Source organism: Cedecea neteri (genome assembly GCF_000758305.1).
In the GTDB taxonomy this organism is placed as follows: Bacteria; Pseudomonadota; Gammaproteobacteria; order Enterobacterales; family Enterobacteriaceae; genus Cedecea; species Cedecea neteri_C.
Genome location: NZ_CP009458.1, coordinates 804622 through 862292 on the forward strand (window position 1 = coordinate 804622; position 57671 = coordinate 862292).

General features: G+C 55.4%; 49 protein-coding genes (2 of these 49 only partly in view). 14 read left to right on the forward strand and 35 right to left on the reverse strand.

Annotation, left to right across the window (positions count from 1 at the left end):
- Window positions 1-1148: the 3' end of an HTH-type transcriptional regulator MalT gene (malT, locus tag LH23_RS03835; protein WP_039288501.1), read on the forward strand. 1558 nt of this gene lie to the left of the window's left edge; 1148 of the gene's 2706 nt are visible here — the last part of the coding sequence; its start codon lies off the left edge, out of view; its stop codon occupies window positions 1146-1148.
- Between the two features lie 192 nt (window positions 1149-1340).
- Here the strand turns inward: malT and glpD are convergent, their stop codons facing one another.
- Window positions 1341-2849, reverse strand: a complete 1509-nt coding sequence (glpD, locus tag LH23_RS03840) for a glycerol-3-phosphate dehydrogenase (RefSeq protein ID WP_039288504.1) — start codon at window positions 2847-2849, stop codon at window positions 1341-1343.
- A gap of 195 nt (window positions 2850-3044) precedes the next feature.
- Between glpD and glpE the strand changes: the two genes are divergently transcribed.
- The 3 genes from glpE (at window position 3045) to LH23_RS03855 (ending at window position 5171) form a co-directional block, all read left to right on the forward strand.
- Complete coding sequence (glpE, locus tag LH23_RS03845; protein ID WP_008457894.1) at window positions 3045-3371, forward strand: thiosulfate sulfurtransferase GlpE; 327 nt, start codon at window positions 3045-3047, stop codon at window positions 3369-3371.
- Between the two features lie 202 nt (window positions 3372-3573).
- Window positions 3574-4395: a rhomboid family intramembrane serine protease GlpG gene (gene glpG / locus LH23_RS03850; RefSeq protein WP_039288507.1), complete on the forward strand. Its 822-nt coding sequence runs from the start codon at window positions 3574-3576 to the stop codon at window positions 4393-4395.
- Between the two features lie 17 nt (window positions 4396-4412).
- Window positions 4413-5171 (forward strand): DeoR/GlpR family transcriptional regulator, encoded by a 759-nt coding sequence (locus tag LH23_RS03855; protein WP_008457897.1) that lies wholly within the window; start codon window positions 4413-4415, stop codon window positions 5169-5171.
- 195 nt (window positions 5172-5366) lie between these two features.
- Here the strand turns inward: LH23_RS03855 and glgP are convergent, their stop codons facing one another.
- The 6 genes from glgP to asd all read right to left on the reverse strand — a co-directional run bounded on the left by glgP (window position 5367) and on the right by asd (window position 16220).
- Window positions 5367-7814, reverse strand: coding sequence for a glycogen phosphorylase (gene glgP, locus LH23_RS03860; RefSeq protein WP_039288510.1), 2448 nt, complete (start codon window positions 7812-7814; stop codon window positions 5367-5369).
- Between the two features lie 26 nt (window positions 7815-7840).
- Complete coding sequence (gene glgA, locus LH23_RS03865; protein ID WP_039288513.1) at window positions 7841-9274, reverse strand: glycogen synthase GlgA; 1434 nt, start codon at window positions 9272-9274, stop codon at window positions 7841-7843.
- A gap of 111 nt (window positions 9275-9385) precedes the next feature.
- Window positions 9386-10669 (reverse strand): glucose-1-phosphate adenylyltransferase, encoded by a 1284-nt coding sequence (gene glgC, locus LH23_RS03870; protein ID WP_039288516.1) that lies wholly within the window; start codon window positions 10667-10669, stop codon window positions 9386-9388.
- 14 nt (window positions 10670-10683) lie between these two features.
- Window positions 10684-12666 (reverse strand): glycogen debranching protein GlgX, encoded by a 1983-nt coding sequence (gene glgX / locus LH23_RS03875; protein WP_039288518.1) that lies wholly within the window; start codon window positions 12664-12666, stop codon window positions 10684-10686.
- Window positions 12663-14852 carry a 1,4-alpha-glucan branching enzyme gene (gene glgB / locus LH23_RS03880; RefSeq protein ID WP_039288521.1) on the reverse strand — a complete coding sequence of 730 codons (2190 nt, stop codon included), beginning with the start codon at window positions 14850-14852 and terminating at the stop codon, window positions 12663-12665. The genes glgX and glgB overlap by 4 nt, the downstream gene beginning before the upstream one ends.
- A 261-nt stretch (window positions 14853-15113) precedes the next feature.
- Window positions 15114-16220, reverse strand: a complete 1107-nt coding sequence (gene asd / locus LH23_RS03885) for an aspartate-semialdehyde dehydrogenase (protein WP_039288524.1) — start codon at window positions 16218-16220, stop codon at window positions 15114-15116.
- A gap of 174 nt (window positions 16221-16394) precedes the next feature.
- Between asd and LH23_RS03890 the strand changes: the two genes are divergently transcribed.
- Complete coding sequence (locus LH23_RS03890; protein ID WP_039296359.1) at window positions 16395-16988, forward strand: YhgN family NAAT transporter; 594 nt, start codon at window positions 16395-16397, stop codon at window positions 16986-16988.
- A gap of 79 nt (window positions 16989-17067) precedes the next feature.
- Here LH23_RS03890 and LH23_RS03895 read toward each other — a convergent pair whose 3' ends face one another.
- The 6 genes from LH23_RS03895 to LH23_RS03920 all read right to left on the reverse strand — a co-directional run bounded on the left by LH23_RS03895 (window position 17068) and on the right by LH23_RS03920 (window position 22585).
- Window positions 17068-17502, reverse strand: a complete 435-nt coding sequence (locus LH23_RS03895; protein WP_039288527.1) for a hypothetical protein — start codon at window positions 17500-17502, stop codon at window positions 17068-17070.
- 115 nt (window positions 17503-17617) lie between these two features.
- The gene (gntU, locus tag LH23_RS03900) at window positions 17618-18958 is read right to left on the reverse strand and encodes a gluconate transporter (protein WP_008457911.1); all 1341 of its coding nucleotides are present in this window, start codon (window positions 18956-18958) and stop codon (window positions 17618-17620) included.
- Window positions 18955-19488: a gluconokinase gene (gene gntK, locus LH23_RS03905; protein WP_008457913.1), complete on the reverse strand. Its 534-nt coding sequence runs from the start codon at window positions 19486-19488 to the stop codon at window positions 18955-18957. The genes gntU and gntK overlap by 4 nt, the downstream gene beginning before the upstream one ends.
- A 150-nt stretch (window positions 19489-19638) precedes the next feature.
- Window positions 19639-20634 (reverse strand): gluconate operon transcriptional repressor GntR, encoded by a 996-nt coding sequence (gntR, locus tag LH23_RS03910; protein ID WP_039288530.1) that lies wholly within the window; start codon window positions 20632-20634, stop codon window positions 19639-19641.
- Window positions 20635-20728: 94 nt separating this feature from the next.
- The gene (locus LH23_RS03915) at window positions 20729-21424 is read right to left on the reverse strand and encodes a pirin family protein (protein WP_039288533.1); all 696 of its coding nucleotides are present in this window, start codon (window positions 21422-21424) and stop codon (window positions 20729-20731) included.
- A 123-nt stretch (window positions 21425-21547) separates the two neighbouring features.
- Window positions 21548-22585 carry an oxidoreductase gene (locus LH23_RS03920; protein WP_039288537.1) on the reverse strand — a complete coding sequence of 346 codons (1038 nt, stop codon included), beginning with the start codon at window positions 22583-22585 and terminating at the stop codon, window positions 21548-21550.
- Window positions 22586-23189: 604 nt separating this feature from the next.
- On the opposite strand from LH23_RS03920, the gene LH23_RS03925 reads away from it, so the two are divergent.
- Together LH23_RS03925 and LH23_RS03930 are read left to right on the forward strand one after the other, a co-directional pair.
- Window positions 23190-23687 carry a GNAT family N-acetyltransferase gene (locus LH23_RS03925; RefSeq protein ID WP_039288540.1) on the forward strand — a complete coding sequence of 166 codons (498 nt, stop codon included), beginning with the start codon at window positions 23190-23192 and terminating at the stop codon, window positions 23685-23687.
- 705 nt (window positions 23688-24392) lie between these two features.
- Entirely contained in the window at window positions 24393-26576 is a 2184-nt protein-coding gene (locus LH23_RS03930; protein WP_039288544.1) for a TonB-dependent siderophore receptor, read from the forward strand.
- Between the two features lie 213 nt (window positions 26577-26789).
- On the opposite strand, the gene ggt is transcribed toward LH23_RS03930, so the two are convergent.
- Window positions 26790-28532 carry a gamma-glutamyltransferase gene (ggt, locus tag LH23_RS03935; RefSeq protein ID WP_039288546.1) on the reverse strand — a complete coding sequence of 581 codons (1743 nt, stop codon included), beginning with the start codon at window positions 28530-28532 and terminating at the stop codon, window positions 26790-26792.
- Between the two features lie 121 nt (window positions 28533-28653).
- Here ggt and LH23_RS03940 point away from each other — a divergent pair, with 121 nt between their 5' ends.
- Entirely contained in the window at window positions 28654-29013 is a 360-nt protein-coding gene (locus tag LH23_RS03940; RefSeq protein ID WP_039288549.1) for a DUF2756 family protein, read from the forward strand.
- A gap of 4 nt (window positions 29014-29017) precedes the next feature.
- On the opposite strand, the gene ugpQ is transcribed toward LH23_RS03940, so the two are convergent.
- The 10 genes from ugpQ to livK all read right to left on the reverse strand — a co-directional run bounded on the left by ugpQ (window position 29018) and on the right by livK (window position 39224).
- Window positions 29018-29758 (reverse strand): glycerophosphodiester phosphodiesterase, encoded by a 741-nt coding sequence (gene ugpQ / locus LH23_RS03945; protein WP_039288552.1) that lies wholly within the window; start codon window positions 29756-29758, stop codon window positions 29018-29020.
- A complete protein-coding gene (locus LH23_RS03950) occupies window positions 29755-30825 on the reverse strand; it encodes a sn-glycerol-3-phosphate import ATP-binding protein UgpC (RefSeq protein WP_039288554.1) in 1071 nt (356 codons plus the stop codon). Before LH23_RS03950 ends, ugpQ begins: the two co-directional genes overlap by 4 nt.
- A 3-nt stretch (window positions 30826-30828) precedes the next feature.
- Entirely contained in the window at window positions 30829-31674 is an 846-nt protein-coding gene (ugpE, locus tag LH23_RS03955) for a sn-glycerol-3-phosphate ABC transporter permease UgpE (RefSeq protein WP_008457932.1), read from the reverse strand.
- Window positions 31671-32558: a sn-glycerol-3-phosphate ABC transporter permease UgpA gene (ugpA, locus tag LH23_RS03960; protein WP_008457934.1), complete on the reverse strand. Its 888-nt coding sequence runs from the start codon at window positions 32556-32558 to the stop codon at window positions 31671-31673. The genes ugpE and ugpA overlap by 4 nt, the downstream gene beginning before the upstream one ends.
- Before the next feature lie 117 nt (window positions 32559-32675).
- Window positions 32676-33992 (reverse strand): sn-glycerol-3-phosphate ABC transporter substrate-binding protein UgpB, encoded by a 1317-nt coding sequence (ugpB, locus tag LH23_RS03965; protein ID WP_039288559.1) that lies wholly within the window; start codon window positions 33990-33992, stop codon window positions 32676-32678.
- Window positions 33993-34372: 380 nt separating this feature from the next.
- Entirely contained in the window at window positions 34373-35086 is a 714-nt protein-coding gene (gene livF / locus LH23_RS03975; protein ID WP_085938903.1) for a high-affinity branched-chain amino acid ABC transporter ATP-binding protein LivF, read from the reverse strand.
- 1 nt (window position 35087) lies between these two features.
- Window positions 35088-35855, reverse strand: coding sequence for a high-affinity branched-chain amino acid ABC transporter ATP-binding protein LivG (gene livG / locus LH23_RS03980; RefSeq protein WP_039288567.1), 768 nt, complete (start codon window positions 35853-35855; stop codon window positions 35088-35090).
- Window positions 35852-37129 carry a high-affinity branched-chain amino acid ABC transporter permease LivM gene (locus tag LH23_RS03985; protein WP_039288570.1) on the reverse strand — a complete coding sequence of 426 codons (1278 nt, stop codon included), beginning with the start codon at window positions 37127-37129 and terminating at the stop codon, window positions 35852-35854. Before LH23_RS03985 ends, livG begins: the two co-directional genes overlap by 4 nt.
- Entirely contained in the window at window positions 37126-38052 is a 927-nt protein-coding gene (gene livH / locus LH23_RS03990; RefSeq protein ID WP_008457946.1) for a high-affinity branched-chain amino acid ABC transporter permease LivH, read from the reverse strand. Before livH ends, LH23_RS03985 begins: the two co-directional genes overlap by 4 nt.
- A 62-nt stretch (window positions 38053-38114) precedes the next feature.
- Entirely contained in the window at window positions 38115-39224 is a 1110-nt protein-coding gene (gene livK, locus LH23_RS03995) for a high-affinity branched-chain amino acid ABC transporter substrate-binding protein LivK (RefSeq protein ID WP_039288573.1), read from the reverse strand.
- Window positions 39225-39622: 398 nt separating this feature from the next.
- On the opposite strand from livK, the gene panM reads away from it, so the two are divergent.
- Window positions 39623-40003 carry an aspartate 1-decarboxylase autocleavage activator PanM gene (gene panM / locus LH23_RS04000; RefSeq protein ID WP_039288576.1) on the forward strand — a complete coding sequence of 127 codons (381 nt, stop codon included), beginning with the start codon at window positions 39623-39625 and terminating at the stop codon, window positions 40001-40003.
- 144 nt (window positions 40004-40147) lie between these two features.
- Here panM and LH23_RS04005 read toward each other — a convergent pair whose 3' ends face one another.
- The 3 genes from LH23_RS04005 to LH23_RS04015 form a co-directional block, all read right to left on the reverse strand.
- Window positions 40148-41251 carry a branched-chain amino acid ABC transporter substrate-binding protein gene (locus tag LH23_RS04005; RefSeq protein ID WP_166878525.1) on the reverse strand — a complete coding sequence of 368 codons (1104 nt, stop codon included), beginning with the start codon at window positions 41249-41251 and terminating at the stop codon, window positions 40148-40150.
- Between the two features lie 257 nt (window positions 41252-41508).
- The gene (locus LH23_RS04010; RefSeq protein ID WP_039288582.1) at window positions 41509-42753 is read right to left on the reverse strand and encodes an aromatic amino acid transport family protein; all 1245 of its coding nucleotides are present in this window, start codon (window positions 42751-42753) and stop codon (window positions 41509-41511) included.
- Between the two features lie 139 nt (window positions 42754-42892).
- Window positions 42893-44158, reverse strand: a complete 1266-nt coding sequence (locus tag LH23_RS04015; protein ID WP_039288585.1) for a 4-aminobutyrate--2-oxoglutarate transaminase — start codon at window positions 44156-44158, stop codon at window positions 42893-42895.
- 118 nt (window positions 44159-44276) lie between these two features.
- Here LH23_RS04015 and LH23_RS04020 point away from each other — a divergent pair, with 118 nt between their 5' ends.
- Complete coding sequence (locus tag LH23_RS04020) at window positions 44277-45767, forward strand: PLP-dependent aminotransferase family protein (protein WP_039288589.1); 1491 nt, start codon at window positions 44277-44279, stop codon at window positions 45765-45767.
- A gap of 36 nt (window positions 45768-45803) precedes the next feature.
- Here the strand turns inward: LH23_RS04020 and rpoH are convergent, their stop codons facing one another.
- From rpoH to ftsY, 4 genes are all read right to left on the reverse strand, one after another.
- The gene (gene rpoH, locus LH23_RS04025; protein ID WP_039288594.1) at window positions 45804-46658 is read right to left on the reverse strand and encodes an RNA polymerase sigma factor RpoH; all 855 of its coding nucleotides are present in this window, start codon (window positions 46656-46658) and stop codon (window positions 45804-45806) included.
- Window positions 46659-46913: 255 nt separating this feature from the next.
- Window positions 46914-47969, reverse strand: a complete 1056-nt coding sequence (gene ftsX / locus LH23_RS04030; protein ID WP_008458575.1) for a permease-like cell division protein FtsX — start codon at window positions 47967-47969, stop codon at window positions 46914-46916.
- Window positions 47962-48630, reverse strand: coding sequence for a cell division ATP-binding protein FtsE (gene ftsE, locus LH23_RS04035; protein WP_039288597.1), 669 nt, complete (start codon window positions 48628-48630; stop codon window positions 47962-47964). The genes ftsX and ftsE overlap by 8 nt, the downstream gene beginning before the upstream one ends.
- Before the next feature lie 2 nt (window positions 48631-48632).
- The gene (gene ftsY / locus LH23_RS04040; RefSeq protein WP_039288602.1) at window positions 48633-50303 is read right to left on the reverse strand and encodes a signal recognition particle-docking protein FtsY; all 1671 of its coding nucleotides are present in this window, start codon (window positions 50301-50303) and stop codon (window positions 48633-48635) included.
- 181 nt (window positions 50304-50484) lie between these two features.
- Between ftsY and rsmD the strand changes: the two genes are divergently transcribed.
- Together rsmD and LH23_RS04050 are read left to right on the forward strand one after the other, a co-directional pair.
- Complete coding sequence (rsmD, locus tag LH23_RS04045; protein WP_039288607.1) at window positions 50485-51072, forward strand: 16S rRNA (guanine(966)-N(2))-methyltransferase; 588 nt, start codon at window positions 50485-50487, stop codon at window positions 51070-51072.
- A 5-nt stretch (window positions 51073-51077) separates the two neighbouring features.
- A complete protein-coding gene (locus LH23_RS04050; protein WP_156108082.1) occupies window positions 51078-51347 on the forward strand; it encodes a DUF1145 family protein in 270 nt (89 codons plus the stop codon).
- Here LH23_RS04050 and LH23_RS04055 read toward each other — a convergent pair.
- On the reverse strand, window positions 51335-51706 hold the full coding sequence (locus LH23_RS04055; RefSeq protein ID WP_039288616.1) for a DUF2500 domain-containing protein: 372 nt from the start codon (window positions 51704-51706) through the stop codon (window positions 51335-51337). The genes LH23_RS04050 and LH23_RS04055 overlap by 13 nt on opposite strands.
- Window positions 51707-51827: 121 nt before the next feature.
- Here LH23_RS04055 and LH23_RS04060 point away from each other — a divergent pair, with 121 nt between their 5' ends.
- On the forward strand, window positions 51828-52454 hold the full coding sequence (locus tag LH23_RS04060; RefSeq protein WP_039288621.1) for a lysoplasmalogenase: 627 nt from the start codon (window positions 51828-51830) through the stop codon (window positions 52452-52454).
- A gap of 2 nt (window positions 52455-52456) precedes the next feature.
- Here the strand turns inward: LH23_RS04060 and LH23_RS04065 are convergent, their stop codons facing one another.
- The 3 genes from LH23_RS04065 to LH23_RS04075 all read right to left on the reverse strand — a co-directional run bounded on the left by LH23_RS04065 (window position 52457) and on the right by LH23_RS04075 (window position 56163).
- Window positions 52457-53827: a PTS transporter subunit EIIC gene (locus LH23_RS04065; RefSeq protein WP_231560169.1), complete on the reverse strand. Its 1371-nt coding sequence runs from the start codon at window positions 53825-53827 to the stop codon at window positions 52457-52459.
- Window positions 53828-53883: 56 nt separating this feature from the next.
- Window positions 53884-54954 (reverse strand): SIS domain-containing protein, encoded by a 1071-nt coding sequence (locus LH23_RS04070; protein WP_039288625.1) that lies wholly within the window; start codon window positions 54952-54954, stop codon window positions 53884-53886.
- A 162-nt stretch (window positions 54955-55116) separates the two neighbouring features.
- Window positions 55117-56163: a LacI family DNA-binding transcriptional regulator gene (locus LH23_RS04075; protein WP_039288628.1), complete on the reverse strand. Its 1047-nt coding sequence runs from the start codon at window positions 56161-56163 to the stop codon at window positions 55117-55119.
- A gap of 185 nt (window positions 56164-56348) precedes the next feature.
- Here LH23_RS04075 and zntA point away from each other — a divergent pair, with 185 nt between their 5' ends.
- On the forward strand, window positions 56349-57671 hold the 5' portion of the coding sequence (zntA, locus tag LH23_RS04080; protein ID WP_039288632.1) for a Zn(II)/Cd(II)/Pb(II) translocating P-type ATPase ZntA. The gene runs 891 nt beyond the window's last position; the window shows 1323 of its 2214 coding nt (coding positions 1-1323); its start codon is at window positions 56349-56351; the stop codon falls past the right edge of the window.

A 57671-nucleotide genomic window follows, 5' to 3' on the forward strand; every position in this document is an offset into this window, starting at 1 on the left:
GCCATGATGTCTGGCACTACGCGCTGTGGAGCCTTATTCAGCAAAGCGAAATTCTGCTGGCTCAAGGTTTTTTACAGGCCGCATGGGAAACGCAGGAAAAAGCCTTTGTGCTGATCCGCGAGCAGCACCTCGAACAATTGCCGCTGCATGAGTTTTTGCAACGTATCCGCGCCCAGTTGCTTTGGGCCTGGGCCCGGCTGGACGAAGCCGAAGCGGCAGCCCGCAGCGGGATGGAGGTACTTTCCAGCTTCCAGCCGCAGCAACAGCTGCAGTGCCTGGCGCTGCTGGTGCAGTGTTCTCTGGCGCGCGGTGACCTGGATAATGCTCGTAATCACCTTAATCGCCTTGAAAATTTGCTTGGGAACGGTCCCTGGCACAGCGACTGGGTCTCCAACGCTGATAAGGTGCGGGTGATCTACTGGCAAATGATTGGCGATAAAAAGTCGGCGGCCAACTGGCTGCGCCAGACGCCGAAGCCAGAATTTGCCAATAACCACTTCCTGCAAAGCCAGTGGCGTAACATCGCCCGCGTACAAATCCTGCTGGGTGAATACGATCCGGCGGAAATGGTGCTGGAAGAGCTAAACGAAAATGCCCGCAGCCTGCGCCTGATGAGCGACCTCAACCGCAACCTGCTGCTGCTCAACCAGCTTTACTGGCAGTCAGGGCGTAAAAGTGACGCTCAGCGTGTCCTGCTGGAAGCCCTGTCGCTGGCAAACCGCACCGGGTTTATCAGCCACTTCGTAATCGAAGGGGAAGCGATGGCGCAGCAGCTGCGCCAGCTTATCCAGCTCAACACGCTGCCGGAGTTGGATCAGCACCGCGCTCAGCGTATCCTGCGCGAGATAAACCAGCATCACCGCCACAAGTTTGCGCACTTTGACGAGAGCTTTGTGAACCGCCTGCTGAATCACCCGGAAGTGCCGGAGCTTATCCGCACCAGCCCGCTGACGCAGCGAGAGTGGCAGGTGTTGGGGCTGATTTATTCCGGCTATAGCAACGAGCAAATCGCCGGAGAACTGGACGTTGCGGCGACGACTATCAAAACGCATATCCGGAATCTGTACCAGAAGCTCGGCGTAGCTCACCGCCAGGACGCGGTGCAGCATGCACAGAAATTGCTGAAGATGATGGGGTATGGGGTTTAGCTGGGAATGTTGGCTATGCCGAGATCAGGTTCACTTTCAGTTCTGAGTAGTTTCTGGGGGTTTTTACCCTCACCCTCTCCCTGAAAGGGAGAGGGGATAAACAATGTTTCCCGCCACATATCTTCCCCCTCGCCCCTTGGGGAGAGGGGCGGTTGAGCCGTCGGAAATAGCGAAAGGGAAGAGATATCCCGGTTAAGACGCCAGCGACAATCCCGCTTTAGCCGCCTGCTTTACCAGCCACTGCGCCACCCGCGCCTGCTGCTCTTCATTCAGCCACATGCCCAGTTTGGTCCGGCGCCACAGCGCATCTTCCGCGCATCTGACCCACTCATGCTCCACCAGGTAACGAAGCTCGGCTTCATAGAACTCATGGCCAAAATCTTCGCCCAGATCGCTCACGGATTTAGCTTCACCCAATACCAGGTCGCTGTTGCTGCCGTAAGTGCGCGCCAGATGGCGAGCAAGGCTTTCGGTCAGGAAACCGTAGCGACGGCGCAGTTTGGCCGCATAATCATCGCGATCGCCACCGATGTCACCGCCAGGCAGACGGCACTCTTTGGTCCAGGCCGGACCGATATTCGGGTAGTAACGCTCCAGCTTATCCAGCGCATGTTCAGCCAGCTTACGGTAGGTCGTCAGCTTACCGCCGAAGACCGATAGCAGCGGTGCCTGGCCGTTTTCGTCATGAATATCCAGGGTGTAATCGCGGGTTACCGCCTGCGGAGAATCGGACTCATCGTCACACAGCGGGCGCACGCCAGAATAGGTCCAGACGATATCGTCTTTGGTGAGCGTCTTTTTGAAGTGCGCGTTATAAACATTCAGCAGATAGCTCACTTCTTTGTCGTCGATCTGCACCGCTTTAGGGTCGCCGTGGTACTCCACGTCGGTGGTGCCGATGATGGAGAACTCATCCATCCACGGGATCACAAACACGATACGCTTATCTTCGTTTTGCAGGATGTAGGCCTGTTTCTGGGTATGCACGCGAGGCACCACAATGTGGCTGCCTTTGATCAGGCGGATGCCGTAAGGCGACGGCAGGTGTAGCCCTTCGTCAAAGAAGGTTTTCACCCATGGACCAGTGGCGTTCACCAGGCCTTTTGCGCGCCAGGTGAAGGTTTCGCCGGTATCAATATCCTGCGCTTCGACGACCCACAGCCCGTTTTCACGGGTTGCTTTGGTAGCGCGAGTGCGGGTTTTCACCTCTCCACCCTTGCGGGTCACCATTTGGGCGTTAGCCAGCACCAGGCGAGCATCATCCACCCAGCAGTCGGAATATTCGAAACCGCGCACGATCTCAGGCTTCAGCACAGAGTCTGCGCCAAAACGCAAGCCAGCAGAGGCCGGTAAACTGGTGCGTTTGCCCAAATGATCGTACATAAACAGGCCAGTTCGAATCATCCATGCGGGACGGAGGTGTGGCCGGTGCGGTAAACGAAAGCGCATCGGGAAGGCAATGTGCGGTGCCATTTTCAACAGCACTTCACGTTCGGCCAGCGCTTCACTCACCAGACGAAACTCGTAATGTTCCAGGTAGCGCAGGCCGCCGTGAATCAGCTTAGAGCTGGCGGAAGAGGTCGCACAGGCCAAATCCTGTCCCTCCAGCATCAACACGGATAACCCGCGGCCAGCGGCATCCGCCGCAATACCGGCGCCGTTGATTCCACCGCCAATAACAATCAGATCTTTGGTTTCCATGTTGCCCTCACGCACTTTCGTTAAAGCTCAAAAATGTTCGATATCGCTCATGATAGCAAGTGTTCGCTCGCTTTGGTAACGAAATAAAAACATTTCTACGTGATATGGATAACATATTGGCGTTAATATCAGCGCCAGCGGGGCGCGATGCCTTAACATGCCCCTTGTTTCCTTTCTTTCTCGACGAGTAAAACCATGGATCAATTTGAATGTATTGGTGTGGAAGAAGCACACCAGAAACTCCAGCAGCAGCAGGCGGTATTGGTGGATATCCGCGATCCGCAGAGCTTTGCCATGGGACACACGCCGGGGGCCTACCACCTCACCAACGACACGCTGGTGAACTTTATGCAGCAAACCGACTTCGACACGCCGGTCATGGTGATGTGCTACCACGGCAATAGCAGCAAAGGCGCCGCCCAATATCTGCTGCAGCAAGGCTATGACCAGGTCTACAGCATCGACGGTGGCTTTGACGCCTGGCACCGCCATTTCCCGGCTGAAGTCGCGCACGGCGCGTAAAGTTCAGCCCTTGTCGCTCCCTGCAGGTATACTGCTTGCCTTAATAAAAGCTTTACCCTAAATAATTTGAGTCGTAGGAAGACGGCAAGTGAGCTCATCCTCAGGCGCTTACATAAAGTAAGTAACTGAGGTGAGGGAGTGCAGACGGTGTACCTACGGCTCGAAGTATGACGGGTAAATAGACGAAGTTGGTTAAACTTTCATGATCATGATTACCTCTTTCGCCAACCCGCGCGTGGCGCAGGCTTTTGTCGATTACATGGCAACGCAGGGCGTTATTCTTACTATTCAGCAGCATACGCAAAGCGATGTCTGGCTGGCCGATGAAAGCCAGGTACAGTACGTTCGCGCCGAGCTGGAAAAGTTCGTCGCTAACCCTGGCGATCCACGTTACCAGGCCGCCAGTTGGAGCACCGGCCACAGCGGCGTGGGTTTCAGCTATAAACGCTATCCGTTTTTCGCCACCATCAAAGAGCGCGCCGGCCCGCTGACGCTTATCGTCATTGGCATGTGCATCGCGCTGTTTGTCCTGCTCAATATCGTGGGTTTCGGCCCGGTGATCTCCGTGCTTGGCTGGCCGCTCGTACCCGAGCAGCGCTTTGAGTTTTGGCGTTATTTCACGCACGGATTACTGCATTTCTCCTTGCTGCACATCCTCTTTAACCTACTATGGTGGTGGTATTTAGGCGGCGCGCTGGAAAAACGCCTCGGCACCGGCAAACTGCTGACGCTGACACTTATCTCCACCCTGTTGAGCGGTTTTATGCAGGCGAAATTTACCGGCCCGCTATTTGGCGGCCTGTCAGGCACGGTGTTTGCGCTGATGGGTTATGTCTGGTTACGCGGAGAGCGTGATCCTGAAAGCGGCATTCAGATGCAGCGCGGGCTCCTGGCGTTTGCCGTGATTTGGTTGGTTATTGAGGTCTTTACTCAGTCCGCTGTCATTCCAGCGCACCTGACCGGCATGCTGGTTGGCCTGGCGATGGCGCTGGTAGATACCCTGAATGCGCGAAAACGAACATAACAATGCTGGAGTAGCTTGTGAAGCAGACACAACGTCATGACGCGATTATTGAGCTGGTTAAGCAGCAGGGATACGTCAGTACCGAAGAGTTGGTGGAACAGTTTGCCGTCAGCCCGCAAACCATCCGCCGGGATTTAAATGACCTGGCCGATCAGAACATGATCCTGCGCCACCACGGCGGTGCGGCCCTGCCCTCCAGCTCGGTTAACACGCCGTGGCACGACCGAAAAGCAACGCAAACCGCGGAAAAAGAGCGTATTGCGCAGAAGGTTGCCAGCCAAATCCCTAACGGCGCCACGCTGTTTATCGACATTGGCACGACGCCGGAGGCCGTGGCGCATGCGCTGCTTAATCACAGCAATCTGCGCATTGTGACCAACAACCTCAACGTGGCCAACACGCTGATGGCGAAAGAAGATTTCCGTATCATCCTGGCAGGCGGAGAGCTGCGCAGCCGCGATGGCGGCATTATCGGCGAGGCCACGCTGGACTTTATTTCCCAGTTCCGCCTCGATTTTGGCATCCTCGGCATCAGCGGCATCGACAGCGATGGTTCTTTGCTGGAGTTCGACTACCACGAAGTTCGCACCAAGCGCGCGATTATCGAAAACTCCCGCAGCGTGTTGTTGGTCGTGGACCACTCGAAGTTTGGCCGTAATGCGATGGTGAATCTGGGCAGCATTAGCCTGGTGGATACTGTTTACACCGACGTGGTGCCACCGGCGGGCGTGATGCAGGTGATTAAAGAGAATAACGTGCAGCTGGAGCTGTGCTGAGTTTACCCTCACCCCGGCCCTCTCCCTAAAAGGGAGAGGGGGAAAAGAATCTGGTCCTTTTCTCCCATGTAAGTCGGGGGATGAATAAGCATCGCTATTCTGATCCCCTCTGCCGAGTGGGGAGAGGGAGGAAAGCTATACTGCCGTACTGATCCCCTCTCCCCTGCGGGGAGAGGGTTAGGGTGAGGGGAAAAGCTACAATCTCACCGGCTTAATATGCCAAATCTCGTCGGCGTACTCCTGAATCGTCCTGTCGGACGAGAAATAGCCCATATTGGCGATATTGTGCATGGTGCGGATAGTCCACTCCTCCGGCTGCTGGTAAACCTCATCCACCTTGTCCTGGCAGTCCACATAGCTGCGGTAATCCGCCAGCACCTGGTAGTGATCGCCAAAGTTAATCAACGAGTCCACCAAGTCCCGATAACGCCCTGGCTCTCCGGGGCTGAATGCCCCCGTCGCGACTTGCGTCAGCACCTGGCGCAACTCTTCGTCCTTCTCGTAATACTCCCGAGGGTTGTAGCCTTTACTGCGAAGCGCCTCCACCTCTTCTGCGGTGTTGCCGAAGATAAAGATGTTGTCCTTGCCGACGTGGTCGAGCATCTCCACGTTGGCACCGTCCAGCGTACCAATGGTCAGTGCTCCGTTAAGTGCGAACTTCATATTACTGGTGCCGGAAGCTTCGGTTCCCGCCAGCGAAATTTGCTCGGAGAGATCTGCCGCTGGAATAATCAACTGGGCGAGACTGACACTGTAGTTGGGGATAAACACCACTTTCAGTTTATCTTTAACCTGCAGGTCGTTGTTGATTACCTCCGCTACATCATTGATAAGATGGATAATATGCTTCGCCATGTAATAGGCCGACGCCGCTTTACCCGCGAAAATATTCACGCGTGGCACCCATTCCGCCTCCGGATCGGCTTTGATGCGGTTATAGCGGGTGATCACATGCAACACGTTCATTAACTGACGCTTATATTCATGAATGCGCTTAATCTGCACGTCGAACAAAGCATCCGGGTTCACCACCACGTTGAGTTGCTGCCCGATGTACGTTGCCAGCCGTTTTTTATTCGCCAGCTTGGCCTTGCGCACCGCCTGATGCACCGTCGGGTAGTCAATGTGCTGTTTAAGGTCGTTCAGCTGGCTTAAGTCCGTGCGCCAGGTCTGCCCGATATTCTCATCCAGCACTTCAGACAGCGCCGGGTTGGCAAGCGCCAGCCAGCGGCGCGGCGTGACGCCGTTCGTTTTGTTGCTAAAACGCATCGGGAAGATACTGGCAAAGTCGGCAAACAGGGACTGCACCATCAGGTTGGAGTGCAGTTCAGACACGCCATTCACCTTATGGCTGACCACCACCGCAAGCCAGGCCATTCGCACACGCCTGCCGTTGGATTCGTCGATAATAGATGCCCTGCCCAGCAGCCCCGTGTCGTTCGGGTACTGCTCCTGCAGGGTTTTCAGGAAGTAGTCGTTAATCTCAAAGATTATCTGCAGATGGCGTGGCAGGATTTTGCCGAGCATGTCCACCGGCCAGGTTTCCAGCGCCTCGCTCATCAGCGTGTGGTTGGTGTACGAGAAGACCTGGCAGGTCACTTCGAACGCTTCCTCCCATTCAAACTTATGCTCGTCAATCAGCAGCCGCATCAGCTCTGGGATAGACAGCACCGGGTGGGTGTCATTCAGGTGAATCGCAATTTTATCCGCAAGATTGGCATAGGTTTTATGCAACTGATAATGGCGGCTCAGGATGTCCTGCATGGTTGATGAAACCAGGAAGTATTCCTGACGCAGACGCAGCTCGCGCCCCGAATAGGTCGAGTCATCGGGATAAAGCACGCGGGACACGTTCTCGGAGTGGTTTTTGTCTTCCACCGCCGCGAAGTAATCACCCTGGTTAAACTTACCGAGGTTGATCTCGCTGCTCGCCTGGGCGTTCCACAGCCGCAGCGTGTTGGTCGCGTCGGTGTCGTAGCCCGGAATAATCTGGTCATAGGCGACCGCCAGGATCTCTTCGGTTTCGACCCAGCGAGCCTTTTTCCCCTCCTGCTGAATACGCCCGCCGAAACGCACCTTGTAGCGCGTATTGTGGCGCTTAAACTCCCACGGGTTGCCGTACTCCAGCCAGTAATCCGGCGACTCTTTCTGGCGGCCATCAACAATGTTTTGCTTGAACATCCCGTAGTCGTAGCGGATGCCGTAGCCACGCCCCGGCAGCCCCAGGGTCGCCAGCGAGTCGAGGAAACAGGCGGCGAGACGCCCTAAGCCACCGTTGCCAAGGCCGGGGTCGTTCTCCTCGTCAATCAACTCTTCGAGGTCGAGGCCCATCTCTTCGAGGGCATTTTTCACATCTTCATAGATGCCGAGGGAAAGCAGCGCGTTAGACAGCGTGCGCCCGATCAGAAACTCCATCGACAGGTAGTAAACCTGGCGGACTTCCTGAGAAAGCTGGGCGCGGTTGGAACGCAGCCAGCGCTCCACCAGCCTGTCGCGCACGGCAAAGAGCGTCGCGTTAAGCCACTCGTGTTTATTGGCGATGGCAGGGTCTTTCCCCACCGTAAACATCAGCTTATAGGCAATCGAGTGTTTAAGCGCCTCGACGCTCAGCGTGGGTGATGCATAGGAGAAGGGTGCGTTCATATCAGTGATTCCTGGTGTATGGGTAATTACATCAAGCGTTGATAAAGGTCGCGGTATGCCTGCGCCGCTACCTGCCAGCTAAAATCCATATTCATTGCCTGCCGCTGCACATAACGCCACAGTGACGGGCGGGACCACAGCACGAAAGCACGCCGGATCGCGCGGAGCAGCGACCAGGCATTACTGTCTTCAAACACAAAACCGGTAGCCACACCGTCGGCCAGATTCTCGAGAGAAGTATCAGACACGGTGTCGGCCAGGCCACCGGTTCGCCGCACCAGCGGCAAAGTGCCATATTTCAGGCCGTAGAGCTGCGTTAAGCCGCAGGGCTCAAAGCGGCTTGGGACTAAAATCACGTCAGCACCGCCCATGATGCGATGGGAAAATGCCTCGTGATAGCCAATCTGGACGCCGACCTGACCGGGATGCTCGGCCGCTGCAGCCAGGAACCCTTCCTGCAGCACGGAATCCCCGGCCCCCAACAGCGCGAGCTGGCCGCCCTGCTCCAGCAGCCCCGGCAATGCCTCAAGCACCAAATCCAGCCCTTTTTGGTTGGTTAACCGGCTGACCACGGCGAACAGCGGGACTTTGTCGTTCACCTTCAGCCCCATCGCCACCTGCAGCTGGCGTTTGTTTTCGGCTTTATCCTCCAGCGAATCGCGGTTATATCGCGAGGCCAGCAGCAGATCGCTTTCCGGATTCCAAATCTTGTCGTCCACGCCGTTTAAAATGCCTGACAGGCGCCCTTCACGCTGGCGCTGGCGCAGCAGCCCTTCCATGCCATAAGCAAAATGCGGGTCAGTAATCTCCCTCGCATAGGTTGGACTGACGGCGGTAATGTGGTCTGCATAGTAAAGCCCGGCCTTCAGGTACGAAATCTGCCCGTGGAATTCCAGTCCGTTCATGTCGTAAACCCACCACGGCAAATCAATTTCACTTAAGTGATGAGCATAGAACATTCCCTGATAGGCGAGATTGTGAACGGTAAATACCGACTTCGCTGGCCGCCCGCGAACCTCAAGGTAGGCCGGAGTCAGCCCGGCGTGCCAGTCGTGGGCATGCACCACATCGGGATGCCAGAAAGGATCCAGGCCACAGGCCATTTCTGCCCCAACCCAGCCAAGCAGCGCAAAGCGCAGCACATTGTCCTGGTAAGCGAACTGGTTTGTGTCGTGGTATGGGCTGCCCGGGCGTTCATAAAGATGGGGGGCATCAATCAGGTAAACGCCAACGCCGTTGTAGTGGCCGTAGAGCAGGCGCATATCGCCCGCGAACGTCTGTCGGTGAGCAACCACCTGAATATCTTCGATTCCTCGCCGTACATCAGGAAAAGCGGGCAGCAGGACGCGCGTATCAACACCGCCGGCAATTTGTGCCGCGGGCAAAGCGCCCAGCACGTCCGCAAGACCGCCCGTTTTCAGCAAAGGAAACATCTCGGAACAGACATGTAAGACCTGCATTATCGCTCCCATATGGAAAGTCGCGGCGCTGTGTCTTAATCATCAGGCAACGCCGAACGATAAAATAACCGCGCACGGCATCACCGTGCGCAGGCCAATCTTCAACGCGTTTCAGCCCTGCAGCTTCGCCAGCATCTCACGCGTGACCAGTACGATGCCCTCTTCAGAGCGGTAAAAACGGCGCGCGTCCTCTTCGGCATTTTCGCCAACCACCATGCCTTCAGGGATCACGCAGGCGCGGTCGATAATGCAGCGGCGTAACCGGCAGGAGCGTCCGACAATAACGTCCGGCAGCAAGACGGATGAATCGATGTTGCAGAACGAGTTGATACGCACGCGAGGAAACAGCACCGACTGCACGACGACTGAACCCGAAATAATGCAGCCGCCGGACACCAGCGAGTTCAGCGTCATGCCGTGGCTGCCGGAGCGATCCTGAACGAATTTAGCGGGCGGCAGCGGCTCCATATGGGTGCGGATCGGCCAGGCCTGGTCATACATATCCAGTTCCGGCATCACCGAGGCCAGGTCAAGGTTCGCTTTCCAGTAGGCTTCCAGCGTGCCCACATCGCGCCAGTAAGGTTCGGCGTTAGGGTCGGACTGTACGCAGGAGAGCGGGAACGGGTGAGCGTAGGCTTCGCCCGCACGGGTGATTTTCGGGATAATATCTTTGCCAAAATCGTGGCTGGAGTTTTCATCCTGGTCATCTTCTTCCAGAAGCTTGAACAGGTAATCCGCATCAAAAATGTAAATGCCCATGCTGGCCAGAGACTTACTGCTGTCGTTGGGCATCGTCGGCGGGTTTTCCGGCTTCTCTACGAAATCGATGATTTTTTCGTCCGCATCCACCGCCATAACGCCAAACGCTGATGCTTCATGCACCGGCACTGGCATACAGGCCACGGTGCAGCGCGCGCCCTTTTCGACGTGATCGATCAGCATGCGCGAATAGTCCTGCTTGTAGATGTGATCCCCGGCCAGGATCACCACATATTCGGCGTCGTAACGGCGAATAATGTCGAGGTTCTGGGTCACGGCGTCCGCCGTGCCGCGGTACCAGTTCTCACCGTGTACGCGCTGCTGGGCGGGCAGCAAATCCACAAACTCGTTCATCTCTTCACTAAAGAAAGACCAGCCGCGCTGAATATGCTGCACCAGGGTGTGCGATTGATACTGAGTAATTACCCCAATGCGGCGAATGCCGGAGTTAATGCAGTTGGATAGCGCAAAATCAATAATGCGGAACTTGCCGCCAAAGTGAACAGCAGGCTTGGCGCGGGTCGACGTGAGATCCTTCAGTCGAGTCCCGCGGCCACCGGCCAGAATTAACGCAACAGATTTGATGGGCAGTTGGCGGGCCAACATCAGCGGATCGTTTTTCTCAAACCTAACCATGACGAACTCCTTTTTCATGACTTGTGGAACACGCAAACTCCGTGCGCGGGACCATGCCATACAACCATCACGACCGGGTTGTCCTCTCCGGCAAACGGAGGAACGGCGTGCCATTCCCCCTCAGGTAGAACGATGTCCGCAACTTCTTCGGTCGCGTTAATTGCGATAAGCCAGCGGTCGGACAGCTGGATTTGCAGGCGATGTACGCCGTTTTGCCACTCATCGACGTTCAGGGGCTGCGCGTCTTTATTCAGCCAGCGGACGTTGCCATCACCCTCTTCCCACCAGCGGTTGGCGGTCAGCGCCGGGATTGCCTGCCGCAGCTGGAGGAGCGCCGCCGTAAAGGCCGTCAGACCTTCGTTGCCCTCAGCCCAGTCAAGCCAGGTCAGCACGTTATCCTGGCAGTAGGCGTTGTTGTTGCCGTGCTGGCTGTGGCCGTGTTCATCCCCGGCGAGCAGCATCGGCGTGCCCTGCGAGAGCAGCAGCGTGGTGAGCAGCGCATGGACGCTGTCGCGCCGCCGTTCCTTGGTAATCAGGCTGGCTTCAAGCCCTTCAAACCCATAGTTATTGCTAAAATTGCTGTTGGTGCCGTCGCGGTTATCTTCGCCGTTGGCTTCGTTATGCTTCTGGTTAAAACTTACGCAATCCCGCAGCGTAAAACCATCATGAGCGGTGATTAAATTAATGCTGGTAGAAGGCAGCCTTTCGCCGTGGCGATAAACGTCGCTTGAGCCGGCAAAGCGGCAGGCAAAGCCGCCCAAAGAGAGATCCTGCTGGAGCCAGAAGCGGCGCATCCCGTCCCTGAAATGATCGTTCCATTCGGCAAACAGCGGGGGAAAATTGCCTACCTGATAACCGCCCTGACCAATGTCCCAGGGCTCCGCAATCAGCTTCACCTGCGACAGGTGAGGATCGTTTTTGATCGCCTCAAACAGCGGTGCATCCTGCCGAAATTCGGGCATGCGCCCCATCACCGAAGCCAGATCGAACCGGAAACCGTCCACGTGAAAACTGTCGACCCAGTAGCGCAGGCAGTCGATCATCTGGGCAACCACGCCCGGTGTGCTGAGGTTCAGGGTGTTCCCGCAGCCGGTCCAGTTCTGGTAATCGCCGTTGTCCATTAACCAATAATAGCTACGGTTGTCGATTCCGCTCAGCGACAGGGTTGGGCCGTCCTTGTCCAGCTCCGCGCTGTGGTTCAGCACAATGTCGAGGATCACTTCTATCCCGGCCTGATGCAGTGCTTTGATAGCGCCCCGCAGCTCATTGGCCGCGTTATGGGGGTTCTGGTCTATCGCGTAGTAGCTTTCAACGGCATAGAAAGCGCGAGGGTTGTAGCCCCAATAGTTACTCAGCCCAAGCTGGGAAATGCGGGGTTCGGTAACAAAATGCGCCACGGGCAGCAGCTCAAGCGCCGTGATGCCCAGGCGCTTGAAGTAGTCGATCATCACCGGATGCCCCAGCGCCGCATAAGTCCCACGCAGATCTTCCGGGATGCCGGGGTGGAGCAGAGTCAGCCCGCGAACGTGGGCTTCATAGATAACCGTGTTACCCCACGGCGTTCTGAGCGGCCGGTCGTCTTCCCAGTCAAATTTCTCTCTGACCACCACGCACTTCGCCATGTGTGGAGCGCTGTCTTCAAGGTTGGGTTCGTCGTAGCCGCAGTGAAAATGCGGGTGATCTTCTGCCCCGCCCACGACCACGCGAGCGCAGGGATCGAGCAGCAGCTTCGCTGGATTGAAACGGTGGCCCTGCTCAGGCGCCCAGGGGCCATGAACCCGGTAGCCGTACAGTTGCCCCGGCTTGCCATCCGGCAAATAGCCGTGCCAGATATCCCCGGAGCGCGCAGGCATGTCGTAGCGGCGCTCGTGCCCATGCTCGTCGAACAGGCACAGCTCGACCTTTTCCGCATGCACGGAATAGAGCGTGAAGTTAACGCCTTTGCCGTCGAAATACGCCCCAAAAGGAGCCGGGCTGCCTTGGGTAAGCTGCGTCATGCGTCCCCCTCGCGGATCAACCAGAGCGTGGACAGCGGCGGCAGCGTAATACACAGCGAATGGTCGCGCCCGTGGCTAGGCACCGCCTCACTACGCACCGTGCCGCTGTTGCCGGTGTTACTGCCGTGATAGTGCATGGAGTCGGTATTCAGCTCTTCACGCCAGCGCCCTGGCTGGTTGATGCCGAAGCGATAGTGGTAACGCGGCACCGGCGTAAAGTTGCTGGCGACAATCACTTCATTGCCCTCGGCATCACGCCGCACGAAAATAAAGACTGAATTGGCCTTATCTTCCACCACCAGCCATTCAAAGCCGTAGCCGTCAAAATCCAGCTGATACAACGCCGCGTGACGCCGATAGGTATGATTCAGGTCGCGCACGAGGCGCTGCACGCCGTGGTGCCAGTTATCGCCGCCTTGCAGCAGGTGCCAGTCGAGGCTGCTGTCGTGGTTCCATTCCCTCCCCTGGGCAAATTCGTTGCCCATAAACAGCAGCTTTTTGCCTGGAAATGCCCACATCCAGCCGTAGTAAGCCCTAAGGTTGGCGAACTTCTGCCAGGCATCACCCGGCATACGATCGAGAATGGATTTTTTGCCGTGCACGACTTCATCGTGAGACAGCGGCAGCACAAAGTTTTCGGTGCCGTTGTACAGCATGCCGAAGGTCATTTTGTCGTGATGGTACTGGCGGTAAACCGGGTCGAGTTTCATGTAATCGAGCGTGTCGTGCATCCAGCCCAGGTTCCACTTAAACCAGAACCCAAGCCCGCCCATACTCGGTGGACGAGAAACGCCGGCAAAATCGGTGGACTCTTCCGCCATGGTCACCGCCCCCGGTGTTTGCTCACCGATGATACGGTTGGTGCTACGCAGAAACTCGATCGCTTCCAGATTTTCACGCCCGCCGTACTCATTCGGCACCCATTGGCCACTTTCCCGGCTATAGTCGCGGTAAATCATCGACGCCACTGCATCCACGCGCAGGCCATCAATGCCAAACCGCTCAATCCAGTAGAGCGCGTTGCCCACCAGATAGTTGCTGACTTCCCGGCGACCGTAGTTGTAAATCAGCGTGTTCCAGTCCTGGTGGTAGCCTTCTTGCGGATTGCCGTGCTCATACAGCGCGGTGCCGTCAAACTTCGCCAGCCCGGCGTCATCCGTCGGAAAATGCCCCGGTACCCAGTCCAACAAAACGTTAAGCCCGGCTTCGTGGGCGGTTCTGATCAGATAAAGAAAATCATCGCGGGTGCCGAAACGGCGCGTCGGCGCGTAAAGCCCCTGCGGCTGATAGCCCCAGCTACCGTCAAAGGGATGCTCGTTAACCGGCAGCAGTTCAAGATGGGTAAAGCCCATCTCCTTGACGTAAGGAATGAGCTGATCCGCCAGTTCTCGGTAGCTGAGCCAGAAATTATTGTCGGTGTGACGACGCCATGAACCGAGGTGCACCTCATAAATGGCGATGGGCTGGTCAAATCCGTTCGCTTTTTGCCGCTCGGGACTGAGCGTCGTTTTCTCCGGCAGGCCACAAATCAGCGAGGCCGTTTCCGGGCGCATTTGCGCTTCAAAAGCGTAGGGGTCGGCTTTAATACGCAGCCGCCCTTCGGCGTCCAGAAGTTCAAATTTATAAAGCTGGCCGTTATGCGCCCCTGGGATAAACAGCTCCCAGATGCCGCTTTCTCTCCGCAGCCGCATCGGATGGCGGCGGCCATCCCAATAGTTAAACTGCCCCACCACGGAGACGCGACGGGCGTTGGGCGCCCACAGCGAAAAGCGAGTTCCGGTCACGCCGTCCATTGTGTCTGCGTGCGCACCCAGCGTTTCGTAAGGGCGTAAATGTGTACCTTCTGAGAGCAGCCAGCTATCCAGTTCCTGAATCAAAGGGCCAAAACGGTAGGGATCGTCGATCAGGTTTTCCTGGCCGTGCCAGACAACCGCCAACTGGTAGCGAAAAGCGTTTTTACGGCGAGGTATCAGCCCACAGAAGAAGCCGCGGAAATCGAGGCAGTCAAGCTGAGCGACTTTGCGCCCTGTTTTAGGCTCAATAACCCACACTTCGGTGGCGTCAGGCAGCAGCGCCCGGACTTCAAGTCCGGCGTCGGTTTGGTGCATCCCCAGCAGGGAAAACGGATCGGCAAAATGACCCGCAATTAGCGCATTAATCACGTCTTTTTCCGGCAGAACAGACATGGCATTTTCCTTTTTTATGTGTCACCGATGACCCGCCCTACGCCTGCGTGCGGATACGACACTTATCATTGACCCCGACGAACGGCGCGCAACTCCTGTAAGCCAGTTCGCCCAATACTCGCCAAAACGCTTGCGCGTGCTGACTTAAGCATAGCCAACGCTTTATTAACTCCTCGTGAAATTAATTAATGACTTTCGTTGTACCTTAAATTACAGGCAAAAAAAGAGGGGCCACAAAGCCCCTCTGGTAAATAAGTGTAATTATGAGAGTGATCGCAGCATTCTGCGCAGCGGTTCGGCGGCGCCCCATAGCAGCTGGTCGCCGACGGTGAAGGCGGAAAGGTACTCCGGCCCCATGTTCAGCTTGCGCAGACGGCCAACTGGCGTCGACAGCGTGCCGGTAACTGCGGCAGGCGTTAGTTCACGCATGGTGATATCACGGTCGTTTGGCACCACTTTCGCCCACGGGTTGTGCGCGGCCAGCAGCTCTTCCACGGTAGGAATAGACACATCTTTCTTCAGCTTGATGGTGAACGCCTGGCTATGGCAGCGCAGCGCGCCTACGCGCACGCACAGACCATCAACCGGGATAACGGTAGAGGTCGCAAGAATTTTGTTGGTTTCGGCCTGGCCTTTCCACTCTTCACGGCTCTGGCCGTTGTCGAGCTGCTTGTCGATCCACGGGATCAGGCTCCCGGCCAGCGGCACGCCGAAGTTATCCACCGGCAGCTTGCCGCTGCGGCCAAGTTCGGTGACCTTACGTTCGATATCAAGAATAGCGGAAGCCGGATTTGCTAGCTCGGTACAGACTTCGCCGTACAGCTGGCCCATTTGGTTCAGCAGCTCGCGCATGTGGCGCGCGCCGCCGCCAGACGCTGCCTGGTAAGTCGCCACGGAAACCCAGTCAACCAGGTCGTTGGCAAACAGGCCGCCGAGGGACATCAGCATCAGGCTGACGGTGCAGTTACCGCCCACGAAGGTTTTCACGCCTTTGTTCAGGCCTTCCTGAATAACGTGCTGGTTTACCGGGTCGAGGATAATAATCGCGTCATCTTTCATGCGTAGAGAAGAAGCTGCGTCGATCCAGTAACCTTGCCAGCCGCTTTCACGGAGCTTTGGATAGATTTCGTTGGTATAATCGCCGCCCTGGCAGGTCACGATGATATCCAGCGCCTTCAGCGCTTCCAGATCAAATGCGTCCTGCAGTGTACCGCCGGTGGTGCCGGCAAACGTAGGGGCTGCCTGCCCAAGCTGGGAAGTGGAGAAGAAAACCGGACGAATGGCGTCAAAATCGCGCTCTTCCACCATGCGTTGCATGAGTACAGAGCCGACCATACCGCGCCAGCCAATAAAACCAACATTTTTCATAGCGACTTAATCCTGCAGAGATGATTGCGTGTGTAAGCGCTGGCCGTGGGCCAGAACATCACTCCACCTTACAAAATGCAGCCAAAGTCGCAAGTGAAATTAATCAATGATATCCACCGTGTCAGAAACAAAGCTTATTACCAGAAACAACTTGCCAGATTTTGGGGAAAACAGATGACTGAAATCATATCCGCCGCGGTACTCCTGATCCTGATTATGGACCCGCTGGGTAACTTGCCGATCTTTATGTCGGTCCTGAAACACACGGAGCCAAAGCGCCGCCGGGCCATTATGATCCGCGAACTGCTTATTGCTCTGCTGCTGATGCTTATCTTCCTGTTTGCCGGGGAAAAAATTCTTGGTTTCCTGAATTTACGCGCTGAAACCGTGTCGATTTCAGGCGGCATCATTCTGTTCCTGATTGCCATTAAGATGATTTTCCCAGGCCAGGAAGGCAGTTCGTCCGGTCTGCCTGCGGGTGAAGAACCATTTATCGTGCCGCTGGCGATTCCGCTGGTTGCCGGCCCTTCTCTGCTGGCGACGCTGATGCTGCTTTCGCACCAGTATCCCAACCAGATGGGGCATTTAGTCGCCGCGCTAATGCTAGCCTGGGGCGGTACCGTGGCGATTCTGCTGCAATCTTCGCTGTTCCTGCGTCTGCTGGGTGAGAAAGGGGTTAACGCCCTGGAGCGCCTGATGGGGCTGGTGCTGGTGATGATTTCCACCCAGATGTTCCTGGATGGGATTCGTACCTGGATGCGGGGGTAAGACAAACCCTCACCCTAACCCTCTCCCTAAAAGGGAGAGGGAACGAATCGAGTCCTGCTCCTAACCCTCTATTTTCCCCTCACGAACACATATACCGATACGGACCCGGCTGGCATGCCCGCAGCAAGAGGTGAAGGTTTTCCTGCTTCAGCGTATACATGCCGCCAAAGAAGGGATCGACAATCAGCCACCCCGGCACGCCGAAGAAGATGATATTGCCGAAGAGATACCAGCGACTTAAGCGGGTTTCCAGCGGCAGCGACGTCGAGTAATACCCTTCATGCTTGAGCGTCAACGTGTAGCTTTTCTTCCCGAAGTAGCTGCCGTCTGTCTTTTTAAGCGTCACGGACTGCGGCGTAATGCCCTGGGCGGCGATATCACCCTTGCCATCAAAAATCGCAAAGGCGGCACTCTTTGGCGTACTGTCGATATACACCGTGGCGTCGTTGTTACCCACCAGCGTCGCGCAGCCGGTTAGTAACGGCAATAGCAGTAAGAAGAGGAACTTTTTCATGCGGACACTCCCTGTTTGATAGGGAGTCATAGCGTCACTGGAAGAGAAAACCTTAACCCGTAAAACAAAACACCCGGCCATTGCCGGGTGTTTTAAGCGGGGATAAGACGAGAGATTAAGACAGCAGGCTGAACGCAATCATTCCGACAATCGCCCCGGTGGTGCCGAGGATGGTTTCCATCATCGTCCAGGTCTTCAGCGTCTGCGCTTCGGTTGCGCCGGTAAACTTACCGAACAGCCAAAAGCCCGCGTCGTTCACGTGGCTCACCACGATAGAGCCGCCCGCGATACAAATCGACAGAGCTGCCATCTGAGCGCCGTTATAGTTCAGTTGCTCGATAACCGGCATCACCAGGCCAACCGCAGTGAGACAGGCCACGGTAGCGGAACCCTGGATGATACGCACCGCCGCCGCCAGCACGAAGCAGGTAATCGCGATAGGCAGGCCCATCCCGGTCAGCGCTTCACCCAGGGCGGGGCCCACGCCGGAGTCAACCAGAACCTGTTTGAACACGCCACCGGCACCGATAACCAGCAGGATAATGCCCGCCGGCTGCAGCGCCTGGCCGCAAATCGCCATCACTTTTTCTTTATCCATGCCCTGACGGTAAGCCAGGCCATAAATAGCCACCAGGCAGGCGACCAGAATCGCGGTGAACGGGTGACCGATAAATTCCAGCCACTCGTACAGCGAAGAACCCGGCGCGGTAAAGCGAGCGGCGATAGTTTTCAGGCCAACCAGCACCAGCGGCAGCAGGATCAGCGACAGGCTGAAACCGAAGGACGGCAGCTTGCCTTCACCCAGATGCGGCTCGGAGATGTCTTCAGGAATTTCCAGCGAAACAAATTTGCTGATGAAGTTCCCGAACAGCGGCCCGGCGATAATCATGCCCGGGATCGCGGCGCACAGACCAATCAGGATCATCCAGCCAAAGTCAGCGTGCATCTGGGAGGCCAGCAGCATTGGCGCAGGCCCCGGCAGCAGGAACGCCGCAGCGGCAGCGACACCAGCAAACAAAGGAATCACCAGCTTCACCAGGTTCGTTCCGGTATGGCGCGCCATTGAAAATGCCACGCTAATCAGCAGCACGATAGCCACTTCAAAGAACAGCGGCAGCGCGCAAATCAGGCCAGCCAGGCCAATCGCATAATGCGCGCGGCTGTGGCCGAAGGACTTCAGCATTTTGACGGCAATCTGATCCACCGCGCCGGTTTCATGCAGAATTTTACCGAACATGGCACCGAGGGCGACCACAATCGCCAGGAAGCCCAGCGTGCCGCCCATACCTTTCTGCATGGTGTCGGCGATTTTGTCGAGCGGCATGCCGGAGAAAAGCCCGGCACCAATAGAAACCACCATCAAAGCCACGAAGGCGTGCATACGCGCCTTCATCACTAAAAATAGCAGGAGCAGCACGGAGCCGACCGCGGTTAAAACAAGCGTTAATGTACTCACTCTGCGCTGCCTTGGTTGATCAATGCGAGGGTGCTGGCGACGACGCCGTCCAGCGGCTGGTCGATATCGACGATCAGCACGTCTTTTTCATCCGCCTGCGGTTCTTGCAGGGTTTCGAATTGGGTCACCAGCATCTGGGTTTTAAAGAAGTGGCCTTTCCGCGCCTTCAGGCGGTTTTCGATCACTTCAAAATCACCTTTCATATAGATGAAGGAGAGGTTTGGGTTACCGTCACGCAGCAGGTCGCGATAGTGCTTTTTCAGCGCCGAGCAGACGATCAGCGAAACCTTGTTGGTGCGCTGCATCGCAAAGGCAGCGTCGTTCAACGCTTTCAGCCAAGGGGTACGGTCGTCGTCGTTCAGCGGCTCGCCGGAGGCCATTTTCAGGATGTTGCTGCGGGGGTGCAGGAAGTCGCCGTCAAGAAACGCGGCGTTCAGCTGATGGGCAACTTCGCTGGCAACGGCGGATTTACCGCTGCCGGAGACGCCCATCAGGACGTAAATGTGGTGGTCGTGGTTAGTAGTGCTCATGATGGCTCCGACTCTGACACAAAGCAATGCGCCTGGTTTTGTTACGGGTAACTGTTACCGATAACATTTTCCAGCCTGGCTGAGCATTAAGCAATAACCATTAGCTTGCAAAGTGTATAAGTGTGAGCTGCATCAAATAAAAATTTTGGCCTAGATCGAGCCGCCAGGCGACAACGTAAAGCCTAAATCCAGCATTTTCGGGGTAATGATTTCACCGCGAATACGTGCCAGAAGACGCTCTGCGCCGATACGCCCCATGCGCTCTCGCGGGGTCAGCACGCTCGCCAGACGCGGCTCCATTACCTGCCCGATATCGTGGCCATGGAAACCAGCAATCGCCATATCTTCCGGGATACGCAGCCCCTGTCGCTGGCATTCAAATGCCGCACCAATCGCTAAGTCATCGTTAGTGCAGAAGATGCTGTCGAGCTGGGGATATTCACGTTTTGCCCGACGCAGCAGTTCAATACCGGTGGAATAAGACGAGGAGTTCTCAATCATCACGCTGTACGGCGTCAGCCCGGCGTCGAGCATCGCCTGCTCGTAACCTTTTTGCTTGATGAGGGTACGTTCGTCGAGGCGAGCACCGAGGTAGGCCACATGTTTGTGGCCGCGGGCGATAATGCTGGCCGTCATTTGACGAGCCGCCTCGAAGTTATCAAAACCTACGGCAATATCCAGGCAAGGAGAGACGCTGTCCATCAGCTCCACTACCGGGATCCCGGCGACCTCAATCATTTTCAGCGTTCTGGGCGTGTGGTTGCGCTCGGTCAGGATCAGGCCGTCAATATTCCAGGACAGCATGGATTCCAGACGCTCCTGCTCCAGCTCAGGCTTATAGCCGTAGTGAGCCAGCATGGTCTGGTAACCGTGGGCATCAATGACGTTTTCGATGCCGCGCAGCACTTCGGCGAACACCTGGTTGGTCAGGGAAGGCAGCAGGACGCCAATGGCCCGGCTGGTTGAATTAGAAAGGATATCCGGCGCACGATTCGGGATATAGCCCAGTTCATCTAACGCGGCGGCAATTTTCACCTGCAGCGCGGCAGACACCTGATCAGGATTACGTAAGAAACGGCTGACCGTCATTTTGGTCACACCAACGCGATCTGCAACATCCTGTAGTACCGGTCTTTTCTTTTTCATTGTCCTGCGCGACTTGTGAAGTTTCGACAGCCGAGTTTAGCACGGACAAAAGAAAACCCGCCCCTTTTTCAGGGGCAGGTTGTGACGGGTAACGTTATACCGGCGGCAGGTCGAACAACAGGATCTCGCTCGCTTCGCTGGCGTGAACGGAAATCGCTTGCTCATCCCAGACCGCGATCGCGTCGCTGGTTTTTGCCTGCGTACCGTTAATGGACACCTCGCCTTTTACAACCTGGATCCAAACGCGGCGGTCGGCCGGAATTTGATAAACCGACTGCTCATCTTTGGCCAGCGCCCAGCGGGACAGCTCCATATCCTGGTAAACCTTTAGTGAGCCGTCGCGAGCATCCGGGGAAAGCACCAGCTGGCGCCCTTGAGGAGCGTCAAAACGGCGCTGATCGTAGCGCGGCGTAATCCCGGTTTTTTCTGGAATGATCCAAATCTGGTACAGGCGCAGCGGTTCGGTCTGGCTGGCGTTGTACTCAGAGTGGCGGATCCCGGTCCCGGCGCTCATGATCTGGAATTCACCCGCAGGCACACGTTCTTTGTTGCCCATGCTATCCTGGTGCTCAACCGCGCCTTCCAGCACATAGGTCAGAATTTCCATGTCTTTGTGCGGATGGGTTCCAAAACCCTGGCCCGCATCGATCACGTCTTCGTTGATGACCCGCAGCGCCGAGAAGCCCATAAAGTTGGCATCATAATAGTCGGCAAAAGAGAAGGTATGCCAGCTGTCCAGCCAGCCGTGGTTCGCATGGCCGCGGTCCTGTGCTTTTCTTAAGTAGATCATGGTATGTCCTCCGCAATTCGTTTGATGGAATAAGTGTGGACCCATTTCGCGGAGGATCATAGAGGGTGAAAATTGACTCCTCTGTTCAAAAAAAGTGAACGAGTTAGAGGAGTCAAAATACTATCAGGCGAGGCTTATTGTCGCAGGAGAAGGCTGTTCGAAACCGCGTTCGAGGATTTCCAGGTTGGTGAGAGCTTCAATTTCTCTGACGTAATTAGGCTTACCGTCGATCAACGTGTCGTACAGCGCATCATAGACGCGGCCATAGTCACCCACTTCCGGTTTCCACTCTTCACGCACCGTTTCCCCGACTTCGTTAACGTACTCCAGCGTCGCCACGCTGCTGTCCGCACCGAACCCTGGCTCACCCGGCATGATGTACGCTTTGAGGCTGGTTTCCTGCTGGTCGATGCCATACTTCACGAACGAGCCTTTGGTGCCGTGTACGATAAATTTCGGGTAGTCGATTTTCACCAAATGGCTGGTTTTCACGATCGCTTTCAGGTCGCCGTAGAACAGCTGGGCTTCAAAGGTATCGTCCGGGTTGGCTTTGTTCCGCAGACTGCGGATGTCATAGGCAACGTGATCCGGGCGACCAAACAGGGAGATGATTTGGTCCATGGTGTGCACACCCAGGCCGTAGAACGCGCCGTCCGCCGGTTTACCAGGGTTCGCAGGTGCATCCGGGCGGTACATATCGAAGTGACTTTCAATTTCCACGATCTTGCCGAGCTTGCCGCTCTCAATGGCTTTTTTCATCGTCAGGAAGCAGGCGTCAAAGCGACGGTTCTGGTAAGGCGTGACAATCAGGCCCTTCTCTTTTGCCAGCGCAAACAGCTCACGCGCTTCGGCAAGCGTCGGGGTGAACGGTTTTTCCACCAGCACGTTTTTACCCGCTTCGAGCGCCTTTTTCGCATACTCAAAATGGCTGTCAACGTGGGTGCAAATCACCACCAGTTTGACCAGCGGATCATTGAGAATGTCATCCAGCTGGCTGGTGAAGTGAATGCCCGCATACTGCGGCTGCTTTTCCAGTTCCGGTTTTTCACTGCGGCGGAAGATATGGGCCACGTTGAGTTTGTCTTTACGAACCAGAACGAATGGAAGGTGGTAGCGGGTGGTACTTTTACCAAAGCCGATGAAGGCACAGTGCAGAGTCATTTCATTGTCCTTTTTGATTTGAGCTGCCTGTACCTTACTGCAAAGCCGCGCCACGTTATAGCCGCAGACTTATTTTAAAGGTTGGGCGTAGCCAACGCGGCTACGGCTTCAAATAAGAAGGGCACCAGGTTTGCCCAAAGTAGTTGGAGCTGTAGCAAGGCGGCAAGGGAGGGCATCCCGATGAGCTTACTTCGGTAAGTGATTCGGGTAACTGAGTGCAGCCAACGCCGCTACGGCTTCAAATAAGAAGGACACCAGGTTTGCCCAAAGTAGTTGGAGCTGTAGCAAGGCGGCAAGGGAGGGCATCCCGATGAGCTTACTTCGGTAAGTGATTCGGGTAACTGAGTGCAGCCAACGCGGCTACGGCTTCAAATAAGAAGGGCAAAAAAAAAGCCAGCACCCGGCTGGCTAAAGTAATACTGGAAGCAATGTGAGCAATGTCGTGCTTTCAGGATGTCTCCGTAGGGGTCTCCCCTGAACGCATGGCAATAATAATCATTATCATTCGCACTTGTAAAGTGTTTTTTGAAAAAAATAGCGTTGACTTGTTGTCCAAAGTCAATGATGTTTAAAAGGTTTTCTATAACTCATTGAGGAGAAAAGGATGAAACCAGTTGTTGTGCGTCACGCCGAACCTGGCGATGCGGAAGCTTTACAAAAAATGTATGCCCATCCGGCGCTTTACCGCGACACGCTGCAGCTACCTCATCCCTCTCTAAAAGCCTGGCATGACCGAATTACCGATCCCCGGCCGGGGAGCCGACATCTGGTGGCATGCATCGACGATGAGATTGTGGGGCAGCTAACGCTCACGGTGGAGCAGTCTCCGCGCCGCAGTCACGTCGCCACTTTCGGCATGGGCGTGCATTACGATCATCAAGGAAAAGGCATCGCTTCGGCTTTGCTTAAGGAAATGGTTGGCCTGTGCGATAAGTGGCTGCGCATCGAGCGGATAGAGCTGACGGTGTATACCGATAACGCGGCTGCGCTGGCGGTGTACCGTAAGTTTGGCTTCGAAGTGGAAGGCACCGGGAAGCGCTTTGCGCTGCGCGACGGCGAGTATGTGGATGCCTATTTTATGGCGCGTTTTAAGCCGGAGTGATATTTGCCCTTCCCCCGGGAAACGGTATCCGTTCTGTCCTGGTGCAGCATGTTCCTGAGTACTTCAGCAGTAAGAAAAAGTAGCCCGTGAGCCCAGAGAGCCTCCCGGACAGGCAAAGTCAGCAATTATAAGGCCTGCCATCCGGGTTATCTGGGCTCACGGGACACGGCCCACGTTAACAATCTGCAAGGTATTAGGCATAGTCATCAGTCAATTATAGGCTGTGTGGGATATCAATCTTATTCCATGGTAATAAAAGGGTTAGTGCCAGGTGAATTATTGGCGTTCTGCAGGCACCATCGTCGATCAAAACTGAGTATTGCTCGTCTGTAAAACCAGTTCGAAAGTAAAGAATTGTATTTCTTTATATTCAAACGTTCTTCTTTTTTTCTTAAATATCCCCCTGTCCTTTAGCTAATCTTGCTTTATTTATCCCCTGATAAAAAAACCTCACTCAAGACAGCCTTATGAGTGCGGTTATTTTTGATTTGATTTTAAAGAACATTTAATTTCCTACTGCGTACTTTTATTTTTTTCAGATTTTCATTATTAAAAATAAGGAGCATTTACCTTTCCTTACCTTTTGCATGCATAAAAGTGAAATTATGAAGAAAAATGGAGAGGGTATTTCATTCTCTTCCAAATGATAATAATTACTATTCCCGTGTTGGTACGAAGAGAAACTTTCACAGGGAGTCGATTTAAATGCGCATAAAGATAGCCAGTCCCGGGAGCCCGATTGCGATTTTTCTTGCAGGATTACTGAGTACGCCCGCCTTTGCTGTTGAGCTTGCGGACAAAGAAGAGCTTGCCGACGGCGATACCATGATTGTCACCGCCGAGCAGGAACTGAAACAACAGCCAGGCGTCTCGGTAATTACCGCCGAAGACCTCAAAAATAATCCTCCGGTCAACGACTTGTCTGACATCATCAGGAAAATGCCCGGCGTGAACCTGACGGGTAACAGCAACAGTGGCAACCGTGGTAACAATCGGCAAATTGATATCCGTGGGATGGGCCCGGAAAATACCCTGGTGTTGATTGATGGTGTCCCCGCAACCTCACGCAATTCAGTTCGTTACAACTGGCGTGGCGAACGAGATTCACGCGGTGATACCAACTGGGTTCCGGCCGAAATGGTAGAGCGAATTGAGGTGATTCGTGGGCCAGCTGCGGGACGGTATGGTTCGGGGGCGTCAGGTGGTGTCGTCAATATTATCACTAAACGCCCAACCAATGACTGGCACGGTTCACTCTCTCTGTTCACCAGCCAGCCGGAGGACAGTAAAGAGGGGGATACCCGTCGCGCTAACTTCAACCTCAGTGGTCCGCTTGCAGGCGACGCACTCACAATGCGTCTTTATGGCAATATTAACCGCACTGACGCCGATGCATTTGATATTAACACGGCGGAGAATGGCTCCTACGCAGCGGGACGTGAAGGTGTCCGCAATAAAGACATTAATGCCGTATTGTCATGGAAGTTAACACCACTACAGATTATTGATTTTTCCTACGGTTATAGCCGCCAGGGGAATATTTATGCGGGCGATACTCAGGCAAGCAACAGCAATATTAGTACCGATGGTTTGGTGGAATCTCTGTATGGCCAGGAGACAAACCGGATTTACCGGCAAAGTTACGGTATTTCACACACTGGCATCTGGGATTGGGGTACATCAGCGCTGAATTTCAACTATGAGAAAACCAATAACACGCGTCTGGACGAAGGTACGGCGGGGCGCACGGAAGGTATGATCGAAAGTACCGATTCATCCACCAGTCGGCTGAATAGCTATCGTGCCAGTGGTAATGTTAACTTCCCTGTACAATTATTGTTTGATCAAACGATTACCCTGGGTGCGGAATGGAACCGCGATACGCTGGATGACCCGGGTTCAATGCTCTCCACAAGTGATGCCAGCGTGTACCTGCCCGGAACCTCCGGCGATCCGTCACAACGGAGCAGCCAAAGTAGTGCCACCATCAGTTCTCTTTATTTTGAGGATAATATTTCCGCAACTGACTCCACGGAAGTCATTCCGGGTTTACGCCTCGATTATCACAACCAGTTTGGTGCCAACTGGAGTCCAAGCCTGAATATTTCTCAGGCATTGGGTAGCGATTTCACATTAAAAGCCGGTATTTCACGTGCATTCAAAGCGCCTAATCTGTACCAGTCATCTCCTGACTATCTCTTGCTAAGTCGTGGTAATGGCTGCCCTATTGGACTTTCGCAATGCTATTTACTGGGAAATGAGGACCTTGATCCTGAAATTAGCGTGAACAAAGAGATCGGGATAGAGTTCAGCCATAGCGGCTACGTCGCAGGCATCACTTATTTCCGCAACGATTACAAAAACAAAATCGTGGCAGGCACGGATCCTGTTTATACCAATGGCTCTTATTATGTGCTTCGTTGGGAAAATGGCGGCGCCGCTATTGTGGAAGGACTTGAGGCTAACCTCACCATTCCGCTTATTGCTGATGAGCTGGAGTGGCGAACCAACGCGACCTATATGTTCCGCTCTGAGAGCAAAGATACCGGTAATCCGTTGTCGGTAATCCCTGAATTCACTATCAACTCACAGCTGGAATGGCAGGCCACGCAAAAACTTAGCACAAGTATTAACTGGACACAGTATGGGCGGCAGAAACCTCGCCAGTACGCCGAAAACAACACCGATCTCACCAGCCTGAGCACGAAGGAGATCAGCCCGTATTCCGTGGTAGGACTGAATATCAATTACGATATCACCAAAAACTTGCGAGCAAATGCGGGAATTAACAATCTGTTTGATAAACGTATTTACCGTGAAAACGCCGGAGCATCGACTTACAATGAGCCAGGTCGAGCCTATTATGCCGGTATCACTATGTCGTTTTGAGTGCAGAGAAGATCTTTATGTTATCTAAAATGAATCCTGCGTTTTATTCAGGGTTTTAAAATTACATTCCACTCATTTTTATTATTATGAATCACAGAAGATCGAAGCCCAAAGAGGTCACGGGCCGTGGCATCAGGTAGAGCGCTTTAACAATATTCCCGCCTGCAGGCGGGAATACTGAAGTAACTTTAAACATGTCAGGATTAAGGGCAATCAATACCCTGCGGTTAAATCATCCACAGAACGTGGATCAGACGCGCCATACAGCTTCCCGTCCGGCGCAATCATAATACTTTGCGTACTACCCATCGCGGCCTTCACCTGAACGTTTTGCCCCTTCTCTTTCAGCAACCTGAGCGTATCCGGGCTAAAGCCTTTCTCCACCCGCAGCTCGTCAGGCAGCCACTGATGATGGAAGCGCGGCGCGTTGGTCGCTTCTGCCACGTTCATGCCAAAATCGATGCTGTTAACTACCATTTGCAGCACTGTAGTGATAATTCGGCTCCCGCCTGGGCTGCCTGTGACCAGCCAGGTTTTCCCGTCTTTCACTACTATAGTTGGCGACATAGAAGATAGCGGACGCTTGTGCGGCCCCACGGCATTGGCCTCCCCGCCCACCAGCCCGTACACGTTCGGCACGCCCGGTTTAGCGGAAAAGTCATCCATCTGGTTGTTCATCAGAATGCCGGTATTCCCGGCCACGATCCCGGTGCCGAAGGTGGTATTCAGCGTATAAGTCACCGCCACCGCGTTACCGTCTTTATCCACCACGGAGAAATGCGTGGTCTGGTTACTTTCGTACGGCGCCAGGTTACCCGGCTTGATTTCACTCGACGGGCGAGCCTTGTTGATATCTATTTTCTCCGCCAGCGATTTCGCATACGCCTTGCTGGTCAGCGCCTGCCACGGCACTTTCACAAAGTCCGGATCGCCGAGGTATTCAGAACGGTCAGCGTAGGCATACTTTTCTGCCTCGGCCATGATTTGCAGGGTGTCCGCGCTGCCAAAACCGTATTTCGCCAGATCGAAGTTTTCGAGAATATTGAGGATCTGCACGATGTGGATCCCACCGGAAGACGGCGGCGGCATGGAATAGACCTCGTAGCCCCGGTATTCACCGCTGACGGGCTTACGCTCAATGGCTTTGTAATTGGCTAAATCCGCTTTGCTTATCAGCCCGCCGTTCTTCGCCATCTCTTCACTAATCTGGTCGGCAATCGCCCCTTTGTAGAAGGCATCCGGCCCCTGCTCGGCAATCATTTCCAGGCTTTTCGCCAGATTGGCCTGCACCAGCTTGTCACCTTTCTGCAGAGGCTCTCCGTCCGCTTTCCAGAAAATAGCCTTGCTGTTGGCGTGATTCGGGATCACCTCCGCCCCGTACTGTTTCAGGTCGTCCGCCAGCGCATCGTTCACAATGATGCCGTCCCGTGCCAGTTTGATAGCCGGTTGCACGACTTTATTCAGCGGCATAGTGCCGTACTTTTCCAGCGCCAGGCTAAACCCGGCCACCGTGCCAGGGGTGCCCGAAGCGAGATGCGAAGTCAGCGACTTCTTGCTGTCCGCATTGCCTTTATCGTCGAGGAACATATCCCGACTGGCTTTTTCCGGCGCCATTTCCCGGAAGTCTATCGCGGTTGTTTTGCCGTCTTTGGTGCGCAGCATCATAAAACCACCGCCGCCGATATTGCCCGCCTGCGGGTGCGTGACCGCAAGGGCATAACCCACGGCGACCGCGGCATCTACCGCATTACCGCCCTGCTTTAAAATATCGACGCCCACCTGTGTCGCCGCTGCATCCACCGAAGCCACCATGCCGTGCTCCGCGCGCACCGGATGGTAAACGTCCATTTCCACACCATAAGAAACCGGCGGAGGAGCGGCAATCACCGTCAAACACAGCCCGATTGTCAGGGCCGGAATCGCGACCCAGCGCAAAGTTTTCCACTGCTTTATCATCGTTATATCCTCATTTACCCGGGGAAAGTCCCCGCTTAAGCCTGGTTCACAAATCCGAAATAATCACCGTGATAAAGGAAACGGAGTAAACTTAAGCAACCCCTGATGGGAGGAGATAACGATGAAAAAGGTATGGCTTCTGGCAGCCTTGCTGCCGCTAACCGCGTTCGCACAGCCGCTCAACACCACCAACAACCCTAACCTGCCGGTCTATCAGAACCCGAGCCAGCAGCGGATGCTGACGCAGATGCAAACGCAGCAGTCTCAGCAGCAGGGGATGTTAAAGCAGCAGATACAATCGCAAAATCAGCTTCAGCAACAGCAGCTTCAGACGCAGTTGAACAACAATCAGCAGCGTGTCCTGCAGTCGCAGCCTGGCATGAACCCGCTGCCGAACACCAATGGTGGGATGCTAAAAGGAAATAACGGCGGCATGTTGAAGCCAAACAGTTCAACGCTGCCGCCGCCAGTCACGCCGTAAGGCGTTATGCGGAGAAGTCCGGGCCTATCTCGTCGATGCGGTCGGTACAGATGGCATCGACGCCCCACTGCAGCAGCACGGCCGCGCGGTGGGGAACGTTCACGGTATAAACCAGAATATAAAGTCCAGCGGCTTTCAATGCCTTCACCCTGGCCTCATCAAGCAGTTGATGATTCAGGTGAATAGACACGCACTGTAACCGGGTCGTCAGTTCCTGCCAGTCATCGCGCCATTCATCCAGCAGCAGACCACGAGGCAGTTCAGGGGCCGCAAGCTGTGCGGCTTCCAGCGCCTCAATCTCAAAGGAAGAAAGCAGCGGTGCCGTTTGCCCTGCCCACAGTTCACGGGCAGCCAGCGCAACCACTTTGCCGGTTTCAGTTTCCAGACCGGTGGTTGGCTTGATCTCGATATTGGCCATCATGCCGTGCTGTTTACAGCGTTCAGCCACCTGAGAAAGCAGCGGCAGCGGCTCGCCCGCATATTCACGGCTGAACCAGCTTCCCGCGTCAACTTTCAGCAGATTGTCCCAGGTCAGCTCACCAGCAATGCCCCAGCCGTTGCTGGTGCGCTCAAGCGTGTCGTCGTGGAGCAGAAAGATTTGCCCGTCGCGCGAAAGCTTGGCATCAAACTCAATCATGGTGTGGCCGTAACGCGCCCCGACGTCGATTGCCGCGAGGGTGTTTTCCGGCGCAAGTTTACCGCCGCCACGGTGGGCGACGATTTTTGGATAAGGCCAGTTGCTCATAAACGTTGTCCGTTTTTGCCATCAAAGAAGTGCAGATGTTCTTCCGGCAGATGCACCCAAAGCGTAGTGCCCGGCTGCGGACGTTCCTGATGGCCAAGGCGAATCACCACTTTTTGACCGCCCCAGCGGCCGTGGACCAGGTTATCGGCCCCCAGCATTTCAAGGGTTTCCACTACAATCGGGATGCCACCTGCAGCCTGTGAGCTTAGCGCAATATGCTCCGGGCGGATACCTAACGTCATCGGGCGGCCAACCCACTGCAAATGCTGGCTACCGGTCGGCAGTGCATCGCCACCGTCCAGCTCAAAGCGTGAGCCGTCGATGCTGATGTTGCCATCCAGCAGGTTCATCGCCGGGGAACCAATAAAGCTTGCCACAAAGCGGCTCGCCGGGCGTTCGTAAACCTCGACTGGCGTACCAATCTGCTCCGCCACGCCTTTGTTCATCACCATCACGCGCTGGGCGAGAGTCATGGCCTCAACCTGGTCGTGCGTTACGTACAGGCTGGTGGTTTTCAGGCGGCGATGAAGCTGCTGAAGTTCAAGACGCATCTGCACGCGCAGCTTGGCATCAAGGTTAGACAGCGGTTCGTCGAACAAGAATACCGCCGGATCGCGTACGATGGCGCGGCCCATGGCAACACGCTGGCGCTGGCCGCCGGACAGTTCACGCGGGCGGCGAGTTAACAGCGCATCCAGCTCCAGAATACGGGCAGCTTCCAGCACCTTCTGGCGGATCTGTTCTTTACCCAGGCCGCGAATCTTCAGGCCCCAGGCCATGTTCTCTTCCACGGTCATGTGCGGATAGAGCGCATAGTTCTGGAACACCATGGCGATGCCACGCTCTTTGGGTTCCATGTCGGTGACGCGCTGGCTGTCGATCCAGATATCCCCGCTGGTTACCTGCTCCAGCCCGGCGACCATACGCAGCAGCGTAGATTTTCCGCAGCCAGAAGGCCCGACCATCACGATGAATTCGCCGTCCGCAACGTCCACGGTCAGCGGCTGAATCACCTGGGTTTTACCGTCCCAGCTCTTGGTTACTGCCTGTAATTTTAAACCAGCCATGGGCTATTTCTCACTATCAACCAGACCACGCACAAAGGCGCGCTGCATAACTAAAACAATAACAACCGGTGGGACAAGCGTCAGCAGCATCGCTGCCATAACCTGGTTCCACTGCGTCACGCCATCACCGCTGGCAATCATGCTCTTGATGCCCGCCACGGCGGTGCCCAAATCGGCATCGGTGATAATCAGCAGCGGCCAGAGATACTGGTTCCAGCCATAGATAAAGGTGATCACGAACAGCGCCGCCAGGTTGGTTTTGGACAGCGGCAGCACGATGTCAAAGAAAAAGCGCATCGGCGAGGCGCCGTCGATGCGTGCCGCTTCCATCAGCTCGTCTGGCAGCGTCATGAAAAACTGGCGAAACAGGAACGTGGCCGTGGCCGACGCCATCAGCGGCAGCGTCAGGCCGGTGTAGCTGTCGAGCATTTTCAGGTTAGAGATGACCTCAACCGTCGGGAAAATACGCACTTCGACCGGCAGCATCAGGGTGATAAAAATCATCCAGAAGAACAGGTTACGCAGCGGAAAGCGGAACCAGACGATGGCGAAAGCCGACAGCATCGACACGGCGATTTTGCCGATGGTGATCACCAGCGCCATCACCGTGCTGTTAAACAGCATCCGGCCGAACGGGGCGCTGTTGACCGCCACGCCGTTGGTCCAGATATAGCTGATGTTTTCCCACAGGTGAGTGCCAGGGATCAGCGTCATCGGCGTATCGAAGACGGCTTTGTTGTCCAGCGTCGCGGCAACAAACGCCACGTACAGCGGGAACAGAATGACGATGATGCCCAGAATCAGCATGGTGTGGCTGAAAATAGTCAGCCCGCGACGGTTCTCAATCATTGGTAGCGCACCTTACGTTCAACGAAGCGGAACTGAACCACCGTCAGAACAATCACCAGCAGCATCAGCACCACCGATTGCGCCGCCGAGGAAGAGAGATCCAGCCCGGTAAAGCCTTCGCGATAAATCTTGTAGATAAGCGTGGTGGTTGCCTGCACCGGGCCACCGCCGGTTGCCGCGTCGATCACCGGGAAGGTGTCGAAGAAGGCATACACCAGGTTCACCACCAGCAGGAAGAAGCTCACCGGGGCAATCAGCGGCAGCGAGATAAAGAAGAAGCGGCGCACGGGGCCAGCTCCATCAATGGCTGCGGCTTCGACCAGCGAACGCGGAATCGACTGCAAAGCGGCAAAGAAGAACAGGAAGTTGTAGCTAATCTGCTTCCACACGGACGCGAACACGACCAGGAACATGGCCTGGCCGCTGTTCTGCGCGTGGTTCCAATTGTAGCCAAACTCTTCCAGCGTGTGGGTAATCAGCCCGCGCCCTGGGTTGAACAGGAAGATCCACAGCACCGCGGCAATGGCCGGGGCAACGGCATAAGGCAGCAGCATCAGCGTTTGATAAAAACGGCTGCCGCGCACCACATAATCCACCAGCGCGGCGAAGAACAGCGAAGCCAGAAGCCCGCAGCCCGCCACCAGGCCACTGAAGATCATGGTGGTGTAGAAAGAGTCCAGATAGTAGCTATCGTGGAAGAGCTGCACGAAGTTATCCAGGCCAACGAAATGGCTGGACAGACCAAACGGGTCAAGGTTTTGCAGCGAGTACCAGAGGGCTTCGCCCGCCGGCCAGATAAAGAAAATGACGGTGATGATCAGCTGCGGCAGAACCAGCGCATAGGGTAGCCAACTTGAACGGAACACCGGGCGAGATGATGACATAGGGTTACTCGGTTAATGTTAGAACAGGCGATGCTTTGCCCCTTAGCACAACGCTCTCCTTTCACAGAGAGCGCCGTACTCTGCCCCCTCCCTTTCGGGAGCAGGCGAGGGTAGAACTTAAGACTTGGTAGACTGCTCGAAGCGGCGCAGCAGCTGGTTACCACGCTCAACAGAAGCGTCCAGCGCCTGCTGTGGCGTTTTCTTACCGGTCCAGACGGACTCCAGCTCTTCGTCAACCACGGTACGGATCTGCGGCATGTTGCCCAGACGCAGGCCTTTGGTGAACGGCAACGGTGGCTTGTTCAGCATCTGGCGAGTCGCAGTATCCGCACCCGGGTTCTTGTCGTAGAAGCCGTCTTTACGAGTCAGCTCGTAAGCGGCGGTGGTGATTGGCAGGTAGCCAGTTTTCTGGTGCCATTCAGCGGCGATTTCTGGCTTAGCCAGGAATTGCATAAATTCGGCCACGCCGGTGTAAGTTGGCTTGTCTTTGCCCTGCATAACCCACAGGCTTGCACCGCCGATGATGGCGTTCTGTGGTGCGCCTTTCACGTCTGCGTCGTAAGGCATCATGCCTACGCCGTAGTTGAATTTCGCGTACTGACGGATGTCAGCCAGGGAGCCGGAAGACGCGGTAGTGATCGCGCAGTCACCGTTGTAGAACTTCTCGGTGGACTCGTCTTTACGGCCGAAGTAGGTGAAATCACCCTTCTTGTTCATCTCTTCCAGCAGGGCGATGTGTTTCACCTGCTCAGGTTTGTTGAACTCCAGTACAGCATCAGTGCCGTCAAAACCGTTGTTTTTGGTAGCAAACGGCAGACCGTGCCAGGCGCTGAAGTTCTCCAGCTGGATCCAACCCTGCCAGCCGCTGGCGTAACCACACTTCATGCCCGCTGCACGCAGTTTGGCGCTGTATGCCGCCACGTCCTGCCAGGTTTTAGGCGGCTGATCCGGGTTCAGACCGGCTTTCTTGAAAGCGTCTTTGTTGTAGTACAGCACCGGGGTAGAGCTGTTGAAAGGCTGGGACAGCAGGTGGCCCGTTTTAGAGTCGGTGTAGTACCCGGCCACGGTCGGGACGAACTGAGATTCGTCGAACTTGATACCTGCGTCTTTAAAGACTTCGTAGACCGGTTTGATAGCCTTGGAAGCCATCATGGTCGCGGTGCCAACTTCATATACCTGCAGGATGGCCGGGGCGTTACCGGAACGGTATGCCGCGATACCCGCCGCCAGGCTTTGATCGTAGTTGCCTTTATAAACCGGCACAATTTTGTAATCAGGGTGCGTTTCATTGAAACGGTTTGCCAGAGAATCCACTTCTTTACCCAGTTCCCCGTCCATTGAATGCCAGAAAGGAATCGTGGTAACGGCCATCGCCTGGGAGGCAAATGCCAGACCAAGCGTCAGCGCTAAAGCTGTGTGTCGTAACGATGTCATTCGGTTATCTCTCTTGTTGTGCCGGATGCGCGAAATCACGCGTTTTATGCTCGCGAGGTAACATGACACGCTCGAATGACAGAAAAATAACGACTGGATGACAGAATAGTTACAGCAGAGTGAATGAAATGTTTCTTTGTCGACGGGAGATATATTTTTCTTTTCCCCTTTGAGCGAGGGTTAGGAGCAAGAAAGAAGGAGCCGCCTGATGCCCTCATCCCACAGGGGAAAGGGAGAAAACAAAAGCTATGGGAAACATTGTTTATTCCCTCTCCCTTCCAGGGAGAGGGTAAAAGAAGCATAGATATTGTGACTGTGAGATAGGTCAGGGAAAGCGTGCAAACAAAAAAACGGCAACCGAAGTTGCCGTCTTGCTTTTACTAGCCGCCTAAGTAAGCGCTGCGCACCGCTTCGTTCGCCAGCAGCGCATCGCCGGTATCTTCCAGCACCACGTGGCCGTTTTCCAGCACGTAGCCCCGGTCAGCCAGCTTCAGCGCCTGGTTGGCGTTCTGCTCCACGAGGAAGATGGTCATCCCTTCGCTGCGCAGTTGCTCAATGGTGTCAAAAATTTGCTGGATGATGATCGGCGCCAGACCCAGCGACGGTTCATCTAACAGTAGCAGACGCGGCTGGCTCATGAGCGCGCGGCCTATCGCCAGCATCTGCTGCTCGCCGCCGGACATGGTGCCCGCCCGCTGGATGCGGCGTTCGTGCAGACGCGGGAACAGATCGTAGACGCGCTTAATGCGCGACTGGAACTGGTCACGTTCGGCAAAAAAGCCGCCCATCGCCAGGTTCTCTTCCACCGTCATGCGGGAGAAGACGCGGCGCCCTTCCGGCACAATCGCCACGGCCTCACGCATGATGCGTGCCGTGTGCCAGTCTGTAATATCTTTGCCATCAAACACGATGCGGCCGCTGGTCGCTCGTGGGTCGCCGCAAAGCGTACCAAGCAGCGTCGTTTTACCTGCGCCGTTAGCGCCGATGAGCGTAACAATTTCGCCCTGTTTAATATGCAGACTGACGTCGTGCAGCGCCTGGATTTTGCCGTAGTGGGCGCTCACCTTGTCAAACGACAACATTACATTTTCCATCTTAAGCCTCACCCAGATAGGCGCGGATCACATCAGGGTTGTTGCGGATTTGCTCCGGCGTGCCGTTGGCTAACGGCGTTCCCTGGTTCACCACGTAGATACGGTCAGAAATGCCCATGACGAGCTTCATGTCATGCTCAATCAGCAACACCGTGGTGTTGTGGTGATTACGCAACTCCATGATCAACTCATCCAGCTCATGGGTTTCTTTTGGGTTAAGGCCAGCGGCAGGTTCATCCAGCATCAGGATTTCCGGCTGGGTTACCATGCAGCGAGCAATTTCAAGGCGGCGCTGATCGCCGTAGGCCAGGTTGCTTGCCTGGCGGTTAGCGTGCTCCAACAGCCCGATACGCTCGAGCCAGGTGGCCGCTCTGTCCAGCGCTTCGCTCTGCGCACGACGGAAACCAGGGGTTTTCAGCAAGCCTGCAAAAATACCGGTTTTCAGTTGCTGATGTTGCGCCACCAGCAGGTTCTCAATCACCGTCATTTCACGGAACAGGCGAACGTGCTGGAAGGTACGCACCACGCCCATGCGCGCAATCTGCTGGCCCGGTAAGCCTTCCAGATGCTGGTCGCGCAGCAAAATGGTGCCGCCGGTCGGCTTGTAAAAGCCGGTCAGGCAGTTAAACACCGTGGTTTTACCGGCGCCGTTCGGGCCGATAAGCGAAACAATTTCCTGTGGATGCAGCTCGAGGGAGACATTGTTGACGGCCAGCAGGCCGCCGAAACGCATCATCAGACCGCTTACGGATAACAATGGCTGACTCATGCCTGCTCTCCTTTCACTTGCTCTTTCTTCAGCTTCAGATGCGGACGCGTCATCGGCAGTAACCCTTGTGGACGCCAAATCATCATCAGCACCATCAGGCCGCCGAGCACCAGCATGCTGTACTCGTTCAGGTCACGCATCAGCTCACGGGACACCACCAGCAGAATAGCGGCCAGAATCACCGCGAACTGCGAGCCCATCCCGCCCAGCACCACAATCGCCAGCACAAACGCCGACTCGGCGAAGGTGAAGGATTCCGGGCTGACAAAGCCCTGGCGTGCGGCGAACAACGTCCCGGCAAAGCCCGCAAAGGCGGCGCTGATGGTGAACGCAGTCAGCTTGATGCGGGTTGGGTTCAGGCCCAGAGAGCGGCAGGCGATTTCATCTTCGCGCAGCGCTTCCCAGGCGCGGCCCAGCGGCATACGCAGCAGGCGGTTAATCACGAACAGCGACAGCACGACCAGCAGCAACGCCACCAGGTACAGGAAAATAATCCTGTCGCTCGGGTCGTAGGCCACGTTAAAGAAGTTACTGAAGGTATCCCAGCCGCCTTCGCGGGCGGTGCGGCTAAACTCCAGGCCGAAGAAAGTCGGTTTTGGGATCTGGCTGATGCCGTTCGGACCACCGGTAATATCGGTGTTGTTCAGCAGCAGGATACGGACGATTTCCCCGAAGCCCAGCGTCACGATCGCCAGGTAGTCACCACGCAGGCGTAGCACCGGGAAGCCGAGCAGGAAGCCCGCGGCAGCTGCCACCAGGCCCGCCAGCGGCAGGCAGGTCCAGAAGCCCAGGCCGTAATAGTGGTTCAGCAACGCAAAAGTGTAAGCGCCGATAGCGTAGAAGCCGCCGTAGCCCAGCACCAGCAGGCCAGACAGCCCCACCACCACGTTCAACCCCAGACCGAGGATGATGTAAATCATGGTTAATGTAGCAATGTCCACGGTGCCACGTGACACCAGGAACGGCCACGCCACGGCGGCAACCAGCAGCGCCACCAGGAACAGCTTCTGCTTAGCCGTGGAACCATCCAGCGCCGGCAGCACAAACTTCGGCCCGGATACTTTCTTCATGCCTTTCTGGAACAGCGGACGCAGCAGCTGGAACACCAGTACCGCAGCGGTGCCAATGAAGACCCATTCCCAGCGCACGGAAGGCGCGCTGTTCACCACCAGTTTGGTGCCGTCCAGGCTAAGCTGAACGCCCATAAATACCGATGCTAAAACGAAGAACATGGCTGCGGAGAGCAGCGAAAAAACAATATGCATCGGCTTCATACTTTCTCAACCTCCGGACGACCCAGGATCCCGGTAGGCATCACCAGCAGCACCACAATCAGCAGCGCAAAGGAGACGACGTCTTTATATTCCGTGCTCAGGTAGGCTGAAGTCAGCGCTTCGGCCACGCCGAGGATCAGGCCGCCAATCATGGCACCAGGAATACTGCCGATGCCGCCAAGTACCGCTGCGGTAAAGGCTTTCATCCCGGCCATAAAGCCGATGTATGGGTTGATTACGCCGTAGAACTGGCCCAGCAGTACGCCAGCCACTGCCGCCATTGCGGCACCGATGACGAAGGTGAGCGAGATAACGCGGTCGGTATTAATCCCGAGCAGGCTGGCCATTTTCAGGTCTTCAGCACAGGCACGGCAGGCGCGGCCCATGCGGGAATAACGGATGAACAGCGTCAGCGCCAGCATAGCCAGGAAGGTCACAACCCAGATAACCAGCTGCATTGTGGTGATGGTGGCGGTGAAGTTATCGCTCGCCCCCACAATCCACTGGCCGTTAAACAGGCTTGGCAGTGCGATGTCGCGCGAACCTTCCGTCAGGCTGACGTAGTTTTGCAGGAAAATGGACATCCCGATGGCGGAGATCAGGGCAATCAGGCGCTTGGAGTTACGCACCGGCTTGTAGGCGACGCGCTCAATGCTCCAGCCGTAGGCGCTGGCGATGATAATGGCGCCAATAAAGCCTGCGCCTACCAGCATCCAGCCCACATCAATTCCGAGCATCATTAGCGCGGCGATGATCATGAAAGAGACGTAGCTGCCGATCATATACACTTCGCCGTGAGCGAAGTTGATCATGCCAATAATGCCGTACACCATCGTATAACCGATGGCGATCAGCGCATAGGTACTGCCCAGCGTGACGCCGTTAAACATCTGCTGAAGGAAGTAGAGAAACTGCTCGGACATAACTTAACCTTTTAAAAACCCCCAGCATAGGCCGGGGGTGGGATGACTGTGCAGCCTTCGCCTTACTTCGCCACTGAGGACGAACCATCGGCGTGCCACTGGAAGACACCGAATTCAAATCCTTTCAAATCGCCTTTCTCATCCCAGTTCAGCGGCCCAATCACGGTGTTCGCACCGTGTGCTTTTAAATCTTTCACCAGCGCAGCAGGATCTTTGCTGCCGGTGCGGTCCATGGCGGTGGCCAGAGACTGAACAGCCGCGTAGGTGATCCACACATACGGGCCGCTCGGGTCTTTCTTCGCCGCTTTCAGTTCATCAACGATAGCTTTGTTGGCCGGATCCTGGTCATAGCGCTTAGGCATGGTGACCAGCATCCCTTCGCCCGCAGGGCCAGCGATGTTGGACAGAGAAGCGTTACCCACGCCTTCCGGCCCCATAAACTGAGTTTTCAGGCCAACGGCGCGCGCCTGGCGCAGGATCTGCCCCATTTCCGGGTAGTAGCCGCCGTAGTAAACGAAATCGATGTTTTCTTTTTGCAGACGCGCCACCAGGGTGGAGAAATCTTTGTCGCCGGCGGTGATCCCGTCGAAGAACACAATGTTCGCGCCGCCTTTTTTCAGGCCGTCCTGCACGGAGCGCGCCAGGCCTTCGCCGTACTGCTGCTTGTCGTGGATGATCGCGATGCGCTGCGGCTTAACGTGTTCCAGAATATATTTGGACGCCGTTGGGCCCTGGGAAGAGTCGAGGCCCGCGGTACGCATGATCATGCCGTAGCCGCGCTGGGTCAGCTCAGGGTTGGTCGCGCCCGGAGTGATCATCAGGATGCCTTCATCTTCATAGATATCAGAAGCCGGCTGGGTGGAAGAGGAGCACAGGTGGCCGATAACGTATTTCACGCCGTCGTTAACGATTTTGTTGGCAACCGCCACGGCCTGTTTTGGATCGCAGGCATCGTCATATTCAACGCCAACCAGCTTGTCGCCTTTGATCCCGCCTTTGGCGTTGATGTCTTTGATAGCCTGGCGAGCGCCGTTAAATTCCATGTCGCCCCACTGCGCGACCGGACCTGACATTGCCCCGACAACAGCCACTTTAATATCACCCGCGGTTGCCGCGTGAGACACGGCCAACGCCACCAGCCCGGCCAGTAATGTCTTCGCGTTCATCTTCATTCGTTCCATCCCCATAACTTGGTTAAAAAGCACTCAGTACCTTTTATAATCAATGACCATTTTTATCAGTGCCTTTAAGGAGTTAGCGGTAAAATTTACAATTTATCAGGCTAAACTCTCTATTTTTCAGGCGATTAAGTAGAGATAATATTCTGTATTTCGCCATAGTTAAACAAAAAAAAGCACCAAAATCAGCATAAAATAGCGGTACAAAGAGCCGAACAATTCACTGGATTTTAGTGCTTTATCCTGGTCAGGATTCAATCTGCCGCGTTAAAGGCTGGCTTACCTTTACGCTAAAAAGTAATCAACTGCTGAACGGCATAAAAAAGATAAAGCGTCTGAGGCAAATAAATTGGTTACACTCGAGGTTTTCCCGCTTTTTGGTTAGGTCACTTATGAAACTCACTATCATTCGTCTGTTTGAGTTTAGCGCTCAGGATAAAATTGACCTCGGTAAGATCTGGCCGGAATATTCCAGCGGTTCGCTGACCCTCAGCGACAATGAAAGGATCTACGCCGCAAAATTTAACGAGCGGCTGCTCGGTGCGGTGCGCGTCACGCTCACAGGCGATGCCGGAGCGCTGGATTCGCTGCGAGTTCGTGAAATTACCCGCCGCAGAGGCGTGGGGCAGTATTTGCTGGAAGAGGTCATGCGGGATAACCCAGCGGTTGCGCACTGGTGGCTGGCAGATGTTGGCGTTGAGGATCATGCCGTGATGACGGCGTTTATGCAGGCTTCCGGGTTCCGCGAGCAGAGCGGTGGCTGGGGGAAGTGAGCAGCCCTCACCCCGACCCTCTCCCGAAAGGAGAGGGAGAAAACACTAATTTTCAGAGTCGGTTGTGAGAACCCTCACCCCGGCCCTCTCCCAGAGGGAGAGGGAGTAAACACTAAAACGGCAACCCAGGGTTGCCGTTTGCTTTTATTTTGCGTCAGTGGCTGTGCCGTTGGCATGCCAGGTGAACACGCCGAACTCAAAGCCTTTCAGGTCGCCTTTCTCATCCCACGACAGCGGCCCCATTACGGTATCCACGGTCGCCCCTTTCAGGTATTTCGAGATTGCCGCCGGATCTGCACTCTGGTTCAGGCCAGCTGCCAGAGACTGCAGGGCTGCGTAGGTAGTCCAGACGAATGCACCACTTGGATCCTGTTTCTTAGCTTTGATCGCGTCCACAATCGGTTTGTTGGCCGGAACCTGATCGTAGTTCTTCGGTTTGGTCACCAGCAGGCCTTCTGCGGAATCTCCGGCAATGTTAGACAGAGAAACGTTCGCTACGCCTTCAGGCCCCATGAACTGAGTTTTCAGGCCAGCGGCGCGGGACTGACGCAGGATCTGCCCCATTTCCGGGTGGTAGCCACCGTAGTAAACGAAGTCGATGTTTTCTTTCTTCAGGCGGGCAACCAGCGTGGAGAAGTCTTTCTCACCGGCGGTGATCCCGTCGAAGAACACCACATTAGCGCCGCCTTTTTTCAGGCCGTCCTGCACGGAACGCGCCAGGCCTTCACCGTACTGCTGCTTGTCGTGGATGACCGCAATACGCTTAGGCTTCACGTGTTCCAGGATGTATTTCGCCGCGGTTGGGCCCTGGTCGGAATCCAGACCGGTGGTACGCAGAGTCAGCTTATAGCCACGCGCGGTCAGCTCAGGAGCAGTAGCCGCCGGGGTAATCATCAGAATACCTTCGTCTTCGTAGATGTCAGACGCTGGCTGAGTGGAAGAAGAGCACAGGTGACCGATAACGTACTTGATGCCATCGTTCACCACTTTGTTCGCTACCGCGACCGCTTGTTTCGGGTCACAGGCATCGTCATATTTGGTGATAACCAGTTTGTCGCCTTTGATCCCGCCTTTGGCGTTAATGTCAGCCACCGCCTGCTCAGCACCGGTAAATTCCTGATCGCCGTATTGCGCGACCGGCCCAGACATTGCCCCTACTACCGCGACCTTAATATCTTTTGCCATCGCCGCGTGGCTCATTGCCAGTGCAATGCATCCTGCCAGTAAGGCTTTACCCGTCATTTTCATCCTGAGAGTCCCCATTGTTATGGTTATTGAATTTGTTGTGTTGTTGTTTGTTAGCGCATTATTCTGTTTGTAGGTATAAGAAAAGCATATGATAGCTAACTTAAGGGCAGCAGCCGGCGCTACGGCAGCACACTATGCTAAACATAGCGCCATTTGCGATAATTTGGAAAGACATATTTGAAGGTTAGATAACGGGAATGTGACAAAAAAATAACCGCGCCGGAAAGCCTCCAGACGCGGGGGAGCAAGCCTCGGAATCACCAACCTGCCGGCAAATATCCCAGAGCGGAAGCAACCGCATAAACGGCACTACAGAGATACAGCAACACAATGAAAATCTGGATCAGCGGGTGAGTCATAAACGCCGGGCAGGTCCAGCCCGGCGTGACATCGCCGTTGCGGCGGGCGCCTTTGATCATCAGGATCGGCATAATCGATAAAATCACCCCGCTGAACACGCCGGCAAAATAGAGCGCATTCACGAACGACACCAGCCCGCTGTAGGCCAGCACAAACGGCGGGATAGCCACCACCAGCAGCACCAGAAAACGCTTCAGAGAAGGCTCATCGCTGCCCAGGCGGAAGCGGTCAAAGATATTGGTCAGGAAACTTCCGCCCAGCCCCCAGTACGACGTCAGCATGGCGCACAGTGCAAACAGGTTCGCCGAGAAGAATGCCCACTCTCCCAGCGCTTTCCCCCAGGAAATCGTCGCCACCTCAGAGATATCGTCCAGCCCGTTAAGCATGATGACCGACATCGGCACCAGGGCCAGCAGCGCGAAGGTCACCACCATGCCAACGATGATGGCTTTCGGCAGCTTTTCGGGCTTGTCGGCAAAACCACGCGCCATCTCCGGCACGATGTACTGCGCCGAGAAGCAGAACACTACCACGTTGAACACCGGCACCATGTAGAGCCAGTTACCTTCCAGCAGGTAGCCGACGCTGGTCGTCTCTTTCAGCAAAGTGGCAATCACCAGCACCGCGATCATCACCACCATGCCAACGCTAATGAACTTTTCCCCACGCCCGATGGCTTTCAGGCCCATGTACAGCACGCCCGCCGCCGGGATGAAAAACAGCACGCTGCCCAGAGCCGGGGAGATACCAAACAAAGAGTGCAGCAGTTTGCCGCTGCCGGTCATATAGGCGGTCAACGCCCCGACGCTGTTTACGCAGACGGAAAGGAACATCATCAGCGCACCAAAGCGCCCGACGTAGCGCAGCGACAGCCCGCTGAGCTGCAGATGCTGACGGGTTCGCAGCGTGGATTCGGCGACGTAAAGCATCGTCACGGTGGTCAGGCTGCCCACCAGCACCAGCCAGAAAAGCAGCGGCCAGAAGCCCGCTTTACTTGAGGCATAGGCGATAGAAAGCACGCCCGCGCCAATGTTAGTGCCGACAATCATCGACACGCCTTCAACGAAACTCAGAGATTTTCCGGGAACAGCTGTCCGCTCCCCGCGCGCAACGGCGGGAGAGAAGGTGGAGTTTTCAGACATAATATTTTCCGTATTACTCCGGCGGTAACGCCCGCCGGAAAACAGGGGATATCAGGGTGATAAACCACTTCACGCTGGGAAAAAACGCTGCGGCCGCCTTATGTATGGCGGGCTTCCCTGCCGCCGCAAACTACGGGGATTAGCCCTTAAGCACCTGGGACAGAATAGCCAGAGCTTTGGTGAACTGAGCATCAGGAATGGTCAGCGGATAAAGGAAGCGGATAACGTTGCCGTAGACACCGCAGCTCAGCAGCAGCAGCCCTTTCTCCTGAGCTTTCAGCTGAACTTCACGGGTATATTCTGGCGAAGGTTTCCCGGTCTGCGGATCGTTAAACTCCACCGCCACCATTGAACCCTGCCCGCGCACGTCCACAATCGCCGGGCAGCTTTGGCGCGCCTGATTCAGCACTTCTTTCAGGTGTTCACCAAGCTGGGTCGCACGCTTGCACAGCTGCTCTTCTTTGATCACATCCAGCACTGCGTGAGCCGCCGCAACCGCCAGCGGGTTGCCCGCATAAGTGCCGCCCAGGCCGCCAGGCGCAGGGGCATCCATTACTTCGGCACGGCCGACAACGCCGGACAACGGGAAGCCACCGGCCAGGCTTTTCGCCATCGTCATCAGGTCGGCTTTGACGTCGTAATAGTCCATCGCAAACAGCTTGCCGGTGCGCGCGAAGCCGGTCTGCACTTCATCGGCAATCAGCAGAATGCAGTGGGTGTCACACAGCTGACGCAGCGCCTGCATAAATTCAGGTGGCGCCACGTTGAAGCCGCCTTCTCCCTGAACCGGCTCCAGTACGATGGCCGCAACCTGGTCCGCGGCGATATCGGCTTTAAAGATGCGATCCAGGCTTTTCAGCGCATCGTCTGTTGTCACGCCGTGAGCGGCATTCGGGTAAACCGCGTGGTAGACAGAGCCAGGGAATGGGCCAAAACCGATTTTGTAAGGTGCCACTTTGCCGGTCAGCGCCATGGTCATAAAGGTACGGCCATGGAAGCCGCCGCCAAAGGTGATCAGCCCGGGACGTTTGGTATAAGCGCGGGCGATTTTCACCGCATTCTCAACCGCTTCTGCACCGGTAGTGAAGAACGCGGTTTTCGCCGGGCCGTCAATCGGCGCCAGTTCGTTAATGCGCTCGGCCAGCGAAACGTAGCTTTCATAAGGGACAATCTGGTAAGCCGTGTGGGTAAAGGCCTGCAATTGTTTTTCTACAGCGGCAATCACTTTCGGGTGACGATGGCCGGTGTTCAGCACGGCGATCCCAGCAGCGAAGTCGATAACCTCGTTGCCTTCCACATCCCACAGGGTGGCGTTCTCCGCCTTCTCTGCAAAGTAGCTACACATCACGCCTACACCGCGCGGCGTGGCCTGTAAACGACGCTGATTCAGCTCTGCACTTTTCACCTTGGTCTCTCCTGTTAAGTCAGTCACTTTGTCGCAACAAATCAGAAACAATGTCGTTTATTTACACAGGTATTGGCCCTATAATCGAGTACCAATTCAGATTATCTGAGGGATCCAATTGCGAGATTTAGTGGGTGATTTGATTCTTGTCAGGCTGCACGAAGAGACCGATATTCTGCTGCATAAGCGCCTGTATAACGCGCTACGCCGCTCCATTCTGGATGGTGCATTGCCGCCCCACAGCCGCTTGCCCGCCTCCCGCGACTTAGCCAGCGAACTCAATATCTCTCGTAACACTGTGTTAACAGTTTATGAGCAGCTTATGACCGAGGGGTACGTTTCATCCCGCCAGGGCAGCGGGACTTTTGTTGAAAAAACGCTGCCGGATCGCTTCACCTCCACGGGAAGCTTTGGCGAAGGTGGCGTGGCGTCTGTACCCGAGGTGTCTATTTCCCGTCGCGGCCAGCATCTTCTTTCGCAGGTGAGCGCCAGCCCGCGCCAGTGGGGAGCTTTTATTCCCGGCGTACCGGACGTCAACGCCTTCCCTCATCCGCTATTCAGCAAGATCCAGGCACGTATTAGCCGTCGCCCGAAACCGGAACGCCTGAGCTATAGCTGCAACGGCGGCACGCCTGAACTGCAGCATGCGCTGGTCGACTATCTGCGTGTTTCACGGGGCGTAAACTGCCAGGTTGATCAAATCCTGATCACCGAAGGGATCCACCAGGCAATCGATCTGGTCACCCGGATGCTGTGTGACAGAGGCGACCTGGCGTGGATCGAAGAACCTTCTTACTGGGGCATTCGCCACGTACTGACGATGAATGATGTGCGAGTCACGCCGCTCACCGTCGATGAGAACGGCCTTTGCCCGCCAGAGAAAGTCACCGAAGCGCCACGCTTAATCTTTGTCACGCCGTCTCATCAGTACCCGCTGGGGGCGGTGATGAGCCTGGAGCGCCGCCAGCGCCTGTTGGCACTCGCCCGCCAGCACGGCAGCTGGATTATTGAAGATGACTACGACAGCGAATTTCGCTTTTCTGGCCAGCCTATTCCGGCGCTGCAGGGGCTGGTCACCGACGCGCCGGTGGTTTACATCGGCACGTTCAGTAAAACGCTTTATCCAGGGTTAAGGCTCGGCTATGTCGTGTTGCCGCGCCCGCTGGTCAATGACCTGAAAACCGCCCATGCGGAGCTGTATCGCGGCGGTCATTCCCTTATCCAGCAGGCGCTGGCAGAGTTTATTACCGCCGGGCATTATTCGGCCCATATTCGCCGGATGCGCCTGCTTTACGGCCGCCGTCGCGCCTTCCTGACCGACCTGATCTCCCGTCACTGCGGGCCACAGGCGCTGTCAGATTTTAGCGACAACGCCGGGCTGCATCTGATTTTAAACCTGCCGGATGAAGCCGATGATGTGGCGATTGCTGAGCGCGCCAACGCCCGCAATATTCTGGTGCGGCCGTTATCGCGGTATTACCTGACCGAACAGCGCAAGAAGGGATTGTTGATGGGGTTCGCCAGCCTGCCGGAAAGCGAAATGGAAGCGGCGTTTGCCGTGCTGCTGGCATGTATGCCGGAGCATAAAAAGCAAAACGCCCCAGCATAAAGTGGGGCGTTCTCGGTGCGCAGTACGGTATCGGCGTTAAGCTTCGATAGCGGCGCGCAGTTTTTTCATCGCATTCTTTTCAAGCTGACGAACACGCTCGGCGGACACGCCATAGCGGTCGGCAAGTTCCTGCAATGTACTTTTGTTGTCTTCGTCTAACCAGCGGGCGCGAATAATCTGCTGGCTGCGCTCATCCAGGCCCATCATCGCATCGCTCAGTTTGTCTGCGGCGTGAGATTCCCAGTTGTCGTCTTCAATGCCGTCGGCAAAGTTGGAAGACTTATCCTGCAGGAAGAGCACCGGCGCCATCGGCTGGCCGTCAGCGTCGTCGTCATTCGACATGTCGAAAGTCATATCCTGCGCCGCCATGCGTGACTCCATCTCAAGCACGTCTTTGCTGGACACGCCAAGCTCGTTGGCCACCATTTCGACTTCGTCCTGATTAAACCAGCCCAGACGCTGCTTGGTTTTACGCAGGTTAAAGAACAGCTTACGCTGTGCTTTGGTGGTCGCGACTTTCACAATACGCCAGTTACGCAGCACGTATTCATGAATTTCAGCCTTGATCCAGTGCACCGCAAAGGAGACCAGGCGAACACCCACTTCCGGGTTAAAACGGCGTACTGCTTTCATCAGGCCGATGTTGCCTTCCTGGATAAGGTCTGCCTGCGGCAGGCCGTAGCCGGAATAGTTACGCGCAACATGAACAACAAAGCGCAGGTGAGACAGGATCAGCTTTTTCGCTGCTTCCAGATCGCCCTGGTAATGCAGCTTTTCAGCCAGCTCCTTCTCTTCCTCAGCCGTTAACATCGGCCAGGCGTTTGCAGCCCGGATATAAGACTCCAGGTTACCAACAGGGGCTAAAGCTAAATTTTGCATTTCTTTGGTCATTCAAACCCTCTCTTAGAGACTAAGTACGGCTTGCCATTCAAGTGGCTGAGGCGCACCGACAACACGTCAGGCCCAGACCGTACCTTTCACTGTACTCTCAGACAGTGATGTTATCCACAAGTTCAATGTAAAGCTGTGAATAGATTACACACAAAGTGTGACGGTTATTGCAGCATCGCAGGGGGCCCTACGGTGTAAAACGCACTCCCTGCGGACGACGTTATCGTAGCAGGGAATGAGTATATCAAAAACTTTTTACTCCGGCGTAAAACGGCGTAAATGTTGAACAGTGGCAAGCCAGGCTGCCAGCCAGCCAATCATCGACGAGACCAACAGCAGCAGCAGGCATTCGTCAAAGCCCAACCCGCTGATATCAAACTTAGTCCCGAACACCTGCGCCACTTCCGTTACCGCCGAAGACAGGCGCATCACCAGAATCTCCGACAGGATCAGCGACAGGAACGCACCGCTAAAGCCCAGCAGCGCACCGCCATACAGGAACGGACGCAGAATAAAGCCGTCGGTTGCCCCGATAAGCTTCTGCACGTTGATAGTGTCGCGGCGGGCAAAGATGCTCAGACGCACCGAGTTACCTATGACAAGGAACACCGCGGCGACCATCAGAATCCCGATCATCGCCGCCACGCGCCCGACCAGCCCGGTCAGCGCCGCCAGACGAGCAAACCAGCTGTCGTCCATACGCACTTCATCAACGCCGTGAATCTTCGCCACGCGGTCACGCAGCGTATTCAGGTGATCCGTGCTCTGGAAATCCAGTTTAGGGTTCACCACGGCCACGGCGGGCAGCGGGTTCTCTTCCAGCATATCCAGCGCGCCACCAAACCCCGACCAGTTACGGAACTCGCCCAGCGCTTCTTCGCGGGAGAGGTAGTTAACTTTATCCACGCCCTCCTCCGCCTGAATAGCGCCCACCACCTGCTGCGCGGCGTTATCGTCCAGTGCCTTATCGAGATAAACGGTGATTTGCGGGGACGGATAATATTGCGTCGCCGCCTGGTTCACGTTCTTGTAAACCATGTAGCAGACGCTCGGCAGCGTCAGGGAAATGGCAATCACCATTACCGTCAGGAAGGTCGCCAGCGGCTTGCTCTTCAGATCCTGAAGCGCCCCTTCCCAGGCATAGCGGAACTGCTCATTCACGCCGCCTTTCAGGGATTTGCTTTTGGACTGCGGCCCTTTGCCACGTTTTTTCACCGAACGGCCAAGGTCACCCAACTTATTCAGTTGGTTGATTTTATCCAGCTTGTTACTGAAGCGCTTGATATGGTTGAGCGCACTGTGTTTATTCACCTGCCAGGCCTCCATGCAAATGGCCGTCGCTGAGGGTCAACATACGGTAATTGCGACGCGAGATAAGCCCCATGTCGTGGGTCGCCATCAGTACCGTCACGCCCACGCGGTTAAACTCTTCGAACAGGCGCAGAATACCTTCCGACAGCGCATCATCAAGGTTCCCGGTCGGTTCATCCGCCAGCAGCACAGCCGGCTTGTTTACCACGGCGCGAGCGATGCCCACGCGCTGCTGTTCACCGCCGGAGAGTTGGATAGGAAAGTTCTTCGCTTTGTCCAGCAGGCCGACCTTATCTAATGCCGCAGACACGCGGCGGCGGATGTCTTCGCCGCTGGCACCCGCGATGATCAGCGGGATGGCCACGTTGTCGTACACGGTTCTGTCCATCAGCAGATGGTGATCCTGGAAGATCATCCCAATCTGACGACGCAGGAACGGCACTTCACGGCTCTTCAGGCGGCTAATGTCATGGCCGCTGAAAAAAATCTTCCCATCGCTGGGCCGTTCGATACCGCAGATAAGCTTGAGCAGAGTACTCTTCCCTGCGCCAGAATGGCCGGTCAGAAAGGCCATCTCGCCCGGTTGCATATGGAAGGTGACTCCCTGCAACGCTTGTCTCCCACCGAGATAGGCTTTACTGACGTGTTCAAAGCGAATCATTGTTAATCCTCTCGGGCAAAAAGTGCCTCTATAAAGTCGCCCGCATTAAACGGTCGTAAATCAGAAATTTGTTCGCCGACGCCAATGTAGCGAATCGGAATGCCGAACTGGTCTGCCACAGAGAAGATTACGCCACCCTTGGCGGTACCATCCAGTTTGGTCAGGGTGATGCCCGTCAGCCCCACCGCTTCGTGGAACAGTTTAGCCTGGCTTATGGCATTCTGACCGGTGCTGGCGTCGATGGTGAGCATAACCTCATGCGGGGCATCTTCGTCCAGCTTTTTCATAACCCTGACAATTTTCTTCAATTCTTCCATCAGGTGCGATTTATTCTGCAAACGCCCTGCGGTATCGGCAATCAACACATCAATGTTACGCGCCTTCGCCGCCTGGATAGCATCGAAGATAACCGAAGCAGAATCCGCGCCGGTGTGCTGGGCCACAACTGGAATATTGTTGCGCTGGCCCCAAACCTGAAGCTGCTCAACCGCTGCCGCACGGAAGGTATCACCCGCCGCCAGCATCACGGATTTACCCTGCTGCTCGAACTGGCGCGCCAGCTTGCCGATAGTGGTGGTTTTACCCACGCCGTTAACGCCCACCATCAGGATAACAAACGGCGTTTTGCCTTCCACATTCAGCGGCTCGTCCACTTTGGCGAGGATTTCGCTCATCTCTTCTTTCAGCAAGCCGTACAGCGCTTCCGCATCGCGAAGCTGCTTACGGCTTGCGCCTTCGGTCAGGTTGGCGATGATTTTCCGGGTTGTCTCAACCCCAACGTCGGCAATCAGCAGCTGCTCTTCCAGCTCTTCAAACAGATCATCATCGATTTTCTTGCCGCGGAACAGACTGATAAATCCGGAACCAAGATTTTGTTTAGTTTTGACCAGGCTACGCTTCAGGCGAGCGAAGAAGCCTTCTTTAGTCGGCTTTTCCTGCTCTTGCAGCACGGCAACCGGAGCAGCCTCTTCGACAGACTCTTCTTCCGGCTCCTCATCAACAGCTTCTTCAGCCACGGCTTCATCTTCAACGGCAGCTTCGTGCGCGAACAACGCTTCGGCTTGAGCCACTTCTTCGTTGACGATTTCGTCCTGCTCGGCCTGCCATTCGTCAGGCTGTTCTACATTTTCGGCAATCTCTTCCGGCAGCGGCAGTGTTTCATGCTCCACGGCAGCAACCGGCTGCTTGATAACTTCCGGCTCCGCAACAACAGCCGCAGGTTCAATCACCTCAGGCTCGACAACGGCCTCAGGTTCAACAGCGGGTTCCGGCTCAATAACCGCCGCAGGTTCTGGTTCAACAACCGGTTCAGGCGCGATAACCGCCACAGGTTCTGGTTCAGCCACGACCTCTGGCTCAACGATCGCTTCCGGCTCAGGAATAATTTCCAGCTCGGCAGCCAGCGCTTTTTCTTCCACTTCTTCTACGAGCTGGGCGTTAACCTCCACGACCTGCTCAGCAAACTTTTCGGACTCCTCCAGTGAGTGCTCACTAACTAAATCCTGCTGTTCCTGCTCGGCAGCCTCAGACTGCTGAGGTTCATCCTGCGCGAGGGGCTGCTCAGTAACCGGTTGTTCTTCTATTACTTTTTGTTCTGCTTCGACGTCCGGCTGCTGCTCTTTCTGGCCAAATCCCAGCCAGGAAAAAAAGCCACGTTTTTTCTCTTTCGCCATTTGCGACTACACTCCTCGCTGTTTATTCATGGCACAGACCCGATTCTGCTTGCCACGGGCATAAAAAATAGTGCGTTAGTCTATCACTTTCCCGGCGCGGCATCACGCCAGTGGATTAAGGTTTCCTGGCCGGGCGAGCGCCGCTAGAATAACCGCAAAATTTAGCATCGCAGTGAGAGCAATGAAGAAACCCCAATCCTCTGGTTCCGGCCAGATCCGCATCATCGGCGGCCAATGGCGCGGCCGAAAACTCCCGGTTCCGGACAGCCCCGGCCTGCGCCCGACGACAGACCGCGTGCGCGAAACACTTTTTAACTGGCTGGCCCCGTCCATGGTAGATGCTCATTGCCTCGACTGTTTTGCCGGTAGCGGTGCGCTCGGGCTGGAGGCGCTCTCTCGCTATGCCGCCAGCGCGACGCTGATTGAAATGGATCGCGCAGTCTCCCAGCAATTGCAAAAGAACCTCGCGACCTTAAAAGCCAGCAATGGCAAAGTGCTCAACGCTAATACGTTAAATGTGCTCGCGCAGCCCGGCACACAGCACAACGTCGTCTTTGTCGACCCGCCGTTCCGTAAGGGGTTGCTGGATGAAACGCTCAGCCTGCTCGAGAAAAACGGCTGGCTGGCGGATGACGCGCTAATCTACGTAGAAAGTGAAGTGGAAAATGGTTTACCCGCGGTGCCTGCCAGTTGGGCGCTGCACCGTGAAAAAGTCGCCGGTCAGGTGGCTTATCGCCTGTTTATTCGTGAAGCTCAAGGAGCCGCATAATGCCGATTCTGATTAACTTTGGCCGCCTGCTGATGCTTTGCGTCTGGGGCTTTCTGATCTTTAACCTGGTTCACCCTTATCCGCGCCCGCTGAACATTTTCGTTAACGTCGCGCTGATCTTCATGGTGATTATGCACGGCCTGCAGCTCAGCCTGCTGAAAGCCACCCAGCCGAAAGACGGCCCGGCGCTTGCCCGCGGTGAACAGGTTAAGATCTTTGTGTTTGGCGTGTTTGAGCTGCTGGTCTGGCAGAAAAAGCTGCGTCAGGGCAAGTGAGTCTCTTCGGGGACGAAGCTGACAAAGCGCGTCCCCTTGTAACTCAACGTCCCCTTATCTCCCACCGTCACTGCATGGTATTCCGCCGCTTCAACTCGCATTTTCATTTCCATCCCGCCGCTCTGTGGCGCAAACCAAACCTCATAGCGGATAGAGTCCTCCGGCGGCGTCACTTCCCGCTGGCGCGAACGTCGGTCGTTGGAGGGTTTTTCACGTTTGGTTGCCACCACCACTTTTTTTACGCTGAGCGGCGCGGCATCGTTTTCGATATTCTGGCGGCGCTGTTGAAAATAGCGAAAAGAGGCGGCGACTACGATGACCACGACGATGGCGATAATAAAAACTGGAGGCTTGCTCATGGCTTTTTCTCTAATTGTCAGACACTTTTCAGCATAACCCTGGCGCCGCGCCGTTGTCATCTGCGCCGCTTAGCCACTAGACTGAACGGTGTTACGCCAACAATTAAAATAAGGATATGCCATGCTTTGGTCATTTATTGCTGTTGCGTTATCGGCCTGGATTTACATTGATGCATCCTGGCGCGGCTCCACCTGGCAGCGCTGGCTTTTCAAGCCACTCACCCTGCTACTCCTGCTACTGTTGGCCTGGCAGGCACCGATGTTTGAAGCGACGGGCTACCTGATTGTGGCGGGTCTGCTGGCAACGCTGGTCGGCGATGCGCTCACGCTATTGCCCACTCAACGTCTGCTATATGCCGTGGGGGCATTCTTCCTTTCACATCTGCTGTACACCATCTATTTTGCCAGCCAGATGAGTCTAGCCATTTTCTGGCCATTACCGCTGGCACTGCTGATTATTGGCGCATTGCTGGTCGCGACTATCTGGACACGGCTGGAAGCGCTACGCGTGCCTATTTTGACGTTTATCGGCATGACGCTGGTGATGGTCTGGCTGGCCGCCGAGCTTTACTTCTTCCGCCCGACGGACCCAAGTTTCTCCGGGTTTGTGGGGGCCAGCCTGCTGCTGTTGGGCAACATTGTCTGGCTGGTCAGCCACTATCGTCACCGCTTCAGAGGCGACAGCGCCATTGCCGCCGCCTGCTACTTCGCCGGGCACTTTATGATTGTTCGCGCCCTGTATATCTGAGATTAACGCCTGTCTTCCGCCAGGGAGGCAGGTTCCAGCCTGCGGGTTTTGCCGTAGATAATGGTCAACACCGCAGGCACCGTAAACGCCACCGCGATAGCAATCACCTCGTAAATCATCTTCGATTCCGGCCCGCTAAACAGCCCCAGTTCGAATACGTTCAGCACCGGCAGGAAGCTGTAGGTTTTCACGCCCAGGAGGCCGGTAATTCCGCCGCCCAGCGCGGCGCCAATGCAGCCAAATACAAACAGCATGCGGTATTTCAGGTTCACGCCGTACAGCGCCGGTTCGGTAATGCCGAAGAAGGCGGAGAGAGAAGCGGAAATCGCAATCTGCTTATCTTTCAGGTTACGGGCAATAAAGATGGCACCAAATACCGCCCCAAACTGCCCCATTACCGCCGACATAAACATCGCCATAATGGTGTCGTAGCCGTTGACCTGAATGTTAATCAGCGCCAGCGGAATAATGCCCCAGTGCACGCCAAACACCACAAACAGCTGCCCAATCCCCGCTAGCAGCGCGCCGGAAATCACCGGGCTGAGGTTGTACAGCCAGGCATAGCCGTTGGCGATGCCGACACCAACATAGTCAGCCACCGGACCAATCACGGTAAACACCACAAAGCCGCTGATGATCAACGACAAACACGGCACGAACACCAGCGCGGCAATCTCCGGGATCACCTTTTTCAGCCAGCGCTCGACGTGGCTCAGGAACAGCACGGCAAACACCGCAGGGATCACCGCCCCGCCGTAGATTTTCACATTCAGCGCCAGGCCCATAACGTGGAAGGCACCGGGCACGCTGGCATCCGTCAGCGGGAAAATCATCGCCGCCGTCAGCGCCAGGGCACTAAATTTATTGGCCTTAAAGCGCTCCGCAGCCGTCACCGCGATAAACAGCGGCAGCATGACGAAAACGCCGCTGGAAAGTGCATTGAACACGGTGAACACATACGAATGGGTATCCACCAGGTTCATTGTTTGCAGCAAAACCACAATCCCTTTCACCACGCCCACGCCCGCCAGCACGCCGATGTAAGGCGTGAAGATAGCGGAAAGCGTGGCCAGCAGGCGGTTAATCATCGAGCCCTGCGGCGCAGACTCGGCTTCTGAGGACGGTTCCCCCATCTGCGCAGTGATAGCCAGAAAGACTTTTTCAACTTTTGGCCCAATCACAATCTGGAATTGCCCCGGGTTTTCAACCAGTTTGACTACCTCCGGCAGCTTATAAAGCGCGTCTTTATTGATCTTACTTTTATCTTTAATAGTAAAACGCAAACGGGTTGCGCAGTGGGTAAGATGCTCTATATTTTCTGCCTCGCCGACGTGCTGAATTATCTGTCGGGCAAGTTGACTGAAGGTAGCCATAATCATTCCTCAGTAGCAAGGTAGGGACGTTATTATTGTGTAGGGAACACTGTTTTTCAGGCGTAATCGCCCGGCTTCGTTTTACTTTTTACGGATACACCAAAATCGGTAAAGATCCGCTGCGGTAGATTATTACCCTTTGCCTCGGCAATATGGTGCGCCAATATCTGGAACGGGATAACCATAATCAGCGGGGCAATAAACGCATCAACATCGGCTTTAACCGCCAGCGTGCGCGGATCGTTGTCCTCACCTAATTTGATGGTGTACACGTAGTCGGTATATTTCTGCTCATAGGCTTTCAGCAGCAATAAACGTTCGCGAGCCACGCCCGGCGTATCAATAAAGAACATTCTATGGTTGCCGTTCACTTCGAAATAAGGCCCATGCATAAACGCTTCCAGTTCAACGCCCTGGGACGGCACGCGAATTGTCTCGGCGAACTTGGTTTCCATCTCTTTGATAACGCCAACGCTCGGCCCGTAGCCAATCGAAGTGAAGCGCGGAGAAGCGGCCAGTTCGGCCTGCCATTTGCTGAAGAAAGCTTCGGTGTCGGCAATTACGCCCGGAATTGATTTCACCGCAACGTCCAGCTTATGCAGCTCAGCCGCTTCCTGTTCGGCGCTGATCTTCCCGCTGCGGCGAGCGGCAAATACACCCAGCAGCATAAATTTCAGGATCGTAGCAACGTACCCTTTGGTGACGTAGCCGACGCGTTCTTCACCAATTTCGATATCGATAACGTGATCCACGGCTCGGGCAAGTTCGCTCCCGATTTTGCTGGTGATGCCCAGCGTTTTGACCGAATGAGTCTGCCGAATATGCTGGATAGCGTTGATGGTCGATGTACTTTCCCCGCTCTGGGAAACGCCTATCACCAAATCCGTGGTGTCACTGAATTTTTCGTAATGCTGAAAGTGGAACGGCTCTTCGACGGTGACACGAATGTCCGCCAGTTTTTCCACGTAGTATTTCGCGCTTTTGATCGCATTAATGCTGGAGCCCGTGGCCAGCACCAGCCACTCTTTCTGCCCACCGAGCACCGGAAGATCGGACGGATAGCGAGACAACATGGCGCTTAACGTCGCCTGCTCTTCATGGATGTAGGTCATCATTGTCGGTTTCATCAGCTCTCCTGTAATCAAAACCTGAAAACGTTTTCAGGTTTTAGGCTAGAGGAGTCCGATAAGGCTTGTCAACGCCAGATCGCGCAACTGTTAACGGGATCAAAAAATAACGTGAGGGGAAGAAACGGGCGGATGACTGGAAAAGAGATCCGCCGTTGAAAACTAACAGGATTCGCCGTTCAGTAGTGTAAGAGGAATTTTTTCCACCGCAATACCGGCAGAATTTTCATTCAATATCGCCATTAACCTTGCCATCACCTCTTTGCCAATCAAAGCATTCTGGTGATCAACGGTGGTAATGCGCGGAATAAAGTATTCGCTACCTGGGAAATATTCACAGCTCACTATGGCGATATTATCTGGCACAGAGAGATTGTGATCTTTTAGTGCCCGGATCGCGCCTTTGGCGACATGATCGTTAATTGCCACAATCGCATCCGGCAAGCCTTCATTCGTTGAAATCAGTGTTTCAATTGCCTCGTAGCCATGCTGTAAATAAAAATTATTCAGTACGACGAAACTATTTTCTACCGGTAAATTCGCAGCTTCCAGTTCGGCACGGAATACCGCTTCCCGCTCACGAGTAATATACACATTCTTCGATCCGCCGATAAAACCAATGCGCCGATAACCTTTTTCAATCAGGTGCCGAGTGGCTAAGCGCACGCAGCCCGCCTGATCGCGTTCAACGCAGGCATATTCCACCCCCGGCAGTTGGCGCCCGACGACCACAACCGGCACGCTAGCGATCAGCTTTTTCAGCTCCTGGAGGTAGGTTTCGCCGATATCGTTGTAGTCGATATTGCCGCCGAGAATGATCACGCCGTCTATCTGGCTGTCGGTAATGGAATTAAAAATATGTTCTTCGGGCACGACCGGCGCTTCGCGGGAGGCTTTGTTCGCCGATTGGGTGTCGTACAGCGTGACCTTGTAGCCCAGCCGCAAACTTTCGTGCTCAATCTGCGCCACCAGCATCACAAAGTAAGGGTTACTGATATCGGAAACGACAATGGCCAGCGTCTGGGTTTTCTTAGAAATCATCCCACGCGCCAGCAGATTCGGGCTGAAGTTATGCTCCTGAATTACTTTTTCAACCCGGCTACGCGTTTTATCCGCCACCCAGCTGTTTTTGTTCAGCACCCGGGAGACAGTGGCGATAGACACCTGAGCCAGCTCCGCAATATCCTTGATTGTCAGTGGTTTTTTCATCAATTCATTCTCATCCCGACCTGCGGATAATACTAGGGGAAGCACCGCGGGGAAGCAAAGGCCAATCCTTAAAACTGCCGCCGGCCAGTCAGAAACATCGGGCGATAAAAAAAGACGCTTGACTCTGGAGTTGACTCCAGAGAGTAACATCGGTAATGAGAAAATTATCATTACCGGAGGGCGCCATGCTCAACACACCTCAAGACGGCAAAAAGCCACCGCAGTTTGCGTTTGCCAAACTAAGCCCGCTGCAGGCGGAAGGCCCCTCCTGCTGCGCCGATGACGCCTGCTCTGCACAAAAACCAGAGCCAGAAATTGCCGACAACGGCAGCCGCTACAGCTGGCACGTCGCGGGGATGGACTGCGCGGCCTGCGCACGCAAAGTGGAAAATGCGGTGAAACAGGTGGGCGATGTGCAGCAAGTTCAGGTGGTGTTTTCGACTGAAAAACTGCTGGTCAGCGCCTCAAGAGACATCCGCAGCGACGTTGAAAAAGCGGTCAAGGCGGCAGGCTACACGCTGAACGACGCCAGCGCACCGAAGCAGGAAAAAAGCAGCAACCTGCAAGAGAACCTGCCGCTGATCCTGCTTATCGTCCTGATGGTGATCAGCTGGGGGCTTGAGCAATTCAACCATCCGCTCGGCAACCTGGCGTTTATCGCCACCACGCTGGTTGGCTTGTGGCCGATAGCGCGCCAGGCCGTGCGTCTGATTCGCAGCGGCAACTGGTTCGCCATTGAAACGCTGATGAGCGTCGCCGCAATCGGCGCACTGTTTATCGGCGCCACCGCCGAGGCGGCGATGGTTCTGCTGCTGTTCCTCATCGGCGAACGCCTCGAGTCCTATGCCGCCAGCCGTGCACGCCGCGGGGTAAGCGCCTTGATGGCACTAAAGCCGGACGTCGCTATTCGCCTCCGGGACGGCGCGCGCGAAACCGTCGCTCAGGCAGATCTTCGCCCCGGCGACGTGATTGAAGTCGCCGCCGGGGGCCGCCTGCCCGCCGACGGACGCCTGCTCAGCGGTTTTGCCAGTTTCGACGAAAGTGCCCTAACCGGGGAATCCGTGCCGGTAGAGCGCCAGCAGGGCGAAAAAGTCGCCGCAGGCAGCACCAGCGTGGATCGCCTTGTTCAGTTGGAGGTGATTTCCGAGCCCGGCGACAGCGCCATCGACCGTATTTTGCGGCTGATTGAAGAAGCCGAAGAACGCCGCGCGCCTATCGAACGCTTTATCGATCGCTTTAGCCGGATTTACACGCCGATCATCATGCTGCTCGCGCTGCTGACCGCCATCATCCCGCCACTGTTCTTCGGCCAGGGCTGGGAACCGTGGATCTATAAAGGCCTGACGCTGCTGCTGATCGGCTGCCCATGCGCGCTGGTTATCTCCACGCCTGCGGCCATTACTTCCGGTCTTGCCGCCGCCGCTCGCCGCGGTGCGTTGATTAAAGGCGGGGCCGCGCTGGAACGTCTCGGCCAAATTCAGCAGGTTGCGTTTGATAAAACCGGCACT

Excerpts from the sequence above, each read along its gene's own strand:
- LH23_RS04075 (WP_039288628.1), bottom strand. The coding sequence starts at position 56,163 with ATGAAAAAACCACTGACAATCAAGGATATTGCGGAGCTGGCTCAGGTG.
- glpD (WP_039288504.1), bottom strand. The coding sequence starts at position 2,849 with ATGGAAACCAAAGATCTGATTGTTATTGGCGGTGGAATCAACGGCGCC.
- glpE (WP_008457894.1), top strand. The coding sequence starts at position 3,045 with ATGGATCAATTTGAATGTATTGGTGTGGAAGAAGCACACCAGAAACTC.
- ugpE (WP_008457932.1), bottom strand. The coding sequence starts at position 31,674 with ATGATTGAGAACCGTCGCGGGCTGACTATTTTCAGCCACACCATGCTG.
- livG (WP_039288567.1), bottom strand. The coding sequence starts at position 35,855 with ATGAGTCAGCCATTGTTATCCGTAAGCGGTCTGATGATGCGTTTCGGC.
- glgC (WP_039288516.1), bottom strand. The coding sequence starts at position 10,669 with ATGGTTAGGTTTGAGAAAAACGATCCGCTGATGTTGGCCCGCCAACTG.
- LH23_RS04070 (WP_039288625.1), bottom strand. The coding sequence starts at position 54,954 with ATGAAACCGACAATGATGACCTACATCCATGAAGAGCAGGCGACGTTA.
- LH23_RS04005 (WP_166878525.1), bottom strand. The coding sequence starts at position 41,251 with ATGAAAATGACGGGTAAAGCCTTACTGGCAGGATGCATTGCACTGGCA.
- LH23_RS03985 (WP_039288570.1), bottom strand. The coding sequence starts at position 37,129 with ATGAAGCCGATGCATATTGTTTTTTCGCTGCTCTCCGCAGCCATGTTC.
- glgB (WP_039288521.1), bottom strand. The coding sequence starts at position 14,852 with ATGTCTGTTCTGCCGGAAAAAGACGTGATTAATGCGCTAATTGCGGGT.
- rsmD (WP_039288607.1), top strand. The coding sequence starts at position 50,485 with ATGAAGAAACCCCAATCCTCTGGTTCCGGCCAGATCCGCATCATCGGC.
- LH23_RS04010 (WP_039288582.1), bottom strand. The coding sequence starts at position 42,753 with ATGTCTGAAAACTCCACCTTCTCTCCCGCCGTTGCGCGCGGGGAGCGG.
- glpG (WP_039288507.1), top strand. The coding sequence starts at position 3,574 with ATGATCATGATTACCTCTTTCGCCAACCCGCGCGTGGCGCAGGCTTTT.
- gntK (WP_008457913.1), bottom strand. The coding sequence starts at position 19,488 with ATGAGCACTACTAACCACGACCACCACATTTACGTCCTGATGGGCGTC.
- livH (WP_008457946.1), bottom strand. The coding sequence starts at position 38,052 with ATGTCCGAGCAGTTTCTCTACTTCCTTCAGCAGATGTTTAACGGCGTC.
- LH23_RS03925 (WP_039288540.1), top strand. The coding sequence starts at position 23,190 with ATGAAACCAGTTGTTGTGCGTCACGCCGAACCTGGCGATGCGGAAGCT.
- LH23_RS04060 (WP_039288621.1), top strand. The coding sequence starts at position 51,828 with ATGCTTTGGTCATTTATTGCTGTTGCGTTATCGGCCTGGATTTACATT.
- ftsY (WP_039288602.1), bottom strand. The coding sequence starts at position 50,303 with ATGGCGAAAGAGAAAAAACGTGGCTTTTTTTCCTGGCTGGGATTTGGC.
- LH23_RS03915 (WP_039288533.1), bottom strand. The coding sequence starts at position 21,424 with ATGATCTACTTAAGAAAAGCACAGGACCGCGGCCATGCGAACCACGGC.
- ugpA (WP_008457934.1), bottom strand. The coding sequence starts at position 32,558 with ATGTCATCATCTCGCCCGGTGTTCCGTTCAAGTTGGCTACCCTATGCG.
- LH23_RS04065 (WP_231560169.1), bottom strand. The coding sequence starts at position 53,827 with ATGGCTACCTTCAGTCAACTTGCCCGACAGATAATTCAGCACGTCGGC.
- livF (WP_085938903.1), bottom strand. The coding sequence starts at position 35,086 with ATGGAAAATGTAATGTTGTCGTTTGACAAGGTGAGCGCCCACTACGGC.
- LH23_RS03940 (WP_039288549.1), top strand. The coding sequence starts at position 28,654 with ATGAAAAAGGTATGGCTTCTGGCAGCCTTGCTGCCGCTAACCGCGTTC.
- panM (WP_039288576.1), top strand. The coding sequence starts at position 39,623 with ATGAAACTCACTATCATTCGTCTGTTTGAGTTTAGCGCTCAGGATAAA.
- ggt (WP_039288546.1), bottom strand. The coding sequence starts at position 28,532 with ATGATAAAGCAGTGGAAAACTTTGCGCTGGGTCGCGATTCCGGCCCTG.
- ftsE (WP_039288597.1), bottom strand. The coding sequence starts at position 48,630 with ATGATTCGCTTTGAACACGTCAGTAAAGCCTATCTCGGTGGGAGACAA.
- LH23_RS03950 (WP_039288554.1), bottom strand. The coding sequence starts at position 30,825 with ATGGCTGGTTTAAAATTACAGGCAGTAACCAAGAGCTGGGACGGTAAA.
- LH23_RS03930 (WP_039288544.1), top strand. The coding sequence starts at position 24,393 with ATGCGCATAAAGATAGCCAGTCCCGGGAGCCCGATTGCGATTTTTCTT.
- gntR (WP_039288530.1), bottom strand. The coding sequence starts at position 20,634 with ATGAAAAAGAAAAGACCGGTACTACAGGATGTTGCAGATCGCGTTGGT.
- glgX (WP_039288518.1), bottom strand. The coding sequence starts at position 12,666 with ATGACGCAGCTTACCCAAGGCAGCCCGGCTCCTTTTGGGGCGTATTTC.
- ugpB (WP_039288559.1), bottom strand. The coding sequence starts at position 33,992 with ATGACATCGTTACGACACACAGCTTTAGCGCTGACGCTTGGTCTGGCA.
- asd (WP_039288524.1), bottom strand. The coding sequence starts at position 16,220 with ATGAAAAATGTTGGTTTTATTGGCTGGCGCGGTATGGTCGGCTCTGTA.
- LH23_RS04055 (WP_039288616.1), bottom strand. The coding sequence starts at position 51,706 with ATGAGCAAGCCTCCAGTTTTTATTATCGCCATCGTCGTGGTCATCGTA.
- LH23_RS03895 (WP_039288527.1), bottom strand. The coding sequence starts at position 17,502 with ATGAAAAAGTTCCTCTTCTTACTGCTATTGCCGTTACTAACCGGCTGC.
- rpoH (WP_039288594.1), bottom strand. The coding sequence starts at position 46,658 with ATGACCAAAGAAATGCAAAATTTAGCTTTAGCCCCTGTTGGTAACCTG.
- LH23_RS03920 (WP_039288537.1), bottom strand. The coding sequence starts at position 22,585 with ATGACTCTGCACTGTGCCTTCATCGGCTTTGGTAAAAGTACCACCCGC.
- LH23_RS03890 (WP_039296359.1), top strand. The coding sequence starts at position 16,395 with ATGACTGAAATCATATCCGCCGCGGTACTCCTGATCCTGATTATGGAC.
- glgA (WP_039288513.1), bottom strand. The coding sequence starts at position 9,274 with ATGCAGGTCTTACATGTCTGTTCCGAGATGTTTCCTTTGCTGAAAACG.
- glgP (WP_039288510.1), bottom strand. The coding sequence starts at position 7,814 with ATGAACGCACCCTTCTCCTATGCATCACCCACGCTGAGCGTCGAGGCG.
- ugpQ (WP_039288552.1), bottom strand. The coding sequence starts at position 29,758 with ATGAGCAACTGGCCTTATCCAAAAATCGTCGCCCACCGTGGCGGCGGT.
- livK (WP_039288573.1), bottom strand. The coding sequence starts at position 39,224 with ATGAAGATGAACGCGAAGACATTACTGGCCGGGCTGGTGGCGTTGGCC.